General features: G+C 53.3%; 52 protein-coding genes and 2 pseudogenes. 23 read left to right on the plus strand and 31 right to left on the minus strand.

The window, feature by feature from the left end:
• The first annotated feature begins 157 nt into the window (after nt 1-157).
• Nucleotides 158-1,223, plus strand: a pseudogene (locus U869_RS29370) (hypothetical protein).
• A 44-nt stretch (nt 1,224-1,267) separates the two neighbouring features.
• Here U869_RS29370 and U869_RS0111085 read toward each other — a convergent pair.
• Nucleotides 1,268-2,605 carry an NCS2 family permease gene (locus tag U869_RS0111085; protein ID WP_025123108.1) on the minus strand — a complete coding sequence of 446 codons (1,338 nt, stop codon included), beginning with the start codon at nt 2,603-2,605 and terminating at the stop codon, nt 1,268-1,270.
• A 213-nt stretch (nt 2,606-2,818) separates the two neighbouring features.
• On the opposite strand from U869_RS0111085, the gene yieH reads away from it, so the two are divergent.
• Nucleotides 2,819-3,484, plus strand: a complete 666-nt coding sequence (gene yieH / locus U869_RS0111090; protein WP_025123109.1) for a 6-phosphogluconate phosphatase — start codon at nt 2,819-2,821, stop codon at nt 3,482-3,484.
• Nucleotides 3,485-3,561: 77 nt separating this feature from the next.
• A complete protein-coding gene (locus tag U869_RS0111095; RefSeq protein WP_025123110.1) occupies nt 3,562-3,798 on the plus strand; it encodes a hypothetical protein in 237 nt (78 codons plus the stop codon).
• On the opposite strand, the gene U869_RS0111100 is transcribed toward U869_RS0111095, so the two are convergent.
• Nucleotides 3,799-4,683 (minus strand): LysR substrate-binding domain-containing protein, encoded by an 885-nt coding sequence (locus U869_RS0111100; RefSeq protein WP_025123111.1) that lies wholly within the window; start codon nt 4,681-4,683, stop codon nt 3,799-3,801.
• Nucleotides 4,684-4,927: 244 nt separating this feature from the next.
• Here U869_RS0111100 and U869_RS0111105 point away from each other — a divergent pair, with 244 nt between their 5' ends.
• The 4 genes from U869_RS0111105 to U869_RS0111120 are packed head-to-tail and all read left to right on the plus strand — an operon-like array spanning nt 4,928 to nt 9,322.
• Nucleotides 4,928-6,289, plus strand: a complete 1,362-nt coding sequence (locus U869_RS0111105) for an MFS transporter (protein ID WP_025123112.1) — start codon at nt 4,928-4,930, stop codon at nt 6,287-6,289.
• Between the two features lie 30 nt (nt 6,290-6,319).
• A complete protein-coding gene (gene fae / locus U869_RS0111110) occupies nt 6,320-6,823 on the plus strand; it encodes a formaldehyde-activating enzyme (RefSeq protein ID WP_025123113.1) in 504 nt (167 codons plus the stop codon).
• A gap of 10 nt (nt 6,824-6,833) precedes the next feature.
• Complete coding sequence (locus tag U869_RS0111115; RefSeq protein WP_025123114.1) at nt 6,834-7,880, plus strand: aldo/keto reductase; 1,047 nt, start codon at nt 6,834-6,836, stop codon at nt 7,878-7,880.
• Nucleotides 7,877-9,322, plus strand: coding sequence for an NAD-dependent succinate-semialdehyde dehydrogenase (locus U869_RS0111120; protein WP_025123115.1), 1,446 nt, complete (start codon nt 7,877-7,879; stop codon nt 9,320-9,322). The genes U869_RS0111115 and U869_RS0111120 overlap by 4 nt, the downstream gene beginning before the upstream one ends.
• A gap of 141 nt (nt 9,323-9,463) precedes the next feature.
• Here the strand turns inward: U869_RS0111120 and U869_RS0111125 are convergent, their stop codons facing one another.
• The 8 genes from U869_RS0111125 to pstS all read right to left on the minus strand — a co-directional run bounded on the left by U869_RS0111125 (nt 9,464) and on the right by pstS (nt 16,544).
• Nucleotides 9,464-10,204 carry an amino acid ABC transporter permease gene (locus tag U869_RS0111125; RefSeq protein ID WP_025123116.1) on the minus strand — a complete coding sequence of 247 codons (741 nt, stop codon included), beginning with the start codon at nt 10,202-10,204 and terminating at the stop codon, nt 9,464-9,466.
• A 1-nt stretch (nt 10,205) separates the two neighbouring features.
• Nucleotides 10,206-10,931 (minus strand): amino acid ABC transporter permease, encoded by a 726-nt coding sequence (locus U869_RS0111130; RefSeq protein ID WP_025123117.1) that lies wholly within the window; start codon nt 10,929-10,931, stop codon nt 10,206-10,208.
• Between the two features lie 58 nt (nt 10,932-10,989).
• On the minus strand, nt 10,990-11,829 hold the full coding sequence (locus tag U869_RS0111135; protein WP_025123118.1) for an ABC transporter substrate-binding protein: 840 nt from the start codon (nt 11,827-11,829) through the stop codon (nt 10,990-10,992).
• Nucleotides 11,830-12,022: 193 nt separating this feature from the next.
• Complete coding sequence (phoU, locus tag U869_RS0111140) at nt 12,023-12,754, minus strand: phosphate signaling complex protein PhoU (RefSeq protein WP_025123119.1); 732 nt, start codon at nt 12,752-12,754, stop codon at nt 12,023-12,025.
• Nucleotides 12,755-12,766: 12 nt separating this feature from the next.
• Complete coding sequence (gene pstB / locus U869_RS0111145; protein WP_369795091.1) at nt 12,767-13,537, minus strand: phosphate ABC transporter ATP-binding protein PstB; 771 nt, start codon at nt 13,535-13,537, stop codon at nt 12,767-12,769.
• Between the two features lie 27 nt (nt 13,538-13,564).
• Nucleotides 13,565-14,455, minus strand: a complete 891-nt coding sequence (gene pstA, locus U869_RS0111150; RefSeq protein WP_025123121.1) for a phosphate ABC transporter permease PstA — start codon at nt 14,453-14,455, stop codon at nt 13,565-13,567.
• A 1-nt stretch (nt 14,456) separates the two neighbouring features.
• The gene (gene pstC, locus U869_RS0111155) at nt 14,457-15,413 is read right to left on the minus strand and encodes a phosphate ABC transporter permease PstC (protein ID WP_025123122.1); all 957 of its coding nucleotides are present in this window, start codon (nt 15,411-15,413) and stop codon (nt 14,457-14,459) included.
• 90 nt (nt 15,414-15,503) lie between these two features.
• A complete protein-coding gene (gene pstS, locus U869_RS0111160) occupies nt 15,504-16,544 on the minus strand; it encodes a phosphate ABC transporter substrate-binding protein PstS (RefSeq protein WP_025123123.1) in 1,041 nt (346 codons plus the stop codon).
• A 366-nt stretch (nt 16,545-16,910) separates the two neighbouring features.
• On the opposite strand from pstS, the gene U869_RS0111165 reads away from it, so the two are divergent.
• The gene (locus U869_RS0111165) at nt 16,911-17,252 is read left to right on the plus strand and encodes a toxin (RefSeq protein ID WP_025123124.1); all 342 of its coding nucleotides are present in this window, start codon (nt 16,911-16,913) and stop codon (nt 17,250-17,252) included.
• The gene (locus tag U869_RS0111170; RefSeq protein WP_025123125.1) at nt 17,249-17,563 is read left to right on the plus strand and encodes a DNA-binding transcriptional regulator; all 315 of its coding nucleotides are present in this window, start codon (nt 17,249-17,251) and stop codon (nt 17,561-17,563) included. Before U869_RS0111165 ends, U869_RS0111170 begins: the two co-directional genes overlap by 4 nt.
• 99 nt (nt 17,564-17,662) lie before the next feature.
• On the opposite strand, the gene U869_RS0111175 is transcribed toward U869_RS0111170, so the two are convergent.
• The 16 genes from U869_RS0111175 to mioC form a co-directional block, all read right to left on the minus strand.
• Nucleotides 17,663-18,742: a GNAT family N-acetyltransferase gene (locus tag U869_RS0111175; RefSeq protein ID WP_025123126.1), complete on the minus strand. Its 1,080-nt coding sequence runs from the start codon at nt 18,740-18,742 to the stop codon at nt 17,663-17,665.
• Nucleotide 18,743: 1 nt separating this feature from the next.
• The gene (locus U869_RS0111180) at nt 18,744-19,859 is read right to left on the minus strand and encodes a hypothetical protein (RefSeq protein ID WP_025123127.1); all 1,116 of its coding nucleotides are present in this window, start codon (nt 19,857-19,859) and stop codon (nt 18,744-18,746) included.
• Nucleotides 19,860-19,981: 122 nt separating this feature from the next.
• Nucleotides 19,982-21,811 (minus strand): glutamine--fructose-6-phosphate transaminase (isomerizing), encoded by a 1,830-nt coding sequence (gene glmS, locus U869_RS0111185; RefSeq protein ID WP_025123128.1) that lies wholly within the window; start codon nt 21,809-21,811, stop codon nt 19,982-19,984.
• 316 nt (nt 21,812-22,127) lie between these two features.
• Nucleotides 22,128-23,498, minus strand: a complete 1,371-nt coding sequence (gene glmU, locus U869_RS0111190; protein WP_037409278.1) for a bifunctional UDP-N-acetylglucosamine diphosphorylase/glucosamine-1-phosphate N-acetyltransferase GlmU — start codon at nt 23,496-23,498, stop codon at nt 22,128-22,130.
• Nucleotides 23,499-23,793: 295 nt separating this feature from the next.
• A complete protein-coding gene (locus U869_RS0111195; protein WP_004933814.1) occupies nt 23,794-24,213 on the minus strand; it encodes a F0F1 ATP synthase subunit epsilon in 420 nt (139 codons plus the stop codon).
• A 20-nt stretch (nt 24,214-24,233) separates the two neighbouring features.
• Nucleotides 24,234-25,616 (minus strand): F0F1 ATP synthase subunit beta, encoded by a 1,383-nt coding sequence (gene atpD / locus U869_RS0111200; protein WP_025123130.1) that lies wholly within the window; start codon nt 25,614-25,616, stop codon nt 24,234-24,236.
• A gap of 32 nt (nt 25,617-25,648) precedes the next feature.
• On the minus strand, nt 25,649-26,512 hold the full coding sequence (gene atpG / locus U869_RS0111205; RefSeq protein ID WP_025123131.1) for a F0F1 ATP synthase subunit gamma: 864 nt from the start codon (nt 26,510-26,512) through the stop codon (nt 25,649-25,651).
• Nucleotides 26,513-26,569: 57 nt separating this feature from the next.
• Nucleotides 26,570-28,111, minus strand: a complete 1,542-nt coding sequence (gene atpA / locus U869_RS0111210) for a F0F1 ATP synthase subunit alpha (protein ID WP_025123132.1) — start codon at nt 28,109-28,111, stop codon at nt 26,570-26,572.
• Nucleotides 28,112-28,123: 12 nt separating this feature from the next.
• Entirely contained in the window at nt 28,124-28,657 is a 534-nt protein-coding gene (atpH, locus tag U869_RS0111215; protein WP_025123133.1) for a F0F1 ATP synthase subunit delta, read from the minus strand.
• 14 nt (nt 28,658-28,671) lie between these two features.
• Nucleotides 28,672-29,142, minus strand: coding sequence for a F0F1 ATP synthase subunit B (gene atpF, locus U869_RS0111220; RefSeq protein WP_025123134.1), 471 nt, complete (start codon nt 29,140-29,142; stop codon nt 28,672-28,674).
• 58 nt (nt 29,143-29,200) lie between these two features.
• A complete protein-coding gene (gene atpE / locus U869_RS0111225) occupies nt 29,201-29,440 on the minus strand; it encodes a F0F1 ATP synthase subunit C (RefSeq protein WP_004393045.1) in 240 nt (79 codons plus the stop codon).
• A gap of 50 nt (nt 29,441-29,490) precedes the next feature.
• On the minus strand, nt 29,491-30,270 hold the full coding sequence (atpB, locus tag U869_RS0111230) for a F0F1 ATP synthase subunit A (RefSeq protein WP_025123135.1): 780 nt from the start codon (nt 30,268-30,270) through the stop codon (nt 29,491-29,493).
• A gap of 22 nt (nt 30,271-30,292) precedes the next feature.
• Nucleotides 30,293-30,676 (minus strand): F0F1 ATP synthase subunit I, encoded by a 384-nt coding sequence (gene atpI, locus U869_RS0111235; protein WP_025123136.1) that lies wholly within the window; start codon nt 30,674-30,676, stop codon nt 30,293-30,295.
• A 634-nt stretch (nt 30,677-31,310) separates the two neighbouring features.
• Nucleotides 31,311-31,931 carry a 16S rRNA (guanine(527)-N(7))-methyltransferase RsmG gene (gene rsmG / locus U869_RS0111240; protein WP_025123137.1) on the minus strand — a complete coding sequence of 207 codons (621 nt, stop codon included), beginning with the start codon at nt 31,929-31,931 and terminating at the stop codon, nt 31,311-31,313.
• A 139-nt stretch (nt 31,932-32,070) separates the two neighbouring features.
• Entirely contained in the window at nt 32,071-33,960 is a 1,890-nt protein-coding gene (gene mnmG / locus U869_RS0111245) for a tRNA uridine-5-carboxymethylaminomethyl(34) synthesis enzyme MnmG (RefSeq protein ID WP_025123138.1), read from the minus strand.
• Between the two features lie 381 nt (nt 33,961-34,341).
• Nucleotides 34,342-34,782 carry an FMN-binding protein MioC gene (gene mioC / locus U869_RS0111250; RefSeq protein WP_025123139.1) on the minus strand — a complete coding sequence of 147 codons (441 nt, stop codon included), beginning with the start codon at nt 34,780-34,782 and terminating at the stop codon, nt 34,342-34,344.
• Nucleotides 34,783-35,109: 327 nt separating this feature from the next.
• On the opposite strand from mioC, the gene U869_RS0111255 reads away from it, so the two are divergent.
• On the plus strand, nt 35,110-35,310 hold the full coding sequence (locus U869_RS0111255) for a hypothetical protein (RefSeq protein WP_025123140.1): 201 nt from the start codon (nt 35,110-35,112) through the stop codon (nt 35,308-35,310).
• Nucleotides 35,311-35,451: 141 nt separating this feature from the next.
• Here the strand turns inward: U869_RS0111255 and asnC are convergent, their stop codons facing one another.
• The gene (gene asnC, locus U869_RS0111260; RefSeq protein ID WP_025123141.1) at nt 35,452-35,913 is read right to left on the minus strand and encodes a transcriptional regulator AsnC; all 462 of its coding nucleotides are present in this window, start codon (nt 35,911-35,913) and stop codon (nt 35,452-35,454) included.
• A gap of 155 nt (nt 35,914-36,068) precedes the next feature.
• On the opposite strand from asnC, the gene asnA reads away from it, so the two are divergent.
• The 6 genes and pseudogenes from asnA (at nt 36,069) to U869_RS0111285 (ending at nt 43,106) form a co-directional block, all read left to right on the plus strand.
• Nucleotides 36,069-37,061 (plus strand): aspartate--ammonia ligase, encoded by a 993-nt coding sequence (gene asnA / locus U869_RS0111265; protein WP_025123142.1) that lies wholly within the window; start codon nt 36,069-36,071, stop codon nt 37,059-37,061.
• 809 nt (nt 37,062-37,870) lie between these two features.
• A complete protein-coding gene (locus U869_RS0111270) occupies nt 37,871-38,416 on the plus strand; it encodes a fimbrial protein (RefSeq protein ID WP_025123143.1) in 546 nt (181 codons plus the stop codon).
• Nucleotides 38,417-38,484: 68 nt separating this feature from the next.
• A complete protein-coding gene (locus U869_RS0111275; protein ID WP_025123144.1) occupies nt 38,485-39,168 on the plus strand; it encodes a fimbria/pilus periplasmic chaperone in 684 nt (227 codons plus the stop codon).
• 197 nt (nt 39,169-39,365) lie between these two features.
• A pseudogene (locus U869_RS29375) lies at nt 39,366-41,473 on the plus strand (fimbria/pilus outer membrane usher protein); the annotation flags it as partial.
• A 117-nt stretch (nt 41,474-41,590) separates the two neighbouring features.
• A complete protein-coding gene (locus U869_RS32535) occupies nt 41,591-41,848 on the plus strand; it encodes a FimD/PapC C-terminal domain-containing protein (protein ID WP_232785352.1) in 258 nt (85 codons plus the stop codon).
• Between the two features lie 106 nt (nt 41,849-41,954).
• Nucleotides 41,955-43,106, plus strand: coding sequence for a fimbrial protein (locus tag U869_RS0111285; protein ID WP_157834730.1), 1,152 nt, complete (start codon nt 41,955-41,957; stop codon nt 43,104-43,106).
• A 33-nt stretch (nt 43,107-43,139) separates the two neighbouring features.
• On the opposite strand, the gene viaA is transcribed toward U869_RS0111285, so the two are convergent.
• Both viaA and ravA read right to left on the minus strand, forming a co-directional pair.
• Nucleotides 43,140-44,603 carry an ATPase RavA stimulator ViaA gene (viaA, locus tag U869_RS0111290; RefSeq protein ID WP_025123146.1) on the minus strand — a complete coding sequence of 488 codons (1,464 nt, stop codon included), beginning with the start codon at nt 44,601-44,603 and terminating at the stop codon, nt 43,140-43,142.
• A 2-nt stretch (nt 44,604-44,605) separates the two neighbouring features.
• Complete coding sequence (ravA, locus tag U869_RS0111295) at nt 44,606-46,114, minus strand: ATPase RavA (RefSeq protein ID WP_025123147.1); 1,509 nt, start codon at nt 46,112-46,114, stop codon at nt 44,606-44,608.
• 309 nt (nt 46,115-46,423) lie between these two features.
• Between ravA and kup the strand changes: the two genes are divergently transcribed.
• The 7 genes from kup to rbsR all read left to right on the plus strand — a co-directional run bounded on the left by kup (nt 46,424) and on the right by rbsR (nt 54,275).
• Entirely contained in the window at nt 46,424-48,292 is a 1,869-nt protein-coding gene (gene kup / locus U869_RS0111300; protein ID WP_025123148.1) for a low affinity potassium transporter Kup, read from the plus strand.
• 167 nt (nt 48,293-48,459) lie between these two features.
• Nucleotides 48,460-48,879, plus strand: coding sequence for a D-ribose pyranase (gene rbsD / locus U869_RS0111305; RefSeq protein ID WP_025123149.1), 420 nt, complete (start codon nt 48,460-48,462; stop codon nt 48,877-48,879).
• Nucleotides 48,880-48,886: 7 nt separating this feature from the next.
• Nucleotides 48,887-50,392, plus strand: coding sequence for a ribose ABC transporter ATP-binding protein RbsA (gene rbsA / locus U869_RS0111310; RefSeq protein ID WP_025123150.1), 1,506 nt, complete (start codon nt 48,887-48,889; stop codon nt 50,390-50,392).
• A gap of 6 nt (nt 50,393-50,398) precedes the next feature.
• A complete protein-coding gene (rbsC, locus tag U869_RS0111315; protein WP_025123151.1) occupies nt 50,399-51,367 on the plus strand; it encodes a ribose ABC transporter permease in 969 nt (322 codons plus the stop codon).
• Between the two features lie 25 nt (nt 51,368-51,392).
• The gene (rbsB, locus tag U869_RS0111320) at nt 51,393-52,280 is read left to right on the plus strand and encodes a ribose ABC transporter substrate-binding protein RbsB (RefSeq protein ID WP_025123152.1); all 888 of its coding nucleotides are present in this window, start codon (nt 51,393-51,395) and stop codon (nt 52,278-52,280) included.
• A 62-nt stretch (nt 52,281-52,342) separates the two neighbouring features.
• Nucleotides 52,343-53,269: a ribokinase gene (gene rbsK / locus U869_RS0111325; protein WP_025123153.1), complete on the plus strand. Its 927-nt coding sequence runs from the start codon at nt 52,343-52,345 to the stop codon at nt 53,267-53,269.
• A gap of 4 nt (nt 53,270-53,273) precedes the next feature.
• Nucleotides 53,274-54,275: a ribose operon transcriptional repressor RbsR gene (gene rbsR / locus U869_RS0111330; protein WP_025123154.1), complete on the plus strand. Its 1,002-nt coding sequence runs from the start codon at nt 53,274-53,276 to the stop codon at nt 54,273-54,275.
• Here the strand turns inward: rbsR and mdtD are convergent.
• Together mdtD and U869_RS0111340 are read right to left on the minus strand one after the other, a co-directional pair.
• On the minus strand, nt 54,272-55,690 hold the full coding sequence (gene mdtD, locus U869_RS0111335) for a multidrug transporter subunit MdtD (protein WP_025123155.1): 1,419 nt from the start codon (nt 55,688-55,690) through the stop codon (nt 54,272-54,274). The two genes, rbsR and mdtD, sit on opposite strands and share 4 nt — an antisense overlap.
• Nucleotides 55,691-55,727: 37 nt before the next feature.
• Nucleotides 55,728-56,417, minus strand: a complete 690-nt coding sequence (locus U869_RS0111340) for a FadR/GntR family transcriptional regulator (protein ID WP_025123156.1) — start codon at nt 56,415-56,417, stop codon at nt 55,728-55,730.
• Between the last annotated feature and the right edge of the window lie 125 nt (nt 56,418-56,542).

Below are 56,542 nucleotides of genomic sequence, written 5' to 3' on the forward strand. Positions count from 1 at the left end.
AATAACATTTTGCTATGCCACGCCACATGGTCACATGTCACACTGCTATATTACGGTCAGAAAGTTTTTAAAACACCTTTCCAGATTCCTAACCATCAAGGGCGCCATATTTACTCGTTTACTGATTAATATTGTTTAAAAACAAAGTTATAAAATTATGCCTTTTTTTATTTTAGCCATGTTTTTGGCTTTTGCCACCAGTCCATTGTTTGCTGCTCCCATGCATTATCCTGAGGGAGAAGAACCGCTAGAACTCCCTAACCATAGCCCATTGAGCAAACCTTTACCCCGCTCAGCCTACAATCAGGAAGATAAAAAAGCCGGAGCCACCTCGTTATATCTGACGCTGATGCGTGAAGATGGCCGTAATATCTGGGCCCCCTTTCAACTGGCGGCATCCTCGGCCGAACAAGGCCAAATCGAGTTAGCCGAACGTTATCTGCAACTTAGTGCTAAACGAGGGTTGTGGTATTACTACAACCTGCTGGAAGACGACGCGTTCAGCAGCATTCAGCAGCATTCAGCAGGGTGATACCTACCAATCGATTTTGGCCACGACCAAAGCGCGTTATCAGCAACACGCCGCAAAATTTGAAGGCAAGCCTCACTATGCCATACCGAGCGGCGATCCCCCGGCGGGAGGTTGGCCAACCATCATCTATCTCCATCCTTATGGGAAAGCTGCCACCATCATCCCGGAAGATCGGTTGCTGTTTGCCGAAGCCGGTGTTGCCTACATTGAACTTAACGGCACACAGATGCTGGCGGAAGGAAGCTTTCGCTGGTCTAACTACAGTTCGAGCAGCACCCAGAACGCCATTCAACGCGCTCTGGAAAAACTGGCTCCCACGCTGAAGCTAAATCTTCAACAAGTTTACCTGACCGCCCGCGGTCAAGGTGCCCTGCACGCAGCTAACCTGATGGCCAATTACCCACAATTTTACGCTGGAGCGATGCTGATTGCCCCGAAGGGGCGTCTGCCACCGGCGAAGCTCTCATTGGCGGAAAATAAACGCATCATGATTGCCTATTACGATCGGCAGAACTTCAACGACCGGGCACTGGCACTCAACTTTGCCGACTTGTTCAGAGGTAACAATCAAGTCGAAATCGCCAATTTTCCCGAGGGAGAGTCAGCGAGCAACGGCAGCTGGCAGACGCGATATAACCGGCCTTTACTCTGGGTTTTGGGTAGAGAACAGGATGCCTCGCCGGGCGCTTGAAATAAAAAAAGGGGCTAACGCCCCTTTTTTATGACCGAAGATGATTAGTGGCCATCAACAAACGCGATTTTCAGCACGAACAGCAGCGCCACCACGATCACGCAGGGACTGATTTCACGCCAGCGTCCGGTGCCTAGCTTCATGATGCAGTAAGAGATAAAGCCCAAGGCAATCCCTTCGGTGATCGAGAAACTGAAAGGCATCATGGCTGCGGTCACAAAGGCCGGGACCGCTTCGGTCATATCTTCCCATTTTACCCGCGCCAGGCTGGAGGTCATCAGCACCCCAACATAAATCAGCGCGCCCGCAGCGGCATAGGTTGGCACCATCCCCGCCAGCGGTGACAGGAAAATCACCAGCAGGAACAGAATACCCACCACCACGGCAGTCAGCCCGGTACGTCCACCCACGGCCACCCCGGAGGAGCTTTCAATGTAGGCGGTAACTGAAGAGGTACCCGCGAAAGCACCGGCTACCGAGGTGATGCTGTCCACGTACAGCGCCTGCTTCATACGTGGGAACTTGCCGCTTTCATCCGTCAGGCCAGCCTTGTCGGTCACCCCGATCAGGGTACCCGAGGAGTCAAACAGGTTAACCAGCATAAAGGAGAAGATCACGCCTGCCAGACCAATATTCAGCGCTCCGGCGATATCTACCTGACCGACCACGGAGGTCACGTCCGGCGGCAGGGAAAACACGCCGCCATACTTCACGTCACCCAATGCCCAACCAATCAGCGTGGTCACCACGATAGAAACCAGTACCGCAGCATGAATATTACGCGAAGCCAGCACCGCGATAATGAAGAAGCCCAGTGCGCCCAGCAGCACACTGTGCGAGGTCAGATTACCTACCGCCACCAGCGTATCCGGGTTGGCAACCACGATACCGGCATTTTTCAGCCCCATCATGGCGATAAACAGGCCGATGCCGCTGGTGATGCCCACGCGCAGGCTCAGCGGAATATTGGCAATCATCCAGTAGCGAATACGGAAGATGGTCAACAACAGGAAACCGATTGCGCCCCAGAAAATAGCGCCCATGCCTACTTGCCATGAAATACCCATCGCGCCGACCACCACAAACGCAAAGAACGCGTTCAGGCCCATCGCCGGAGCCAACGCCACCGGCAGGTTAGCCAACAGACCCATCAGGATGCTGCCAAAAGCGGCAATAAGGCAGGTGGTAACAAACACCGCCTGGGTGTCCATGCCCGCCGCACCAAGGATCTGCGGGTTAACGAACACGATATACACCATGGTTAAAAAGGTGGTGATGCCGGCAATCGTTTCCGTACGTACCGTGGTGCCATGCTGCTTGAGTTTAAACACGCGCTCAAGCAAGCCCTGATTGGCATCAAGGCTGATGTCTTGTTTGCTCATTATAGAATTCCGAAGAGGGGTTTTGGACTGTCGCTGGCTATCCTATAACAAAAAGCCCGGGTTTTGACCTCGCTCACAGGTTTTTTTCGCCATCTTTACGGCTAAAACTGCCAACAAGTTGTATTTATTGAGATTGATCGCCAAAGAGGGACAATCCTGCACGATCCGGTTAAAGTAACAGCAATGATGACTTAACCGAGGGCGATTACCCCAATGAATCAGGTTGAATGTGTTTTATTTGATTGCGATGGTACGTTGGTCGACAGCGAAGTGCTGTGCAGCAAAGCCTATGTGCATATGTTTGCCCACTACGGCATCGAACTGGCGCTGGAAGAGGTATTTAAAAAGTACAAAGGCATCAAGCTCTACGAGATCATTGAGCTGGTTAACGCCGAACAGGGGGTAAACTTGCCCGCCAGCGATCTGGAGCCGATATTCCGCCAGGAAGTGGCCCGTTTGTTTGATGCCGAGCTCCAGCCAATTGCCGGCGCGCGCGAACTGCTGGCGCAGATGAATGCTCCGATGTGCACCGTTTCTAACGGCCCGGTGAGTAAAATGCAGCATTCGCTGGGGCTGACCGACATGTTGTCCTATTTTGATGACCGGTTGTTCAGCGGTTACGATATTCAGCGTTGGAAACCCGATCCAGCTATCGTCTTCCATGCCGCGCAGCAGATGCAGGTTCCCGTCGAGCGCTGTATTTTGGTGGATGATTCCGTTGCAGGTGCCCAAGCGGGGATCGCGGCTGGCATTCCGGTATTCTACTTCTGTGCCGATCCTCACAATCAGCCGATCGACCATCCGCTAGTGACAACGTTTGACGATCTGGCGAAGTTGCCTGCACTGTGGCAGCAACGAGGCTGGCAGCTTACCCGTTAGTTGGGCCGATCCCGCTTACATGGTGGGATCTCCAACCAATAGATTGGTTGTGATTTTTTCAAAAAAGGGAGTTAAAAATGAAAGGGATAGCATTAAAAATAGTTACCATACTACTGGCCATTGTGGTGGCCTTTTTCTGCATTATCTCCTTTTTTTCCCTTTTCTATATAGTGGCGACAATCATAGGAATATACAGCGAAGGTGCAAACTGGTTTAACATTGGCTATCTAACTGGGCAGCTTATTACACTGATTTTTAGCGTTATTTTAATCTATGTACTGGGGAAGCAATTTAAAAAACTCGAGTGGCGATGATCATTTAGCCACTTCTACCCGGCCAATCTCTGCCCGCAGCCAATCCTGAAAATACTGCACGCGAGGTAATTCTCGCTTGCCGGGCGGGATCTCCAGCCAATAACCGTTAGCGCTTGTCAGCTCCAACGGCGAGAGCAGTACCAACAGGCCGCTTTGCAGCTCATTGCGGATCATCATCTTATCCAGCACCGCATAGCCCGCACCGGTAATACAGGCGTTGATCACCTGATCCTGAGTGCTAAACTCCAATCCCCCAAGCTCTTGCACCTCACTACGGCCTGCCGCGGCCAGCCAACGTTGCCACGTGTCCATCCGGCTATCCCCATCGAGAATATGCAACTGAGGCTGGGTATTGAGCGGAGGGAACACGCCATCGATCATCAATAATGGGCTGCCTACCAATACCAACTGCTCATGGCATAACCATTCACCTTCCATCCCCTCTGCGGGTGCACCAAAGCGTACCGCGCAGTCAAAGTCGCAGTATTTCTGCCGGGTTTCGCTGATCAAGGCAATTTGCAGCTGACTGTTACGTTGGCGCAGCGTGACCAAACGCGGGGCTAGCCAACGGGTGGCGAAGGTAGGTGCGATCTGCAAGCGCAGGTGTTGCAAGGGATTATGCAACTGCACATGCCGTACCCCCTCCTCCAAAATATCCAGCGATTGCCGCACCACCGGCAGTAACAGCATGGCATCCTGCGTCAGAGCCAGGCCGCTGTGGCTGCGTACAAACAGCAGCTTGCCCAGAAACTCCTCCAACTGCTTCATTTGACGGCTAGCCGCGCTCTGGGTAATAAACAGGGCGTCGGCGGCCTTGCTGAAACTCAGTGTCCGGCAGGTCTCTTCAAAGACTCGTAACATACTGAGCGAGGGAAGTTTTCTCACAGTCCATTTACCTCTGCATCAAACGCCAGTGATGTTAATAACATGTTGTCAATTTGATGCATTAACTCGGGGTGCGCAGCGTTTATTTGCCTAAAACCAGAGGCAGATCACATGCATTTTCTGCTCAGGGGTATGACTAAAACGCACTCGCCTAGCGCCCCGCTCGCTGCCACATTGTTAACGCGATAAAAACAAAAAACCAACAACATCCCTACAAGCACCGCTCCAACAGGAGGACAGGTAAATGCAGCATTTAACACAACAACAGATCCGTATGGATGACGTACCGTTAAATCGGTTCCATATCAAAATCGCCGGGCTGACGTTCGGCGCTCACTTCACTGACGGCTATGTACTGGGCGTTATCGGCTTCGCGCTGGCCCAGATCAAACCACAAATGGGACTCACCCCGTTCTGGGAGGGCATGCTCGGCAGCTCGGCGCTGATCGGGCTGTTCATGGGCAGCCTGGTTCTGGGCTGGATCTCCGACTATATCGGCCGACAGAAAATCTTCAGCTTCAGCTTCGTGATTATTACCCTCGCCTCGGCACTGCAATTTTTTGCCACCACGCCGGAACAACTGTTCCTGTTGCGCGTGATGGTGGGGATCGGGCTGGGAGGGGATTTCTCGGTAGGGCACACCATGCTGGCCGAGTTTTCTCCCCGCAAACACCGAGGTGTATTACTCGGTTCATTCAGCGTGATCTGGACCTTTGGCTACGTGGCCGCCGGTTTCGCTGGCCACTTCCTGACGGCCCTGGGGCCGGATGCCTGGCGCTGGCTACTGTCATCTTCTGCCATACCGGCGTTGGCCATTCTATTGATGCGTATTGGCACACCGGAATCTCCCCGTTGGTTGATGGGTAAAGGACGACGCGAACAGGCCATGGCGATCGTACATAAATACTTTGGCCCACATGTCCTGCTGATCGATGAGGCCCCGGTAATGTCCAAACAGCGTTTCCTCTCGCTATTTGGCCCCAAATACCGCCGCCGTACCGCCTTTAACAGCCTGTTCTTTGTTTGCCTGGTGATCCCTTACTTCGCCATCTATACCTTCCTGCCCTCCATCCTCCAGGTGATGGGTCTGGATAACAGCTTCTCTACCGACCTGCTGCTTAATGGCCTGCTGATCGTCGGCGCGTTGCTGGGGATTGTGCTGACAGTGATTTGCTCACGTCGCGGGTTCCTGATCGGCTCCTTTATCTTCCTCGCCGCCTGCCTGGTAATGCTGAGCATCATTCCTGCCAGCCAGACAGCCTGGCTGATCGCTTTCTTTGCCGCCTTTACGCTGGTGATGTCGGCGGTAAGCAATCTGGTGGGGGTATTCCCGGCCGAAAGTTTCCCGACCGAAGTGCGCTCGATGGGTGTGGGCTTTGCCACCTCAATGAGCCGCCTGGGTTCCGCCATCGGCACCGGCCTGCTGCCACTGGCCATCGTGCATTACGGCATGCCAACCACCACCGGCATTCTGGCACTGGTGTTGATCGTGGGTGCCATTGTCTCCATCGCCTGGGCTCCAGAGACCAAAGGGTTAACGCTGGTAGATGCCGCACAAGGCCCGTCCTCCCAGACAGACAACGCTTTCGCCGTTCCGGCTAAATAACACCATCTTGATGAAAACAGGAGCTTTTTTGTGGAAATGTATATCGGTGAAGGGTTTGCAGGTAACGGCGTCAATGCCTCGCATATCAATATCATGATCGGGCCACGTAATGGCGTGGTGGGTCAGGCTTTCTCCTCCAGCCTGGCCTCCCCCAGCCAAGGGCATTGCCCCTTTATGGTGGTGATCAAACCCAACGTGCCCGCCAAGCCGATGACGCTGTACGTCAATAAGGCGGAAATCAGCGGCGAACTGCACGGTAACGCCACCTGGGGAGCCTCCCAGGCCGCCATCGCCAAGGCGGTAACCGAAGCGCTACTGGAAGGCATTTTACCTGCCGAGGCAGAAGACGAGTGGTGCATCGTTACTGCCAACTGGGTAAACCCCGGCTGCAACGATATTGATGAGGTTTACCGTAATAACTATCGTGCCTGTACCCAGGCGATCCGCGCGGCGATGGAAAAATTGCCTACGCGCAGCCAACTGACCCAAGCCCTGCCGCAGTTGGGCAACCCGTTCTATACCCCTAAAGCCTGAGGAGAGCACCATGGAATACATCAATCTGGGCCAGTGCGGCCTGAAAGTCTCTCGTCTGTGCCTAGGCACCATGAATATGGGCAGCAAACAGTGGAAGCCGTGGATTTTCGATGAAGCACAGAGCGAACCGCTGATCCGCCATGCCCTGGAAAGCGGCATCAACTTTATCGATCTGGCTGACTTCTACTCCAGCGGTGCCGGGGAAGAGGTGGTAGGAAGGGTGATTAAGCGTATTGCCAACCGTGACGAACTGGTGCTGACCACCAAAGTGGGCTACCCGATCGGTGCGGGTTTTAACAATCAGGGCCACTCCCGCAAGCATATTATGGAGAGCATTGATGCCAGCCTGCGTCGCCTGGGCACCGATTACGTCGATATCTACATGCTGCATTATTTCGACGTGACAACGCCGATCGAAGAAACCTGGGCTGCCATGAACGACATCGTGCGCTCCGGCAAGGCGCGTTATGTCGGCGTATCGACCATGTATACCTGGCAGTTGGCCAAAATCCTGTGGTGCTGTGAACGCAATGGCTACGCCAAACCGATCAATATGCAACTACAGCTCAACTGTGCTTACCGCGAGGAAGAGCGTGAAATGATCCCGTTCTGTCGCGATCAGGGGCTGGGGGTGTCGGTATTCAGTCCGCTGGCCAGGGGGTTGTTGAGCTGCGATTTCAATTCCGTGCGTAACAAAACCGATTTCTTCACCCAGGAAATGTATGCCGATGCCACCTCACTGAATGTTGCGCAGTCGGTGAGTCAGGTCGCTCAGCAGCGCGGTGTTCCCGCTGCGCAGATTGCCCAAGCCTGGGTCATCAACCATCCAGGGGTGGATTGTATGCTGGTGGGCGCTGACTCGACACAACAGATCGATAGCGCCGTGGCGGCACTGAAAACCCGGCTCAGCGAAGATGAGTGCTACGAATTGGAACGTAACTATACCCCTTGCGACGTGATTAATGACTACACCGCAGGTAAGCGCATTACGCGTGAAAGCCGTACGGCGCGCGGTCTTTTCGCTGTGGATAACCTAGAGACAAGGAATATCGCATGACGGCTTATGCTTCATTGTTACGCACCGGATGGTATTGCAACGGTAGCTGGCAAACCACCGCCCACACTTACCCGGTCACTAATCCGGCCAACGGCGAGAAGGTGGCCGACGTAGCGTTGGCAGGCAGCAGCGAAACTCAGCTAGCTATCGCCGCCGCCGCTGCGGCACTGCCAGCCTGGCGAGCTCAAACTGCCAAGGCGCGGGCAGAAGTCTTGCAACGCTGGTTCCAACTGATCATGCAGCACCAGAAGGAATTGGCGGAATTGATGGTTACCGAACAAGGCAAGGTGCTGAGCGAAGCGACGGGCGAAGTAGCCTACGCCGCCAGCTTTATCGAGTGGTTTGCCGAAGAGGCCAAGCGTGCCAACGGCAAAACCATTCCGGCCCCCAAGAATGGCAATCAGATCTTCACCTTTAAAGAACCGGTTGGTGTTATTGCAGCCATCACGCCGTGGAACTTCCCGCTGGCAATGCTGACACGCAAGCTGGGTCCAGCGCTGGCCGCAGGCTGTACCGCAGTGATTAAACCAGCCAATGAAACGCCACTCTCCGCTTTTGCGTTGATTGTGCTGGCGGAACAGGCGGGGGTTCCTGCCGGCGTGATTAATGCGGTCACCGGTGATACTGCCACGATCGGTGAAACGCTGATGGCCAGCTCGGTGGTGCGTAAAATTTCCTTCACCGGTTCAACCCCGGTCGGTAAGTTGTTGATGCGCCAGGCAGCGGATACGGTGAAAAAGCTGTCGCTAGAACTGGGTGGCAACGCGCCGTTCATCGTCTTTGACGATGCGGATCTTGATGCGGCGGTGGCAGGAGCAATGGCGGCAAAATTCCGTAATAGCGGACAAACCTGCGTTTGCGTCAATCGCTTCTATGTTCAGGACGGTATTTACGATCGGTTTACCGAGAAGCTGGCCGATGCCGCGCGAGCGTTGAAAGTAGCTCCAGGCATGACGCCAGAGGCGCAACAAGGGCCGCTAATCCACCTTAAGGCAGTCGAAAAAGTGGAGGCGCATGTGCAAGACGCGCTCAAACTGGGGGCAAAACTGCTGTGCGGCGGTGAACGCCATGCCCTCGGCGGCTCCTTCTTCCAACCTACCGTGCTGGCTGACGCCAGCGAACAGATGCGCCTGGCACAGGAAGAAACCTTTGGTCCGCTGGCCGCCTGCTTCCGTTTTAGCGATGAGGATGAAGTCATCAATCGTGCCAATGCTACGCCGTTTGGGCTGGCGGCCTATCTGTATACCCGCGATCTGGTTCGGGCCTTCCGGGTGACCAAGGCTCTGGAAAGCGGCATGGTTGGCGTGAATGAAGGGATCATTTCTACCGAGGTCGCACCGTTTGGCGGGGTGAAAGAATCTGGATTAGGCCGCGAAGGGGCAGATGTGGGTCTGGAGGAGTATCTGGAAACCAAATACGTCAATATGGGGCAGTTGCTGTAAACGCCCTCACCCTAACCCTCTCCCACAGGGAGAGGGAACCGAACGCGCAACCCATTGATTCCTGAATCTGACCTTACACGGGCGCAGCATGCAGCGCCCCTACGTACCTGCCAACGACTCTGAACTGGCTCCGAGCGTTGGCTAACTTGCCGGTAACGGTGGTTGGTTACGCCACCAGCGCCAACTGCGTTTCAGCGCTTTCGTCTGCGGGCTAAAGCGCTTGTTCAGGCCGTTTGCCAGCACGTCGAGCGTCAGGCAGAAAATGAAGTAAACCAATGCCACAAACAGGAACACCTCCATTGGGTAAACCATGCTGCGGTTGTTGACCTGCGTGGCCAGGAAGGTCAATTCACCCACGCCAACGATGTATGCCAGTGACGTGTCTTTAATCAGCGAGATCCACTGATTGATAAACGAAGGCACCATCATGCGCAGCGCCTGCGGCAAGACGATCATCCGCAGCACCTGCCAGCGGTTTAATCCAAGGGAAAGCCCCGCCTGCCACTGCCCGGCACCGATAGCCACGATCCCAGCCTTTACCGCATGGGCCAGATAGGCCGAGGCGATCAGCGCCAGCGCGCACACTACGGTGGTAATTTCCGGGATATCGACACCAAACACCATCGGCAGCAGGAAGTAGGTCCAAAAAATCAGCATGATCACTGGAATAGCGCGGAAGAACCCCAGCACCATCGCCAATAACCCGGCCAGCACACCACGTGACATCGCCAGCGCGACGCCCAGCAGCGTGCCCAAAACAGCAGAAGCCAGCCCGGCCATCAGGCTGATCGCCAGCGTCAACGCAGCCCCGCCCAAAGGCCCATCCGGGAAAGAGCCCCACAGCAGGTAACCCAGGTTTTCCTGGATAACGGTAAAATCCATCTTAGTGCCCTCCCAGCGGTTTGCGCTGCTGACGCCACATACCCCAGCCTTCCAACAGGGCAATAATGGCGATATATAACACCGTTGCCACACCAAACGCCTGGAAGGTTCGCAGGGTTTCGGTTTCCACCTGGCGCGAAGCATAAGACAGTTCGGCCAGGCCGATAGCCATGGTCAGCGATGAGTTCTTGATAATGTTCATGTACTGCCCCAGCAGCGGTGGGAAGGCGATTTTCAGCGCCTGCGGCAATACTACATAACGCATCGCTTGCCAGCCGGTCAGCCCGAGCGCATTGGCCGCGTACTTTTGCCCGCTGGCCACGCCACGGATGCCGGAGCGGATCTCTTCGGCAATAAATGCGGTGGAATAGAGCGTCAGGCCGAAGAAGCCTGCCAGGAATTCAAAGGAGGGCCAGTCGAGAAAGCCTAACTGATGAGGGGTATTCAGCCATTGCATGGCAAAGGTTGGCAGGATTTGCCCGGCGGCAAAATACCAGAAGAACAGTTGCACCAGTAAGGGAGTATTGCGAAATAACGCGCTGTAGGCCACCGCCAGCCAGCTTAACGGGCGCAGGCTGCTGTCCCGCATCGCCGCCAGGCCAAAACCCAGCAGCGTAGCCGCCAGCCCGGCACAGGCCGACAGCCATAAGGTCATTAAAAAGCCATTCCATAGCCAGCTCAGATACTGCGGCGCCAGCAGCCAGTCTGAGAGTTGTTGCAGATTCATGCGAGGCGTTTCCCCTCATCCCAACCCTCTCCAACAAGATGGAGAGGGGGAAGGGAGATTAGGCTTTAGGTTGCTGATCCAACGGGCCGATCTTGAAATCGCCACGCGGTTGGGCGGTTTTGGTTTCCGGGCCGAACCAACGATCATAAATCTTCACCGCATCACCATCCTGCTCCAGCTTGATCAAGGTATCGTTGATGGTCGCCGTCAGGCGATCTTCGCCTTTCGGCACGCCAACGCCCTGGTACTCTTTGGTGATACTGAACGGCGATATTTCAAAGTCGGCTTTTTGCGCGGCAGGCAGGTTGCCCAGCAGGCCAACCAATTTGGCGTCATCCTGGGTGATGGCCTGAACGTTGCCGTTACGCAGGGCGACAAATGCCAGTGGGGTATCGTCGTAAGAGATCACTTTAGCCGTTGGGTAGTGCTCACGCAGGGTAATTTCCTGCACGGTGCCTTTATCCGCACCGATGCGCAGCTTCTTGATATCTTCTGGAGTTTTCAGCACGCCCTTATGAGCAATGAATTTCTGGCCGGTAGCAAAATACGGCACGCTGAAACTCACCTCTTTGGCACGTTCGTCGGTGATGGTGAAGTTGGCCGCGATCAGATCAACCTTTTTGGACACCAGCAATGGAATACGGTTAGCCGGGTTGGTGGCACGCAGTTCAACCTTGACGCCCAGCGCTTTACCGATAGCTTCAGCCACGTCCACGTCATAACCCACCAGCTTTTTGCTCTGCGGATCGACATAACCAAACGGTGGGTTGCTATCGAACACTGCGATACGCACTACGCCGGCTTGTTTAATATCGTCGAGTTTATCGGCATGGGCCACGCCGGTGGCAAGGCTGGTCAGGCTGGCTAACAGAGTTAAGGCTAAAACGCGCTGTTTCATGAAAGGCTCCCAAGTGATTGATGTCCCGCTGGCTGATAAGCTAGCAAGCCTCACTTAGGTCAGGAAATAATATAAAACGCTATAGTTATAACCTTTTTAACTTTAGGGCCTTTAAACGGCATAAGGGGTAAACGGGCGCAGCCTGCAACGCCCTACGTTGTGAGTCCGATGGAATTTTTCAGTAGCGAAGAAATCAGTCTTTTTTATCTTCTTTACCGTCTGACAACAGCTTGTCCAGAGCATCGCCGCCCATATGACGGAAATCCTGGCCTTTGACGAAATAGAAGATAAATTCGCAGATATTCTGGCAGCGATCGCCGATACGCTCGATAGAGCGGGCACAGAACAGCGCCGTCAGCACGCTCGGAATGGTGCGCGTATCTTCCATCATGTAGGTCATCAGCTGACGCACGATGCCCTCATATTCCTGATCGACCTTCTTGTCTTCACGGTAAATCCGGATCGCCTCATCCAGATCCATACGCGCAAAGGCATCCAGCACGTCATGCAGCATCTGCACGGTGTGGCGACCCAGTGATTCCAGGCTGACCAGCAATGGCTGATGCTGATGCGAAAACTTCTCCAGCGCGGTACGACAGATCTTGTCAGCTACGTCGCCGATACGTTCCAGCTCGGAAATGGTCTTGATGATCGCCATCACCAGGCGCAGATCGCTGGCGGTCGGTTGGCGTTTGGCAATGATGCGCACACAGGCTTCATCGATCGCCACTTCCATCATATTAACCTTGGCATCGCCTTCGATTACCTGCTTGGCCAGTTCGCCGTCCTGGTTGTGCATCGCGGTAATGGCGTCGGTCAGTTGCTGCTCTACCAGCCCGCCCATGGTCAGCACCTGGGTGCGGATATGCTCGAGTTCAGCGTTGAACTGACCGGAAATGTGTTTGTTTAAATTCAGGTTATCCATGATGCATCCTAATCAACCATAGCGGCCAGTAATGTAGTCTTCGGTCTGCTTCTTCTGTGGCGCGGTAAACAGAGTGTCAGTATCGCTGAACTCGATCAACTCACCCAGATACATAAATGCGGTGGAGTCGGAACAACGCGCCGCCTGCTGCATGTTGTGGGTCACAATCACCACGGTGTAGTCAGACTTCAGCTCGCTGATCAGCTCTTCAATCTTGCCGGTGGAAATCGGATCCAGCGCCGAGCAAGGCTCATCCAGCAACAGCACTTCCGGCCGGATGGCAATGCCGCGCGCAATGCACAGGCGTTGCTGCTGGCCGCCGGACAGGCTGTAACCACTTTGCTGCAGCTTGTCCTTGGTCTCGTTCCACAGTGCTGCCTTGGTCAGCGCCCACTGAACACGCTCGTCCATATCCGCACGGGACAGCCTCTCGAACAGGCGCACGCCGAAGGCAATGTTATCGTAAATCGACATCGGGAACGGCGTTGGCTTTTGGAACACCATACCCACCTTGGCACGCAGCAGCGCAATGTCCGAGTTATCGGTCAGGATGTTTTGACCATCCAGCAGGATATCGCCCTCGGCACGCTGCTCGGGGTAAAGCTGGTACATCTTGTTGAAGGTCCGCAGCAGCGTCGATTTACCGCAGCCAGACGGGCCGATAAACGCGGTCACCTTGTTCTTGGCGATATCCAGCGTGATGTTTTTCAGCGCATGGAATTTGCCATAGTAAAAGTTCAGATCGCGTACCTGAATTTTGCTGCTGGAAGTAGAGTCAACCATACTCATCAAGACTTCTCTCTTAAATTTTTATGAATGCTTTTTCTTGGCGAAAACCACACGCGCCAGGATATTCAGTAACAGTACGCACAGGGTGATCAACAGCACCCCGGCCCAGGCCAGCTGTTGCCATTCGGCAAACGGGCTCATGGCAAACTTGAAAATGGTGACCGGCAGGTTGGCGATCGGCTGCATCAGGTCGGTACTCCAGAACTGATTCGACAGCGAAGTAAACAGCAACGGTGCGGTTTCCCCGGCGATACGCGCAATCGCCAGCAATACGCCAGTGATAATGCCGGACACCGACGCTTTCAGCGTAATGGCGGAAATCATGCGCCACTTCGGCGTTCCCAGCGCATAGGCTGCTTCACGCAACGTGTCCGGTATCAATTTGAGCATGTTCTCGGTGGTGCGGATCACAATCGGGATCTGCAACAGGGCCAGTGCAATAATCCCTGCCCAACCGGAGAAGTGTTCCATCTTCGCCACCACCACGGTGTAAACGAACAGACCCACAACGATCGAGGGTGCGGATAACAGAATATCGTTGATAAAGCGGATCACTTCCGCCAGCCAGGATTTACGACCATATTCCGCCAGGTAAATCCCCGCCATGATGCCCAGCGGAGTGCCGAAGATGGTCGCCCACAAGATCAACAACCCACTACCAGCGATGGCGTTAGCCAGGCCGCCCCCCGCCGTATTCGGCGGCGGCGTCATTTCGGTGAACAGCGCCAGCGACATGCCGTCGATGCCCTTGGTGATGGTCGAGAACAGGATCCACACCAGCCAGAACAGACCAAAGACCATGGTCGCCATCGACAGCAACAGCGCCAGGCGGTTTTTCTGCCGACGCCAGGCCTGCATTTTGCGGCGGCTTTCCGCCAGTGCTACCGGGTTTTGCATATCCATCGTTGCCATGTTAGCGGCCCTCACGCTTAGCCAGACGCATCACCATCAACTTCGACAGCGCCAGGACGATAAAGGTGATCACAAACAGGATCAGACCCAGCTGCATCAACGCAGAGGTGTGCAGACCGGATTCCGCTTCGGCGAATTCGTTGGCCAGCGCCGAGGTAATGCTGTTGCCCGGCATAAACAGCGAGAAGCTGTCGAGCTGGTAGGTGTTACCGATAATAAAGGTCACCGCCATGGTTTCACCCAGGGCACGCCCCAGGCCAAGCATCACACCGCCGATCACGCCGTTTTTGGTGAACGGCAGCACGATGCGCCAGATCACCTCCCAGGTGGTACAGCCAATGCCATAGGCCGACTCTTTCATCATCACCGGGGTTTGTTCGAACACATCGCGCATTACCGCCGCAATGTAAGGAATAATCATGATGGCCAGGATCACCCCGGCAGCCAGAATACCGATACCAAACGCCGGGCCTGAGAACAGCTCACCGACGATCGGGATGCCGGACAGCACCTCACCCACAGGGGTCTGGAAATATTTGGCGAACAGCGGGGCAAACACGAACAGGCCCCACATGCCGTAAACGATACTTGGGATCGCCGCCAACAGTTCTATTGCGATCCCCAATGGACGCTTAAGCCAGTTAGGGGCCAACTCGGTCAGGAACAGGGCAATACCAAAACTGACCGGCACGGCGATAATCAGTGCGATCAGCGAGGTGACGACCGTGCCGTAGATCGGAACCAGCGCACCAAACTGTTCGGCTGGCGCATCCCACTCTTTGGTCCACAGGAAGGCAAAACCGAACTTCTGCATGCTCGGCCAGGAGGCAATAATCAGCGAGACAATGATGCCACCCAGCAACAATAGGGTAATCAGCGCCGCCAGTCTGACCAGCGCGCTGAAGATGAGGTCACCATTTTTACTCGGTGCTTTAATGGTCGGCTTGTACTCAGCCATAGATTACTCTTCTGTTTAAAGCTTGGAGGGCCCAGCACGCCGGGCCCGACATATCAGGTAGAGGCGCGGTATACCGCACCCCCTGCGCTGTTAGAACAAAGCCTTACCGGAGCTGTCTTTGATATTGGTCTTCCAGGCAGCACGGATTTGCTCAACCACTTCGGCTGGCAGAGCGGCGTAATCCAGTTCGCTGGCCTGCTTGGCACCGGTTTTGTAAGCCCAGTCAAAGAACTTCAGCACTTCTGCGCCCTGCTCAGGCTTCTTCTGCTCTTTGTGGACCAGGATGAAGGTGGTGGAAGTGATTGGCCAGACGTTGTCGCCTTTCTGGTTGGTCAGGTCCTGAGCGAAGGTTTTGCTCCAATCCACGCCTTTGGCTGCGGCGCTGAAGCTTTCTTCGGTCGGGCTAACCGCTTTGCCATCGGCAGACACTAATTTAGTGTAGGCCAGGTTGTTCTGCTTGGCGTAAGCGTATTCAACATAACCGATAGAGCCTGGCAGACGCTGAACGAACGCGGCGATGCCGTCGTTGCCCTTGCCGCCCAGACCGGTTGGCCAGTTAACGGTGGAACCCGCGCCAATTTTCTCTTTCCACTGCGCGTTAGCCTTGGCCAGATAGCTGGTGAAGACGAAAGAAGTCCCTGAACCATCAGCACGACGCACCACGGCGATAGCCTGATCCGGCAGCTTAACGCCCGGGTTCAGCTTAACAATCGCTGGGTCATTCCATTTTTTGATGTTACCCAGGTAGATATCACCCAGGGTTTGACCATCCAGAGTCAGTTCGCCGGATTTGATGCCCGGAATGTTGACTGCCAGCACCACACCACCGATGACGGTCGGGAACTGGAACAGGCCGTCCGCAGCCAGTTTGTCGTCGGACAGCGGGGCATCAGATGCACCAAAGTCTACGGTGTTAGCGATGATCTGCTTTACGCCGCCAGAGGAACCGATCCCCTGATAGTTGACCTTGTTGCCGGTTTCTTTCTGATAAGAATCTGCCCACTTGGCATATACCGGAGCGGGGAATGTCGCACCTGCACCGGTCAGGCTAGCAGCAGCGAAGGCGGACACAGAGGCCAAGGAGAAAGTCGCTGCCACAATACTGGCGACGGTGGTACGCATCAGTTTCATAATCCCTCCTAATGGGATATTTAAAAATCGACCTTGGGTCGTTTTCATCAGAGTAAGTATTGCTGCAGGAGGGAAAATAGGACAGTTTGGTGACAGTTAAATGTACGAAATATGACAGTTATATTACAGCGTGCACAGATTGATATTTATTAGATTAAAATCAAATAGATAAATTGATTTGCAGGCAAAAAACAATCAGAAAAAATCTGCCTGTTGCTGCGTTATCTCTCTGAATATGAGCGATTTTTGCTCTTTTTTTATTCGTTTGTCATATTGTCAAAAGCCGTAAAAAAATCAGCATATCATCCTTGAGGTATACCCAACCTGGGGGTAAAGTATCCCCAAGTTGCAGGGAGATATCTGGTTATGGATGCTATATTTATTGAGCTAAGTATTTTTGAAGCAAAGCGTGCTGACTATCTTTCCGATGATGAATTCAAGGCATTCCAGCAGATGCTGCTGAATAACCCGTTCTGCGGTGATGTTATCCAGCACACTGGCGGGTTAAGGAAGGTCAGATTTGCGGATCACCGTCGTGGCAAAGGTAAACGGGGTGGCTTGCGGGTGATCTATTATTGGTGGCTTGAAAAGTCTCATTTTTTGCTCTTTGTCATTTACGATAAAGACAAAAAAGATGACCTTAGCCGCAACGAACGCGAGATGCTGCGTAAGATGTTGGAAATATTGAAACAGGGGGGCACCTTATGAGCAAACTCAGCCTTTTTGAAGAACTGTCCCAGGGGATGAAAGATTGGAGTGATTACAATGAGGGTAAAATTACGCTTAAAACCCACGCCGTATCACTGAAAAAAAACATCTCTATGTCACCAGACGAGCTAAAAGCAATACGCGAAAAACTGCGTCTTTCGCAAGCCGTTTTTGCAGATTACTTGCACACTGGTGTCACTACTTATCAAAACTGGGAACAGGGCAGAGCCAAACCTAACAAACAGGCACTTCTTTTGATCCGTATGGTTGAAAAAGACCCAATGACGTTGGATACGTTAGCTGCCTTGTAATGACCGTCAAACAGAGGCTAACCCTTGCTCCGATCCAGTCATAAAAAATCCGGTGTGCTTTTTGAACAGCATCACCGGATTTATCAAGCGGATTAACCGTCATAACTGATAGCGCTTCAGCAACGGCTGATAGAGCTTGCGGGAAAGCCAGGAGATCACCGCCCAGACCCCACGCTTATACCTATTCAGATGCCGTACATAAACCATGCTGTACTCAATTACCGGCTGGCAACCGCGTACCCGCTTAAAATCTGGCGCGCCAGAACTCAAATTAAGCAACAACTGGTGGTCCATACTGTAGCGCAAAGCAAAGGCAATCAGACGGCGATACAAGGCCAGTGATGTCGGTAATTCCGTTCGGTAACCGACGATAGGCACCGTTACCATCTGTTCCAACTGCACCATTCCCACCACGCCCATCATTTGCTGCTGGTGGAACAAACCGTACAGTTGCAGCAAACCAAGCTGTGAGGCCTGAGCAAAATAACCGGCGGTGAACTGCACATTCTGACGACTGTATTTTTCCAGATAGAGCTGGTTATACAGGCGTTCGGCACACTGCATCTGCTCGGGAGCATCGGCCGACAGCCGTTTGAACTCCCATCCCATCTGATGCAGCAATTTGTCATCCCGCCGTGCGTTGATTTTCCCCCACCAGCGTACAGGATCGTCCTGGCAATAGACCTGACGGCTAACAACAGGCAACCAGCCTTGCCGGGAGAGTTGCGCCAACAGCTCAGGGTTCTGTCGATCGTTAAGCGAACGGATCATCAAAGTATGCTGGGGATAACGCTGTAATGCCTGTTGCCGTAACGCGTCGGTATCCAGGGATTGCCAGTGGCTGCTGGTCAGATTGGTGGAAAGGCACTGATTATTCAGCACCTGGAGCCGATCGACGTGCGCCAACAATAAGGGCCATTTCAGCGCCATAGTCAGCCCGTTACACAATGCCCGCAGCGCGCCATTATCGATTTTGATAATTTCATCCCGGGCGTAATCAACGATCAGCGCCAACGGGGAAACCACGTAACAATTACCAGGCACGTAATCGTTGACCGTCGCCGGGATGCAGAGGCCATCCTGTTGATACTCGGTCATCGAGGTGTGGAGGTTGGCGATCATGCCAGGCTGTTGCAGCAGCGTCAGTTGCTGGCGTTGCCAATGATTAACCTGCTCCATGCTAGCCATCCCATTCGATGTCAAAAGTGCTGGCATCAGTGAGAGGCCGCCGATAACGCAAGCTACGGTATCCCATCTCCAACAGGGCGCACCACTGCGCTCCGACACGGATCGGCCAACGTTGATCCTTGAGCAGATTGGGCGTTTGGCGAAAATCCCGCCATAGCGTCGCTAACTGCTTGTCGCGCCAAGCCTGCCAGGCAAAGAATAGCAGCACGATCACGCCCATATGTCCCGACTTGGGCACTGCTGGCTGGTACTCAAATTGCCCATCGGCAGTGATGGATAGCTGAGCGCCTAGCAAATGCAGGCCGCTGGTGGCTCTGGGATTGCACTCGATAACAAAAATCACCCCATCCTGTTCGATGAAATCAAACGCCGCCTGGCCGTGAAAGCCGGTTTTTTCCCCAAACTGGCGAACAAAATCGTCCAGCCGCCGATCCTGATGGGGAACAAAGTAACTGCCGGCGGCCTGATTAAAGCAGTATTTGGGTTGATAGGCCTGATGCGCGATTAATCTACCATGGTCAAACACCGCATAATTACATAAGGCCGTTCCGGTTAACTTTTGTTGCTGCACCCAAGGGATACGATCGTTGAGCTGCCGATCGTTTAAAGACCCAGGTTTTGGCGTGCGGATCACTTTACGGCCAAAGCGCGAAAACACCGGTTTCAAAATGGTTTGAGGATCGTCGGCAATTTGTGCGCTAGAGGTCAAGAGCCGGGTCACAGGAGTTTGCACCTCACCCAATCCCGTTAACAGACTCAGGCTTTGGGACTTATGATGCAGTTCAAACAACAACTGCCGTTCAGGTAACAACCACTCGGTAGGCCCGATATAGGCGGCAAACGCCTGAGAGAGGTAGAAGATCTCTTCGCAGGTCGGGATCAGCAGCTTGATATCATGATCGTTGAGGTAGCCTTGCAGCGTCTGCTGGTAGCCCGCAATATCTTTACGTGGCGAAGGAAGCCGAAGATAGCCTTCAATCCCTTGTAAAAATCGGCCAAGCGGCCAGGACAGGCTGTCTGCCAACCAGACGCGGTGTCCACTGCGCAACGCAATGCGCGCCCACTCAACCGCTACCGGAGCTCGTGCTCCGGTGATCAAAATATTCATTGCTAACGCGTTTCCTTCCCTGCGGCATCGTTAGCCAATCATAGCGTCATTGGTGAAAATGAAGCTAAAAAAATACCGTGTTTTGCTGCAAAACACGGTATTCACCACAGGGAAATTAGCGATTACTCAACGGTAACGGACTTCGCCAGGTTACGTGGCTGATCGACGTCGGTGCCTTTAATCAGCGCCACGTAATAGGACAACAGCTGCAACGGTACGGTATAGAAGATCGGTGCAACGATTTCTTCCACATGCGGCAGTGGAATGATGGTCATCCCTTCGCTGCTGACGAAACCGGCATCCTGATCGGCAAACACATACAGTTGGCCGCCACGAGCACGCACTTCTTCGATATTGGATTTCAGCTTCTCCAACAGCTCGTTGTTAGGCGCCACCACGATCACCGGCATGTCGGCATCGATCAGCGCCAGCGGGCCGTGCTTGAGCTCACCAGCGGCGTACGCCTCGGCATGAATATAGGAGATCTCTTTGAGCTTCAGCGCCCCTTCCATCGCGATCGGGTATTGATCGCCACGGCCAAGGAACAGCGCATGATGCTTGTCAGAGAAACCTTCCGCCAGCGCTTCAATGCTCTTCTCCAGCGACAGCATCTGCTCGATACGCGCAGGCAGCGCTTGCAGACCGTGCACAATGTCATGCTCTACGCTTTCCGCCATCCCTTTCAGACGGCCCAGACGCGCCACCAGCATCAGCAACACGGCAAGCTGGGTGGTGAAGGCCTTGGTGGAGGCAACACCGATTTCAGTACCGGCCTTGGTCATCAGCGCCAGATCGGATTCGCGCACCAGCGAAGAACCCGCCACGTTGCATACCGCCAGAGAACCTAAATAACCTAGCTCTTTGGACAGGCGCAGCGCTGCCAGCGTATCAGCGGTCTCACCAGATTGAGACAGGGTGATGATCAGGCTGCCTGGACGCACCGCAGACTTGCGGTAACGGAATTCAGAAGCGATCTCAACGTCACAAGGCACACCTGCCAGTGATTCAAGCCAGTAACGCGCCACCATCCCGGAGTGGTAAGACGTCCCACAGGCGATGATCTGCACGTGTTGCACCTTGGCCAACAGCTCGTCGGCGTGCGGGCCAAGCTCGCTCAGGTCGATCTTGCCATGGCTGAAACGCCCCTCAAGGGTGTTTTTCAGCGCCATTGGCTGTTCAAAAATCTCTTTCTGCATGTAATGACGGTATGCGCCTTTGTCACCGGCGTCGTACTGCACCTGAGATTCGATCTCTGGGCGCTCAATGGCATTACCCTGCTTGTCAAAAATGCTGACGGTGCGGCGAGTCACTTCCACCACATCGCCTTCTTCCAGGAAGATAAAGCGACGAGTGACCGGCAGCAACGCCAGTTGGTCTGAGGCAATGAAGTTTTCACCCACGCCACGGCCAATCACTAGCGGACTACCGGAACGGGCTGCAACCAATACGCTCGGATCGCGGCTATCCATCACCACGGTGCCATAAGCGCCACGCAGTTGCGGGATCACACGCTGAACAACTTCCAGTAGAGTACCGCCCTGCTGCTGTTCCCAATGCACCAGGTGAGCAATCACCTCGGTATCGGTTTCAGAACTGAAGCGATAACCACGCTCAATCAGCTGTTCGCGCAGCGGTTCATAGTTTTCGATAATGCCGTTATGCACTACTGCGATGTAATCTGAAACATGAGGATGCGCGTTCGCCTCTGAAGGCTCACCATGCGTCGCCCAGCGGGTATGGGCAATCCCGGTGCCGCCGTGCAGCTCCTGTTGCTCCGCCGCTTCAGCCAGCTTTTGTACCTTGCCAACACGGCGTAAACGGCTGACATTACCCTCGCTGTCCACCACGGCCAGACCGGCCGAGTCGTAGCCCCGGTATTCCAGACGACGTAAACCTTCCAACAGGATCTCGGCGATATCACGTTGCGCTACTGCACCTACAATTCCACACATCTGTTGTATTCCTAATTAAACGCCTTGCGGGCGCTTTCGATGTCTCGACCTGATTTTTGCCGGTTTTACCGTGCTTCCCCGAGCCTGTAGAGAATGGGGATTATTATGTTTTGCTCTGTGCTCTTGGCGAAAACACAGAGCAAAACAGTGACGCCCTCACCCTAACCCTCTCCCACAGGGAGAGGGGACCGATCGAGTTCGTTGATATATCTGCGTAATACCCTGCCTTCCGAAGTTGGGAGAGGGGCCGAATGTGCGCATTATATTCACGGACGCAGCATGCAGCGCCCCTACAACCTGCCTACATCACCTGGCATTACTTCTTCTTGGTTGGACGCTGCCAGCCTTGAATGTGCACCTGCTTGACCCGGCTCAGCACCAGCTCATTATCCGCAATATCGCGGGTCACCGTGGTACCCGCAGCGATCGTCACCCCTTTGCCTACCGTGACCGGAGCCACCAACTGAGTATCCGAACCGACAAACACGCCGTCGCCGATAATGGTTTTGTGCTTGTTGGCACCGTCGTAGTTGCAGGTGATGGTACCGGCACCGATATTCACATCGTCGCCAATCTCGGCATCGCCCAGATAGCTCAGGTGACCGGCTTTGGAGCCTTTGCCCAGACGCGCCTTCTTGATTTCTACGAAGTTGCCAACGTGGGCACCTTCCGCCAGTTCGGCACCTGGACGCAAACGGGCAAACGGGCCAACGGTACAGGCCGCTTCCAACTGCGCATTTTCCAGCACGCTGTAAGGACTGATCTCGCAGTCATCGCCAATCACGCAGTCTCTCAATACGCAGCCAGCACCGATCTTCACGCGGTTACCCAGCTTGACCATGCCTTCGATAATCACGTTGGCATCGATGGAGATGTCACGGCCATGCTCCAGCACGCCACGCAGATCGAAGCGTGCCGGATCCAGCAACATCACACCAGCCAGCAACAGCTTCTCTGCCTGCTCGGCCTGATAGACACGCTCGAGCTGTGACAGTTGCAGGCGGTTATTGACGCCTTCAACTTCGCTTAGGCGCGCCGGGTGTACCGCCTCAATCTTGTTACCTTCGGCATGAGCCAGGGCGATGATATCGGTAATGTAGAACTCACCCTGCGCGTTATTGTTGTTCAGCTTGCCCAACCAGCGCTTCAGATCGCGGCCGTTGGCTACCAGAATGCCGGTGTTGATCTCATTAATCTGGCGCTGCTGATCGTTGGCATCTTTATGTTCGACAATGCCCACCACGCTGCCGTTTTCACGTACGATGCGGCCATAACCGCTCGGGTCTTGCAGCTTCACCGTCAACAGACCGATGCCGCCCTGAGGCTTGGCTGCGAGCAGACGCGTCAGCGTTTCGACGGCGATTAGCGGTACATCGCCATACAGCATCAGCACGTCTTCATCATCGCCAAAATGCGGGGCAGCCTGTTGCATTGCATGACCCGTACCCAACTGTTCAGCCTGCAACACCCAGTTTAGTGCATCGTTGTGCAGGGTGCTTTTCAGCAGCTCACCGCCGTGGCCATAAACCAGATGGACGTTTTGGGCGCCCAGCTTCATGGCTGCGTCAATGACGTGCTGCACCATCGGCTTACCCGCCAGCGGATGTAACACCTTGGGAAGGTCGGAATACATGCGTGTTCCCTTGCCCGCGGCGAGGATAACCACGCTCATTGCGCTGTTAGACATAAGCAACCTGATAACTCCATTTTGATGGACAAAAGTAAACCCGTTTGATGACGGAATTACTACATATTTCTCTACACGAATCCTGCACAACCCCCGTGGCTCTAGGGCTGCCATTATCCGCAGCATTCTCATTCAACCCAGAAAAAACTGTCGGCGATCGGCGACGCTTCAAACCGCCGGTTGTGCTAATACAGCACAATGCCTGGCCGGTTGAAACGCTTATTTTAAAACAAAAAAAAAGCGACCCACAGGGGCCGCTTTCTTATTTCCACTCGCTGCAAGCAACGCGGGAAATTTACATCGCTTTTCTGGTGAGCTCGATAACGCGCAGTTTCGCGATCGCTTTCGCCAGTTCAGCAGATGCCTGAGCATAGTCGACATCGCCATGAGAGCTACGGATGTGCTCTTCAGCTTTACGCTTAGCTTCCAGCGCTCTCGCTTCGTCGAGGTCCGTTCCACGGATGGCAGTGTCCGCCAACACGGTTACCACGCTCGGCTGTACCTCTAGGATACCGCCGGACAGGTAGATGAACTCTTCTTCACCGTGCTGTTTAACAATACGCACCATGCCAGGCTTGATGGCAGTCAGCAGCGGCGCATGGCCAGGGAAGATCCCCAGTTCGCCTTCGCTGCCTGTCACCTGGATCTTTTGCACCAGGCCGGAAAACATCTGTTTTTCCGCGCTGACGACATCCAGATGGTAAGTCATAGCCATATCACCCTCCTCTCAAGGCGTTACAGTTTCTTGGCTTTTTCCACTGCTTCTTCAATGGTGCCAACCATGTAGAACGCCTGCTCCGGCAGGTGGTCATAGTCGCCGTCCATAATGCCTTTGAAACCACGGATGGTATCTTTCAGCGATACGAACTTGCCCGGAGAACCGGTAAAGACTTCTGCCACGAAGAACGGCTGAGACAGGAAACGTTGGATTTTACGCGCACGGGATACAACCAGCTTGTCATCTTCTGACAGCTCGTCCATACCCAGGATGGCGATGATATCTTTCAGTTCCTGATAGCGTTGCAGAATAGACTGCACGCCACGCGCTACGTCGTAGTGCTCCTGGCCAACTACCAGCGGATCCAGCTGACGGCTGGTAGAATCCAGCGGGTCAACGGCCGGGTAGATACCCAGAGAAGCGATGTTACGGCTCAGTACCACGGTTGCATCCAAGTGAGCAAAGGTGGTGGCTGGTGATGGGTCAGTCAAGTCATCCGCAGGAACGTAAACGGCCTGCACAGAGGTGATTGAACCGGTCTTGGTAGAGGTGATACGTTCTTGCAGAACACCCATCTCTTCCGCCAGCGTTGGCTGATAACCTACCGCCGATGGCATACGGCCCAGAAGTGCGGACACTTCGGTACCGGCCAGGGTATAACGGTAGATGTTATCGACGAACAGCAGTACGTCACGACCTTCATCACGGAACTTTTCAGCCATGGTCAGACCGGTCAGCGCAACGCGCAGACGGTTACCTGGTGGCTCGTTCATCTGGCCATAAACCAGGGAAACTTTGTCCAGTACGTTGGAGTCGGTCATTTCGTGGTAGAAGTCGTTACCCTCACGAGTACGTTCACCCACGCCCGCAAACACGGAATAACCAGAGTGCTCGATCGCGATGTTACGGATCAGCTCCATCATGTTTACGGTTTTACCTACACCCGCACCACCGAACAGACCAACTTTACCACCCTTGGCGAACGGGCAGATCAGGTCCATTACCTTGATACCGGTTTCCAGCAGATCCTGGGAGCTGGACAGCTCTTCGTAGCTTGGCGCCGGGCGGTGAATAGCCCAACGTTCTTCTTCGCCGATGTCGCCCTTCATGTCGATTGGTTGACCCAATACGTTCATGATACGACCCAGGGTAGCTTTACCTACCGGTACTTCAATTGGGTGCTGCAGGTCGGTTACGGCCAGACCACGACGCAGACCGTCTGAGGTCCCCATTGCGATACAGCGAACCACGCCGCCACCCAGCTGTTGCTGAACTTCCAGCACCAATTTCTCGGAGCCGTTTGCGACCTCAAGAGCGTCGTACACTTTTGGTACGGCATCCTGAGGGAACTCGACGTCCACCACGGCGCCGATTACCTGGATAATCTTTCCAGTAGCCATCTTGAATCCTCTACGTAATTCGTAAACCTAGCTTAAACCGCGGAGGCTCCCGAAACGATCTCGGTGAGTTCCTGAGTGATGCTGGCCTGACGCGCCTTGTTGTATACCAACTGCAGCTCTTTGATCAGGCTACCGCCGTTATCGGTTGCGGCTTTCATCGCGACCATTCGTGCGGCCTGCTCGCTGGCCAGGTTTTCCACGACGCCCTGATAAACCTGCGATTCCACATAGCGGCGCAGCAAGGTATCAAGCAGCACTTTTGGATCGGGCTCATACAGGTAATCCCAGGATTTTTTCTTCAGCTCACTGTCATCAGAAGGTGGCAGTGGCAGAACTTGCAGTAACTGCGGTTCCTGGGACATCGTATTAACAAATTTGTTGCTGACGATGTACAGCTTGTCTAAACGACCTTCGTCGTAGGCTTGCAGCATCACTTTCACCGGACCGATCAGATCCGACAGGGAAGGGTTATCTCCCATGCCGGTCACCTGGGCAACCACGTTACCGCCCACGGAACCAAAGAAAGAGGCCGCTTTCGAGCCAATCAGCGCTAAATCAGCTTCAACGCCTTTTTCAGACCAGCGTTTCATCTCTGCCAACAGCTTTTTGAACAGGTTGATGTTCAAGCCGCCGCAGAGACCACGGTCAGTCGACACCACCAGATACCCGACGCGCTTGACGTCACGCTCATCCAGGTACGGGTGCTTATATTCCAGATTCCCTAATGCCAGGTGACCAATCACCTCGCGCATGGTCTCTGCATAAGGACGGCTGGCCGCCATGCGTTCCTGCGATTTACGCATTTTGGAGGCGGCGACCATCTCCATCGCTTTAGTGATCTTCTGCGTGTTTTGCACGCTGCCGATCTTACTACGTATCTCTTTTGCGCCGGCCATCTCTGCTTCTCCTCATTGCCAGCGGCCTGCCGTCTTGCAACGACAGGCCGCTATGCGTTACCAGGACTGGGTTGCCTTGAAGGTATCGAGGATGCCTTTCAGCTTGCCTTCGATCTCGTCGTTATAAGCACCAGTTTGGTTGATGTGGTTCAGCAGTTCGGCATGCTCGCGATCCGCGAAAGCAACCAGAGCGGCTTCGAAGCTGACGACTTTCGCCACTTCTACGTCGTTCAGGTAGCCACGCTCGGCGGCAAACAGCACCAGAGACTGTTGTGCGACGGACATCGGCGCATACTGTTTCTGTTTCAGCAGTTCGGTCACTTTCTGACCGTGGCTCAGCTGTTTACGCGTTGCATCGTCCAGATCGGAAGCGAACTGTGAGAACGCAGCCAGTTCACGATACTGTGCCAGTGCGGTACGAATACCACCGGACAGTTTTTTCATGATCTTGGTCTGTGCTGCACCACCCACACGGGATACGGAAATACCCGGGTTAACCGCCGGACGAATACCGGAGTTAAACAGGTTGGATTCCAGGAAGATCTGACCATCGGTAATCGAGATTACGTTGGTCGGAACGAACGCGGAAACGTCACCCGCCTGGGTTTCAATGATCGGCAGAGCGGTCAGTGAACCGGTTTGGCCTTTGACTTCACCTTTGGTGAAGGCTTCAACGTAGTCGGCGTTAACACGCGCAGCACGCTCCAGCAAACGGGAGTGGAGGTAGAATACGTCGCCTGGGTAAGCTTCACGACCTGGTGGACGGCGAAGCAGCAGGGAGATCTGACGGTAAGCAACGGCCTGTTTGGACAGGTCATCGTATACGATCAGCGCATCTTCACCACGGTCACGGAAGTATTCGCCCATGGCGCAACCGGCATATGGCGCCAGGTATTGCAGTGCAGCGGATTCTGACGCGGTAGCCACAACCACGATGGTGTTGGCCAGTGCGCCGTGCTCTTCCAGCTTGCGCACCACGTTAGCGATGGTGGAGGCTTTCTGGCCGATTGCTACGTAAACGCATTTGATGCCGGAATCGCGCTGGTTGATGATCGCATCGATCGCCAGTGCGGTTTTACCGGTTTGACGGTCGCCGATCACCAGCTCACGCTGGCCACGACCGATTGGGATCATGGCATCGACCGATTTGTAGCCGGTCTGTACAGGCTGATCAACAGACTGACGTTCGATAACGCCAGGTGCGATAGTCTCAACTGGAGAGAAACCGTCGTTTTCAACCGGGCCTTTACCGTCGATAGGTGCGCCCAGAGTGCTGACTACGCGGCCCAGCAGGCCACGGCCGACTGGAACTTCCAGAATACGGCCAGTACATTTTACCTTCATGCCTTCGGCCAGATCCGAATACGGACCCATTACCACGGCACCTACAGAGTCACGCTCCAGGTTCAATGCAATTGCATAACGGTTGCCTGGCAGTGCGATCATCTCGCCCTGCATAACGTCGGCCAAACCGTGTACGCGGATGATCCCGTCGCTGACGGAAACGATGGTACCTTCATTGTGAGCTTCGCTCACTACATTGAACTGAGCAATGCGCTGCTTGATCAGTTCGCTGATTTCGGTGGAATTCAGTTGCATGCTCCAGTCCCCTTAAGACTGCAAGACGTCTGCCAGGCGTTCGAGGCGGCCACGTACGCTACCATCGATCACCAGATCACCGGCACGGATAATGACACCGGCCAGAACAGACTTGTCAATTTTGCAATTCAGCTTAACTTTGCGTGACAGACGTTTTTCCATCGCAGCGACAATCTTGGCTTGCTGTGTGTCGCTCAGTGCGCTCGATGAGAGCACGTCGACTTCGACGGTGGATTCCAGCGCGGCGCGCAGTTCGATGAACTGTTGCAACACCGCAGGAAGAACCAGTAAACGTCCATTTTCGGCCATTACACGGATAAAGTTCTGGCCATGTTCGTCGAGCTCATCGCCACAAACCGCAATAAACGTGTTGGACAAGGTTTCTGGTGCTACCGCACCGGAAAGCAGTTCCGCCATCTGTTCATTACGCGTGACTACAGCAGTAAACGCCAGCATTTGCTGCCAGCGCTCTACGCTTTGGTTCTCAACGGCAAAGTCAAAAGCTGCTTTGGCGTAGGGGCGAGCTACAGTTACAAATTCAGACATCAGCCCCTCCCTCCTTACAGTTCAGCGACCAGTTTATCAACGATGTCGCTGTTAGCAGCTTCATCCACGGAACGTTCGATGATCTTCTCGGCACCAGCAATTGCCAGCATCGCGACTTGTTTACGCAACTCTTCACGAGCGCGCTTACGTTCGGCTTCGATCTCAGCCTGAGCCTGCGCCACGATTTTGTTACGTTCCTGCTCGGCTTCCGCCTTGGCTTCGTCCACGATCTGAGCTTTGCGTTTGTTTGCTTGCTCGATAATCACCTGGGCTTCCGCTTTGGCAGTTTTCAGCTGGTCGGTCGCATTGGCTTGCGCTAAATCCAGATCTTTTCTGCCACGCTCTGCAGAAGCGAGACCGTCAGCAATTTCTTTCTGACGCTTCTCGATGGCAGCCATAATCGGCGGCCATACATACTTCATGCAGAACCAGACAAACAGGATGAACGCGATAGCCTGGCCGAGGATTGTTGCGTTAATATTCACAGCACAATGCCTCTTTAAAAATTGATAATAGGGCTAATTGGTAGAGGATTAACCCTACTTACGCGACAGCAAACATCACGTACAGACCCAGACCAACAGCGATCATCGGGATGGCGTCAACCAGACCCATAACGATAAAGAACTGTGTACGCAACAGCGGGATCAGATCAGGCTGACGTGCTGCGCCTTCCAAGAATTTACCACCCAGGATGCCGATACCGATCGCAGCACCGATTGCCGCTAAACCCATCATAATAGCGGCAGCCATGTACAGCAGATCCATATTCAGGTTTTCCATGACAGTCTCCAGTTTGTTTCAGTTTAATAGTACAAGTGTTTTAAGAAAAATCAGTGCTCTTCAGACGCCATCGACAGATAGACAATCGTCAGAACCATGAAAATAAAGGCTTGAAGCGTAATGATCAGGATGTGGAAGATTGCCCAAGGCAAACTCAGCATCCACTGTGACCACCACGGCAACAGACCAGCAATCAGGATGAAGATCAACTCACCCGCATACATGTTGCCGAACAGTCGCAGACCCAGTGAAACAGGTTTAGACAGCAGGCTGACACCTTCAAGGATCAGGTTAATGGGAATAAATACCGGGTGGTTGAACGGCTGCATGGTTAACTCTTTGACGAACCCACCAAGGCCTTTCATTTTAATGCTATAGAACAGGATCAGGATAAATACGGCCAATGCCATCGACAGCGTGATGTTCACATCAGCGGTAGGTACCGCGCGCAGTGCTGGCAGACCAAGATAATGCTCAGCGATAAACGGCAGGAAGTCTACCGGGATCAGGTCCATCAGGTTCATCAGGAATACCCAGACGAACACCGTCAGCGCCAGCGGAGCAATGACCTTGCTCTTGCCGTGGTACATATCTTTAACGCTGTTGTCGACGAAGCCAACGATCAGCTCAACGGCGGTTTGCAACTTGCCAGGCACACCACTGGTGGCGTTTTTGGCTACTTTGCGGAATACCGCCAGGAACACAACCCCAAGCAAAACGGAGAAAAACATCGAGTCGACGTTAATCGACCAGAACCCCGTCCCGACCTGAAGCTGCGTCAGGTGGTGACCGATATACTCCTGTGGAGTCAAGACTTCTCCTGCAGACATGATGCCTCTTACCCTTATTTAGTTAAGTTCGGTAACTGTTAATCACGGCTGGTGCCACTATCTGCACAATCAACACCGCTAAATAGGTCAGGCCAAGCGGTACAAACGCCGCTTTGAACACCCCAAGCGCCACGATCAGCAAAACGATGGTGATCACGACCTTTAGCCCTTCACCGATGGCGAACGACCAAGCAACCCGTCCGGGTGCCGGCGTCTGTGCCTGATGACGCAAGGCAAACAGCATAAACATGGCATTGGGTAACCAGGCGGCCAAGCCACCTGCCAGTGCCGAACCGCTCCACTCCAGACTTTTCAGGCCGAAAGCAGCGCTGATCAAAACAAAAGTCATTAACTGCAGCAACAGCAACTTGCGTGCAACTTTTCCGCTGTAAAGGGACACAGGCATGACGTTTGTTCTCTCCGTACCCCTAAGGGGGTATGCCGACGTATAAAACTGCCTTTGCGGTTCTGAGTCAAGCAGCAAAAAACGAGCAAATTATACGGGCCACTCCAACGAATTCAATCGATAAGTAGCGAAAAGGTGAACAATTATTTAAATTTCCCCTTTTCGGGCTATTTTCACAAGAAAATGGCCGGAATAATCGCTCTCATTTATTTGTCTGACTATTCCACGATTGCGCCAAGAAACGTGCAACCGATCACAATACTGACTATTTCTGAGTTATAGCCCAGGTAAGCGCCCTAGGTCTTTAGCTATTTGAGCGATCAAAAAATATTATAAATCAAATCATTACAACGTAACCGTTCAAAAACAATCCCTCTACCCCGCAAAAACCTTTTATTGACATTCACAGGAAGAATAAAGCAACAGCAAATTAACACTAACAGCAAATCAGGATCTTTCACATATTGTTGCTAACGTGACTATCGCCCGCTGTAATGATGCGTTTTTAGCACAATCATGTTAATCAAAGGTAAATAAACTAACGGCCGTCTAATTGCTTAGCCTGCTTGTTATTTACCTTCCGTATCCTACGCCAATCGCGGGTTGTTTGATGTTAAACAATTCTGATTTGGCTTTAGTCGGCTTTCAGGACGATCAGATGGCGCTCACCTTCCAATTCCGGCACCTGCAAACGCACGACCGACTCCAGAGAAATCCCCTCTGGCAACTGGGCCAGTTCGTCTTGGGGGCAAATCCCTTTCAACGCATAGAAACGCCCCTGCCCTTTTGCTGGCAGATGGTGGCACCAGGACAACATGTCTTGCAGGGAAGCAAACGCCCGGCTGATTACGCCATCAAATGGCGGCTCTGCCACAAACTCTTCTACCCGGCTCTGTACCGGTTCGACATTTTTCAGGCCCAGCTCATGTTGTACCTGCTTTAGGAAGCGCACACGCTTGCCCAGGCTGTCTAACAGAGTGAAATGGGCATCGGGCCGCACTATCGCCAACGGAATGCCAGGCAAACCAGGGCCAGTACCCACGTCGATAAAGCGTGAGCCTGTCAGATGGGCATTCACCACGATGCTGTCCATGATATGCCGTACCAGCATTTGCTGCGGATCGCGTACGGAAGTGAGGTTGTAAGCCTTGTTCCACTTATCGAGCATAGCGACATAACCCAACAATTGCTGCTTTTGTTGATCGGGAAGCGTAATTCCTGCCGCCGACAGCAACGAATCCAATTTTTTTTGCACAACAGAGTCCTCTGACAGGCGTGGAACAGCAGGCCAATCCGCAGCTGCTCGCTTAGGCAGCCTATGATAATTCAGGCTTGAGGTGATGTCAGCGGCCGTTTGCTCAACAGACAGACAAACGGCCACTTGGTAAGCAGATTTAGGCGCTACGACGCAGCAGACCTTGCTTTTTCAGCCAGATCAGCAGAATGGAGATCGCCGCAGGGGTGATACCAGAAATACGCGAAGCCTGGCCGATCGAGTTAGGTTTGTGATCGTTAAGCTTGGCGATCACCTCGTTGGACAAACCTGAGACCTGACGGTAGTCGAGATCCAACGGCAGTACGGTGTTCTCGTTGCGCTGCTGTTTGTCGATCTCATCTTGCTGGCGAGCGATGTAGCCTTCGTATTTGACCTGAATTTCCACTTGCTCAGCGGCTTCGGTATCTGCCAGTGCTGGAGCAAAAGCGGCTACCGCGGTCAGTTGGCCGTAATCCATTTCCGGGCGGCGCAGTAGCTCTTCGCCGTTGGCTTCACGGGACAGAGGCGCTTTCAGCAGGACGTTAACCTGCTCGACGTTCTCTGAATGCGGATGTACCCAGATATCACGCAGACGCTGACGTTCCTGCTCGATGTGCTCAAGCTTTTCGCAATAGCGTTGCCAGCGCACATCATCCACCAGGCCCAGTTCACGGCCCTTTTCCGTCAGACGCAGGTCGGCGTTGTCTTCACGCAGCATCAGGCGGTATTCAGCACGTGAGGTAAACATGCGGTACGGTTCTTTGGTACCCAGAGTACTGAGATCGTCCACCAGCACACCCAGATAAGCCTGATCGCGGCGTGGTGACCAGCCTTCGTCTTCAACGGCATAGCGCCCAGCGTTCAACCCGGCCAACAGGCCTTGTGCCGCAGCTTCTTCGTAACCGGTGGTGCCGTTGATCTGGCCTGCGAAGAACAGCCCCTGGATAAACTTGCTTTCCAGCGTCGGTTTCAGATCGCGTGGGTCGAAGAAATCGTACTCGATAGCGTAGCCAGGGCGAACGATGCGGGCATTTTGCAGCCCTTCCATCGAACGAACGATCTGCATCTGCACGTCAAAAGGCAGACTGGTAGAAATTCCGTTCGGATAGACCTCGTTACTGGTCAACCCTTCAGGTTCCAGGAAGATCTGGTGCGCATTACGATCGGCAAAGCGCATCACTTTGTCTTCGATCGATGGGCAGTAGCGTGGGCCGATCCCTTCGATGATCCCGGCATACATCGGGCTACGATCGAGGTTATTGCGGATCACGTCGTGAGTTTTTTCATTGGTGTGCGTGATGTAACACGGCACCTGCTGTGGATGCTGGCTGGCGTTGCCCAGGAATGAAAACACCGGGATTGGCGTATCGCCATGCTGTTCAGCCAGGACGCTGAAGTCGATCGTACGGGCATCGATACGGGGTGGAGTTCCCGTTTTCAAACGATTGACACGCAGAGGGAGTTCACGCAGACGCTGTGACAAAGAGATCGACGGAGGATCCCCGGCACGGCCACCGCTGTAGTTTTCCAGGCCGATGTGGATCTTGCCATCCAGGAAAGTGCCGACGGTCAGGACTACCGCTTTGGCACGGAATTTCAGCCCCATCTGGGTAACGGCACCGACCACGCGATCGTTTTCGACGATCAGATCCTCAACCGGCTGTTGGAAGATCATCAGGTTTGGCTGGTTCTCCAGTGCGGTACGAACCGCTTGGCGATACAGAACGCGATCCGCCTGAGCTCGGGTGGCCCTGACGGCCGGGCCTTTGCTGGCGTTTAGTATCCTAAACTGGATGCCGGCATGGTCGATCGCCTTGGCCATCAGCCCGCCGAGTGCATCGATTTCCTTGACCAGATGCCCTTTCCCGATACCGCCGATCGCCGGATTACAGGACATTTGTCCCAGCGTGTCGATATTGTGGGTCAGTAATAAAGTCTGACGTCCCATGCGTGCCGCAGCCATGGCGGCTTCGGTTCCTGCATGGCCACCACCGATGATAATGACGTCAAATTGCTCTGGATAAAACATGGAACAGCACCTCGGAGTACTTGCGAACGATCGTTGTTTGCCCTGGGGGGAGGATTCTACTCAAGTTTAGTCGATCGACCAAGCGGTCAGGATCTTAGGTAATTAAAAGAAGATCTTTTTTATTTAAAGATCTCTTTATTAGATCTCTTATTAGGATCGCGATCCTCTGTGGATAAGTGATTATTCCATAGAAAGATCATCCGATTAAGCAGGATCGTTTGCTGTGAATGATCGGTGATCCTGGCCAGTATAAGCTGGGATCTAAATGGCATGTTATCCACAGGACAGAAAGCGTACGACGGTTGTTATTGGGATAACTACCGCTTATACCCTGCTTTTAAGCATAGTTATACACAATAGTTCGCGCGATCTTTAACCGAATTAGAGTAAAATAATCCAATTCTTCAGCCATTCTTCGGCTGGATCCTCGGGAATATCATGTTGGGTCACGTCGATCTCAAGACGATCGCCGATCCTTTTCGCTCCACGAGCCTGGAAAAGATCGTCGATCTGTTTGATCGCACCACAGAAGGTATCGTACTCAGAACTGCCCAAACCGACGGCACCAAACTGCACCTGGGAGAGATCCGGCTGCTGCTCTGCCAATTGTTCCAACAGAGGTTGCAGGTTATCCGGTAAATCTCCGGCGCCATGGGTGGAAGAAACCACCAGCCAGCGGCCAGACAGCGTGAGCTCATCCAATTCAGGGCCATGCAGCATTTCCGTTGTGAAGCCTGCGGCTTCAAGCTGTTCGGCCAAATGTTCAGCCACGTATTCTGCGCTGCCAAGCGTGCTGCCACTGATCAGAGTGATGTCTGCCATGAATGAAATGATCCCAACCTTAAAACTCAAGAGGCGGTATTGTACTCTGTGAATTGATTGGGATCTACCTGTGGATAATATGGGTATAAGGATCTTACCTAGCAGCAGATCTGATGTTAACTAGCTGATTTTTAAAATTATAGATACATTACTTTTATGTAATCTTTTGATTTGAAAATTATTTAATCTGCAAGGCAGTAAGTAAGGAAGCGGCTAGCACGTAAGAGCGTCACGTTTTGAAAGTGTTGGTTACGGTCGCAGAGGGGGGCTTTCAAGCACTACACTTAGTACTCATTCATTGAACGACACTGCGAGGATTATCTGAAGATGAAACCACAACATGATGTTGAGTTAACCGAAAAGCAAAAAGAAGAGATAGACGAGATTGCTCTACAGAGGATAAGAGCCATGAATAGCGATGAGTTTTTATGTCAGGACATTGATAAAAAAATCCATGCGATGGGCGAAAGTGTTAAGGCCTACTTTAAAACCCGCTTAACATTCCATACCAAAGCGAGTAAGAAATAGTCAGCGAAAAGCTAATCAGGGAAGTGGTAGCAGCATTCATTTCTTTGCCAGAATAGATGAATTTTCAGGTAATTTTACAATAAAACAGTATGTTACCTGAATATCCGCGTAAATTGACAGAGCCGCTCGCTCAGCCAAAAACTAAGGCGTAATGGTGCGCATGATCGGGTTCTGCAACGAGATCAGCGTCTCCGTTGACTGGATTTCGTCAATGGTCTGGATCTTGTTGATAAGCACCTGTTGCAACGCATCGATCGAGCGGCACATCACCTTGATAAACACGCTGTAGTGGCCCGTGGTGTAATAGGCTTCCACCACTTCCTCCAGGCTTTCGAGTTTCTTCAGCGCGGAAGGATAGTCCTTGGCGCTCTTTAATATGATGCCGATAAAGCAGCAGACGTCGTAACCCAGCCGTTTTGGATTCACATCCACCCGCGTACCGGTGATGATCCCGGCCTGCTTCATTTTCTCTACCCGTACATGAATGGTGCCAGGACTAACGGCAAAATTCTTCGCCAGCTCGGCGTAGGGCATGCGGGCATTTTCCATCAAGGCGTTGAGGATGCCGCGATCGAGATTATCGATCTGATAAATTTCTGCCATTAAATCCCCCTTAAAATGCTGATTGTTGAATTATCGTCGCTTAAAAATGACCGATTAAAAGTGAAAAGGCAATATTGATTGATGGATATTGAATTTAGGTGCCATTCTGTTGCTTAATCATTGGCAACTAGACAGGTTATTCAAGAGATACGGCGATGAAAAAGCAGTTTATCCAAAAACAACAACAAATCAGCTTCGTAAAATCCTTCTTTTCCCGCCAGCTGGAACAGCAGCTTGGCCTGATTGAAGTACAGGCACCGATCCTCAGCCGCTTGGGCGACGGTACTCAAGATAACCTTTCTGGCTGCGAAAAAGCCGTTCAGGTGAAAGTGAAAAGCCTGCCGGACTCCACGTTTGAAGTGGTGCATTCGCTGGCTAAATGGAAGCGCAAAACCCTAGGCGATAACGATTTCAGCGCGGGTGAAGGTGTGTATACCCATATGAAAGCGCTGCGCCCGGATGAAGATCGCCTGACGCCGATCCACTCGGTGTATGTCGATCAGTGGGATTGGGAACGTGTTATGGGAGATGGCGAACGTAGCCCGGCTTACCTGCAAGATACCGTCAAGCGGATCTATGCCTCTATAAAAGAAACGGAAGCCGCGGTGAGCCGTGAATTTGGTCTGGCACCGTTCCTGCCAGAACAGATCCACTTTGTTCACAGCGAAACGCTGCTGCAACGCTACCCAGAACTCGATGCCAAAGGCCGTGAGCGTGCGATCGCTAAAGAATTAGGGGCAGTATTCCTGATTGGTATTGGTGGCGAGCTGTCACATGGCAAATCCCATGACGTACGTGCACCGGATTATGATGACTGGACCACGCCTGGTATTGCAGGGTTGAAAGGGTTGAACGGTGATATCGTGGTGTGGAACCCGGTATTGCAGGATGCGTTTGAGCTTTCCTCAATGGGTATCCGTGTGGATGCTGCCGCACTACAACATCAGCTGACATTAACCGACGATCTGGATCGCCTGAAGCTGGAATGGCATCAGTCTCTGCTGCGCGGTGAAATGCCGCAGACGATTGGTGGCGGTATTGGTCAATCACGCCTGGTGATGCTGTTGCTGCAACTGTCACATATTGGTCAGGTGCAGTGTGGTGTATGGGGACCTGAAGTACGCGAAAGCGTTGATGGGTTGTTATAAGTAATAAGTAGGGCGCTGCATGTGCGCCCATTAATAGTTAAGGGCGAAGGGTTTCGCCCTTGTCATTTCAGCAATATAAACATCAGTTTCTCTCCGCTAAGACCATTGTGAGTTGCCTGCTTTTTTCACCTGCCAATGTTTATCTACTTCCTCTTCCCGCACCGTTCCGTAGCAAAGCTAGCGACACATTTGTTGGCTCTGGCAGTTCTCTTATCTGACTAAAAAACAATCTTCCTCGAAGTTCATAAATTTTCAACATCATGGCAATCGACTATAAGCAGAAAAAATATAGCGACAGCCTCATATAACTAAGCATGCTAAGCAATAATCAATTAATTAAACCCTTAAGTTAAATTTTTACATTTAAATCAGTGTGTTGCTTTTACTTGCACTGAATTTTCCGCATGCGGATTAATCTTTTTACGCCGCTTTTTTAGTCTTTATTTTTGCCTTAGCGCTATGAATTAAGGAAATTTCACTACCTTGCAAGGGAATGCGCCGTTAGGCTTGTCCTGAGAAATGACATAGAAGATACTTAATAAATTAATTTAATTATCTTAGCTATCATGCTTAAAGCTATTTCAGCCACTTAAGCAATCTATGTTATTGGGGCGGCGTAGCCTCGCCTCCGTCCCAAACTTTATATATAGGACGGTCTGAATATAGGCTGTCAGTGAATAACCAGAATGATTCTGTTTTGTGCCGGTGGCTAACGTCCTTATATTTGGGTTGGAGGAGAATAAACCCTATCCATAGTCTGTGGATAGTAGAACTGCTTAGCGTTAAAAATGTAATAAAGGATATATTATATGAAAAAGTTAGTAATCGTTTCTGCTCTGGCTGCTGTATTGGGTTCGGTTGGCATGGCTCAGGCTGCCTCCACGGGTACCATCACCTTCGAAGGTATTTTGACTGCCACCACCTGTGAAGTTTTGGTTGATGGCCAGGCCGCTGATGCCCTCATTACTCTGCCTACTGTCGGTACCAACCAGTTGACAAAATTGGGTCACACTGCGGGTCAGACCGGTTTCAACATGGCTCTGGCCAACTGCGAAGGTACCTTGAAAACGGCTTCGGCCTTCTTTGAAGCTGGCGCTTCAGTGGATCTGGTCTCCGGTCGTCTGAAAAATATGACCGGCGATGCAACTAACGTTAGCCTGCAATTGCGTGATGCCTCTCACGCATCTCAAAACGTTATTGCGGTGGGTAACTCTAACCAGACTAAAGAGACCACTTACGTTGACATCGCTTCTGGTAGCGCCAACCTGCCTTATTTCGTTGAGTACTACGCGGAAGGTCCAACCGGTGCCGGTACCGTAGCCAGCAACGTTATTTATTCTATTCAGTACAAGTAAGTTGTGAATGCCAGGGAGGGAAACCTCCCTAGTATTCTGTTTTACGAGGCATGAACGTGAAATTTTTGATGCGAAACCTATTATTGGCAGTGACGGCTTCGGTCCTGCTGGCTGCCCCCGCTGTTGCGAGCATTGTGATCACGGGGACGCGCGTAATTTACCCTTCAGATGCGAAAGAAGTCAGCGTCAAACTCAATAACGCCGGCAAGCTTCCCGTACTGGTCCAGAGCTGGATTGATAAAGGGGATGCGAATGCCAAACCCGAGTCGATCAAGGTTCCTTTTATTCTCACGCCGCCGATTAATCGGGTTGAAGCCAGCAAGGGACAGACTCTGCGCATCAGCTATACCGGTGAGGCATTGCCTACGGATAAGGAATCGGTGTTCTGGCTCAATGTGCTGGAGATCCCTGCGAAGAGTAAGGTGAGTACGGCCGAAAACTATCTGCAGATGGCATTTCGCTCACGGATTAAATTCTTCTATCGACCTGTAGGGTTGCAGGGGGATGCCAACGAAGCGGCTAAAGCGGTCACTTGGACGGCAAAGGGAAATACCCTGTTGGCGAACAATCCTACGCCTTATTTTGTCTCCTTCGTGACGTTGTCGGCGAGTGGTAAAAAAATAGAAGGAAGTATGGTTGCTCCCTATTCAAACCTGACCGTCAAACTGTCTGGCCATGCGGGAAGCAAAGTTAGCGGCGAGTATGTTAATGATTTTGGCGCTATCAGGAATTTTGACGCCATCATTAAATAGTTTTTAATCTTCATAGACCAGTGCTGTTATCAGATGTTCAGGAGATTGTATTAAAAGGGATTTTTATGAAAAGAACTCTGTGCAACAATGTTCAGTGCAAACTCTCTCCTGTGGCTTTTGCTATGCTGTTGGTCAGTTTCAACAGTTACTCTATAGGGAATATTGCCGTTTCTGAGCCGACCTATGTGGCTCAAAATATGGAGTTTGACCCTTCTTTTCTGAATATCAGTGATATTGACTCTGTTGACCTCAGCCGATTTGCCAATGGATCTGCAATTCTGCCTGGCAACTACCGCACGGCTATCTATATTAATGATGTGCTGATGGGTAATAAAAACGTTGAATTTAAATCCCGTGCCGATAAGTCAGTTTATCCCTGTCTGACCAATGACATCATTAAACAGATTGGTTTTAATTACGATAAGCTGCCGAAAGACTTTTTCATCAAAGGTATTAAAGACGCTGCTTGTCTGGCGCTGGAAAACACATTAGAAAATTCACACGTCAACTACGACAGTAATGAGCAACGGCTTGATATTATCGTCCCGCAGATGTATATGCAAAATGCGGCACGTGGCAGTATCAACCCAGAGCTGTGGGATAAAGGCATTCCTGCAGTGATGCTGGGCTATAACGTCAATACCTATAGCAGCAAATCTCATGGTAGCAGCTATAGCTCGATGTATGCCGGATTTGAAGCCGGCTTAAACGTGGGGGCATGGTATCTACGGCATAACGGCTCTTATAGCTGGACGGAAAACGGTCCGAAGCAATACAGCGCGATCAATACGTATTTACAGCGAGATATTCATCCGATTCTAGGCCGCTTTTTGATTGGCCACTCCAATACTCAAGGCGTGATATTTGATACCTTGCCGTTTTCCGGTATCCAGTTGGCCAGTGACGAGCGTATGTTGCCAGAATCGCAGCGTGGCTATGCGCCGGAAATCCGAGGTATTGCCAGAACCAGCGCCAAGGTCACCGTTCGTCAAGGTAACCAGGTGATCTATGAAACCACGGTGACGCCCGGCGAATTTCTGATTAATGATTTATACCCCACGGGCTACGGCGGCGATCTGGTGGTTACCGTACGTGAGGCCGACGGCACGGAGCAGTCATTCCGCGTGCCCTATGCGTCAGTCACGCAACTGCTGCGTCCAGGGAGCTCGCATTATTCGGCTACCGTTGGCAAATTGCGCAGCGACAGCCTGCGGGAGAAACCTGAGATCTATCAGGCCACCTACCAGTATGGTTTAACCAATGCGGTGACGGGGTACGGTGGGCTTCAGGTTAATCGGCAGTACTATGCATTCCAGTTGGGTGGGGCCTTTGGCACCCGTCTTGGAGCCTTGGCGTTCGACGTCACGCAGGCGCACACCCGCTTGGCCAGTGCCAATAAATCGGCTGTGAATGAGACAGGTAAAACTATCAGCGGGCAAAGCTATCGCATCAGCTACAGCAAAGCCATCAGCGAGACCAACAGTAATCTGTCGTTGGCCGCCTATCGCTTTTCTACCGGTGGCTATATGGATTTCATGACCGCGATGCAGGCACGCGATGCCATTAGCCGAGGTTATTCATGGCAGTCGGTATGGCGGGCGAAAAATCGCCTTACCGTGACCGCTGGGCAAGGGCTGCCACAGGGCCTGGGCCAGATTTATGTGACGGGTTCACTCCAGAACTACTGGAATAAAGACGGTAGTGAAAAACAGCTCCAGGTGGGGTACAGCAACCGTTACCAGAACCTGACCTATGGTCTGAGCGTTAATCGCAGCTATTCCAGCTATGGCAATATCCAAAACAACTATCTGCTGAGTTTTAGCCTGCCGCTGGGGAAAAATAGCCGGTCTGGAACACCGCTGTTACGTGCCGATCTGTCACATGACAGCACCGGACGTTTTGGTCAGCAGGCCAACATTTCCGGCAGTTTTTGGGACACGAACCCGCTTAGCTATGGGATAACGGGGATGAATGCCAATCAGGGCGGCGGAAGCAGTGGCTCGATTAACGGCCAATATCTTGGCTCCATGGCCAGCGTGGGGGGACTTACAGTACCGGTAAAGGATATCACAGTGCTTCGATGGGGCTGACCGGCACCATAATTGGTCACAGCGGTGGGGTAACCTTTACGCCGTATTCTTCCGATACTTTCGCACTGGTAGAGGCGAAAGGCGCAGAGGGAGCCAGGATCTCTTCCTTCCCAGGCATCCGCATCGACTCCCGGGGCTATGCGGTAGTGCCCTACCTGAACGCTTATCAATTCAATGACATCAATCTGGATCCTAAGGGGACCGCCTTCGACGTGGAATTGGAGAACACCACGCAAAAGGTCGCTCCTTATTCGGGGGCCGTGGTGAAGGTGAAATATAACACCAAACGGGGGACGCCGATTTTGATCAATGCGACCTATGAAGGCCAACCCGTGCCGTTCGGTGCTGACGTTATTGACCATAAAGGTAACCATGTGGGGTCTGTGGGGCAAGGTGGGCAGATCTATGCTCGGGTTGCGGAGCAGAGAGACACCTTACTGATCAAATGGGGTGAAGATAGGCTGATGCAGTGCCGCGTACGCTATATCTTGATGCCAACCAAGAAAAATGCCACCGCCTCGGAAATTCAGCGGTTTAACTCGATTTGTGAAGGTAATCAGGTGCCAAAAGCCTTTTCAATTATGGGCTAAACGCTGGGATGGGGTCGTGCTTTGGGCATCTAATCAGCTGCCTGGGCAGGCATTATCAAACGGTTAACGATCAGATTAAGCGAGGAGTATTACAGTGGTGAACAAGATGAAAAAACCAACAGGGTTCAGAGTGTGTTTTAAATTGGCATTATACGCATTGGCGGTTTTTTCAGCTCCTCAGGCACTTGCTGTTGTCACCTGTGCGGTTCCTGATCCTATCGTAACCACCTTGCCGATCGTGCCACAAAACATTACGGCTGGTCCTGATATACCTAATGGGACCGTGATCTATTCTGGCCGCTTTACGCAGCAAGGGTTGGTTAGGGTCAATTGTACCAGCACCGTGGTTCCTGACTCAGGCGTGGTTAATAAGTACCTGAAAATAAAAAGCACCTCGATGCCGCTATCAAGTTATCAGGGATCTGGCAGGCATCAATATATTTACGAAACGGGGGTTCCCGGTATTGGTATTGCCGTTTGGAAAGGAGGAGCCGGGGTAACGGAGAACATTCCAACTCTGGTAAGCCCTTATACCATTAATGTTAAGTATGCGTCGGGTACCAGCACCACGTTGGACTCCTCATTTTCATTCGGATTGATAAAAACGGGCGATATCTCCCCTGGTGTCGTTAATGGCGCTAATTTCCCCGTAGTTATCTCGACGCTAAGTAACGGCAGCAATATGAATATGCCTGAGGATGCCACCTTGGCCACCGTTGCTTTTAGTGGAGTAATTAACGTGACCTCCCAAACCTGTACCACGCCGGATGTTAAAGTTGAGCTGGGTGTGTATGAAAAAAGTAAGTATTTCAAAGGAAAAGGTTCTACTACCGCCTGGAAGGATGCTTCGATTCATTTAACCAACTGCCCTCGATTCCATGGTTATTACGCCTTTGGCGGTAAAGAGGTAGAAATTACCGAGAATGGCGAACAAACCATCCCGGCAGTAACGGCCAACGTTCTGGATCTCTCGATACAGCCCACCACGCAAATCCTCGATAGCGCCAATGGCGTGATGGCGGTTAGTGCGGCAGGCAGCGATGTGGCAGCGACCGGGGTAGGGATACAGTTCGGGCGAGGGCTGGTTTCCGGCACGCCGGTGCCGTTCAACTTCGCTGGCCCAAATCGCTATACGCCACCGGCTGACGGCAACCCGTCCTATACCATTCCTTTAGTGGCCAGATATATCCAGACCGAGTCGGATATCACGCCTGGCCGTGCCGATGGTAAGGCCGTGTTTACCATTAATTATTATTAGGCCGTACGTAGGGGCGCTGCATGCTGCGCCCGCCTAACGTTGCCAGCGACGCAGCAAACGGCTCTTTAACCCGGTATCAAAGCGCCAGATATGATCGAAGATGCGCATGATGCCGGGTTTGCCATAGGCTGACATCGCCACCGCATGAAAGCGCTGCTGGTGGCTTTGCTGCTGCGATTTCACCTTCTTGATCACCTCATCTGGCAGCCGCTGGGCAATAAAATCGGAAATGATCACCGCATCGGCGTCAAACCAGTCGCTTTCCGCCATTTTACTGACCGTCGCGTTCAGGCAGGCGGCCAAGTCTGTTCCACCACGGAAATGCTGGCCCAGGAAACGCACGGCCTGCTCGATACCGCTGGCGGCTGTCAGCTCATAATGCACAATCTGGTTGGCAAACAGCATGATGTAACAACGACGGTTGTCTGCCAGCGCGATACGCAACAGCGCCAGGCAAAAGGCTTTGGCGCACTGTTCGTTAAAGCCGCCCATCGAGCCGGAAGTATCTACGCAAACAATAAACGGTCCGCGAGGCTGCTGGTCCTGCTGCTGATGGGTAACCTGCCGCATCATGATTTGTTCCTGCCAGGCGTCTCCTTGCAGGCGATAGGTCAGCAAACGCTTTTCCAGCAGACGGCGATAAAACTCAAACTCCAGCTCTTCAATACCTAACGCCGCCAGCTCTGGCGGCAATAGCCGCAGGATATCGTCGCTTTGGTGGATGCCGCTGACCTCTTCCGGTTGAATGGCAGGAACCTGCACCATCACCCGGAACGGTTCCGGCTGCGCATCCTGCTGCGGGATTGCTTTGGCTTGGTAACTGCGGCCCAACTGCTGCGCCAGCTTTTGTAGCTCCGGCTGCTGTTGCAGGAAGTCACCGTACTCCACCAGCCGTTGGTAGTCACCGCGTTGCAACTGGCCTTTACTCATATCCCACAAGCGGCCTGCGGCCGTATCGTTTTCTGCCAATACCGGTTCCAGCGCGCCGCTCAGCGCCAGCCGTTCTTGTAGCTCTGCCATTAGCTGTTCACGCTCCTGCTCCAGCAACTTATGGTGCAGCATCGTGGCCTGTAATGTCAGGCTGATGCGCCAACGTTGTAGAAACAGGGTCTGGAAGCTGCCATCGAGTGGATGTGCGGGCAGATCGGCGGCGTCGACCATGCTTTGTGCCTGGGGGTAAAACGGGGATGCGCAGTGGCGTAACAGATCGAGTGTATCGTTAAGGTTTTGCGCGAACTGGCCGTGGCTTTCTAACTGGCACTGTTGATAACGGTAAAACTCTTGAGCCAGCACCGGTGGAACCACGGCCTGATGAATGCGATCTTTCAGTTGTAACTTCCAATGAGGGAGGTCACGGTTTAACGCCCGGCGAATGGCCGGGAATTTATTGAAAAACACCGCCAGCTGCGGGGTGGCCAACATGCCGATGATCAGTTCCTCGATCAACTCGCCTTCGGAGATCGACAACAGCATATCGAGCGTTTCGAGGCTCAGCATGCTTACTGGCCGCGCATTTGTAGGGACAGCTGTTTGATTTGCTCGGCAACCTGCAACAGGCTGGCTTCAATTTTTGCCAATCCGGCGGCAGGAGTGAACAGGCAAGGTTGATGCTGACTGAATAGCCGCCTCTGTTCTGCCTGGCGCTGGCTTAAGGTTTCTATTTCGTCCAGGAATTCCGGTGGAGTTCCCCCGGTCGGTTTACCCGGCAGGGCCAGCAGAGAGGGCTGGCGGCTGACGTCCAACACGGTCAGGTGCAATTGTTCATCGACTTCCAGATCGATCTGCTGGGCAAAACCAATGCCGTTGAGCTTGGCGCGCACCTCGCCGCCTTTTTGCAGCCAGTTTTCCAGCATGCTGCTTTCGATACTCAGATGGTTAACCTGGATGTCGTGCAGCTGTAGCGGTTTTTGCAGCAGTAAGGTCAACGTGGTGCCAGTGAGGGGCTGCTCCAGCACGTATTGGGGTTTGCGGCTGAACATGCCGCCTTTTTTCACCAGTTGGATGGCCTGGCGATGGCTTTGCTGTTGTTGATGCTGCATCCAGCGGGTGTGGATCTGCTGAAGCTGGATTAACAAGGTTTGCTGTTGGTAGGCCTGCTCGGTCAGCAACTGATCGATTTGTTGCTGCAACAGCTTTAATGATGTCCGATCGTGCCACAGGCAATCTTTCAACAGCATCAGGTCCAGAGGCACGATGGTGTCACGCCCGCTGAAGAAGGCGCAGGCTTGCAGCAGGCGCAGGGATTTTTTCCAGCGCCGGTCGGAAACATACGGCGCCTGTTCCAAAGCGTCTAATCGTTGGCGCAGCAGGAAGATCAGCTCAAAGCAGTTTTCCGGCAGTTTCACCTTATCGATCAGCGGTTGCCACTGATGGAATTCTTCATCGCTGATGCTTAGTGCCTCGGGCACCGGGTTGTCGCTTTCATTCTGGCGGGTGACCAACAGCGAGCGAAAATTCTGCTTGTCCTGCACCTTATCCAACCACAACCGGATCAGCATACGGTCATACAGTGCCTCAAGGCTGCTATCTGCCTCGGGGAGTTCATTGGAGGCAGTAACCAGCAAGCGTAGCGGAATAGGTTCCTCACTATTGCCGTTACGGAAGCGGCGTTCGTTGATCGCGGTCAGCAAGGTATTGAGGATTGCCGGGCCAGCCTTCCAGATCTCGTCAAGAAAGACGATCTCGGCTTCGGGCAGATAGCCCGCAGTCAGACGCTGATAGCGGCCTTCATCCTTTAATGCCTGGATCGACAGGGGGCCAAACACCTCTTCCGGCGTGGAAAAGCGCGTCATCAGGTATTCAAAGGAGCGAGCGCTGCGGAAGGCATATTTTAGTCGGCGGGCAATCAGGCTCTTGGCGATCCCCGGCGGGCCGAGCAGGAACACGCTTTCACCGCACAGTGCCGCCAGCAAGCACAGCCTGATAGCCTCTTGCCGTTCATAAAGGCCGCTCTCCAGCGCACTGCTGAGGCGGGAGATCCGTTCTGCCAGAAGTGTTGATGACGCCATAAAATAGTTCGCGTTGTCCGGAGGTTAGAGCCTGTAGCCCAGGCTGACAGCCAATATTGCTAGAGAATCCAATGATAAACCATCATTATTTTTAGCCCTATAGCTTGTTGATTAGTAAAATTTTTCTATGCTCAACAAGGGGGCTGGTTCACATTTTGTTTATTTTTGGGGTCTGATATAAGAGTAGGCAAGTAGTATAAATGATGCATACTGTGCGCCTTTTACAGGGTGTGACGGATCTTAGAGCCCGTATCTTTAGCCTGATGCGGATGCGTCGGTTGACGGATGATCTAGCAAAAGAAGCAAACTATGAGCACAGAACATAAACAGTCTTTATCGGCGGTTACCCTGGCGGCTATTGGGGTCGTTTACGGTGATATCGGCACCAGCCCGCTCTATACCTTGCGAGAATGTTTTTCCGGCCACTACGGTTTTGACGTCCGTCCCGATGTGGTGTTTGGCTTCCTTTCTTTAATCTTCTGGATGTTGATTGTCATCGTCTCCCTGAAATATCTCACCTATGTCATGCGGGCGGATAACGCCGGTGAAGGCGGGATACTGACGCTGATGTCTTTGGCTGGTCGTCATACTTCGGCGCGCACCACCTCTCTGCTGGTGATCCTGGGCCTGATAGGGGGCAGCTTCTTCTATGGCGAGGTGGTGATCACCCCGGCGATATCGGTGATGTCGGCGATCGAAGGGTTGGAAATTGCCGCCCCGTCGTTGGATCCCTATATCGTCCCGCTCTCCATTCTAGTACTGACCTTACTGTTTGCGATCCAGAAACACGGCACCGGCAGCGTGGGCAAACTGTTTGCCCCGGTGATGCTGCTGTGGTTTATCGTGTTGGCGGTACTGGGGGCGCGCAGCATTATTGCCAACCCGGAAGTGTTGCAGGCGCTGAACCCGAAATGGGCCTTCAACTTCTTTGTTGAATATAAGAAGGTATCGTTCTTCGCGCTTGGCGCGGTGGTGCTGTCGATTACCGGTGTGGAAGCGCTGTATGCCGATATGGGTCACTTTGGTAAATTCCCGATCCGCTTGGCCTGGTTCACCGTGGTGCTGCCATCTCTGGTGCTCAACTACTTTGGTCAAGGGGCGCTGCTGCTGAAAAACCCGGAGGCAATCAAGAACCCGTTCTTCCTGTTGGCTCCCGACTGGGCGCTGATCCCACTGCTGATATTGGCCACGCTGGCCACGGTGATCGCCTCACAGGCGGTCATTTCCGGGGTCTTCTCGTTGACCCGTCAGGCCGTGCGTCTGGGCTATCTGTCACCGATGCGTATCATCCATACTTCAGAAATGGAGTCCGGCCAAATCTACATTCCGGTGATTAACTGGACCCTGTATATCGCCGTGGTGTTGGTGATTGTCGGCTTCGAGCACTCCAGCAACCTGGCAGCGGCCTATGGTATTGCAGTGACCGGCACCATGGTTCTGACCAGCATCCTGATCACCTCCGTGGCCATCAAGAACTGGCATTGGAATCGCTTTATGGTGGGGGGCATTCTGGCTATCCTGCTGATTATCGATGTGCCGATGTTCTCTGCTAACGCCCTGAAGCTGTTCTCCGGCGGTTGGCTGCCGTTGACGCTGGCGTTGGTGATGTTCCTGATTATGATCACCTGGAAGAGCGAACGCTTCCGTCTGCTGCGCCGGATGCATGAGCACGGTAACTCCCTTGAAGCGCTGATTGCCTCACTGGAAAAATCGCCGCCTGTTCGCGTGCCGGGCACTGCGGTATTTATGTCCCGTGCCATTAACGTGATCCCGTTTGCCCTGCTGCATAACCTCAAGCACAACAAGGTGCTGCATGAGCGGGTGGTGTTGCTGACCTTGCGTACCGAAGATGCGCCTTATGTGCATAACGTACGCCGGGTGACGATTGAGCAACTGTCGCCGACCTTCTGGCGGGTGGTGGCCAGCTATGGTTGGCGTGAAACGCCGAACGTCGAGGAAGTCTTCCACCGCTGCGGGTTGGAAGGGTTGCCATGCCGGATGATGGAGACCTCGTTCTTTATGTCCCATGAGTCGCTGATCCTCACCAAACGGCCATGGTATCTGTTCCTGCGCGGTAAGCTGTTTATCGCCCTGAGCCGCAATGCGTTGCGAGCTGCCGATCAGTTTGAGATCCCACCAAACCGGGTGATCGAACTGGGAACCCAGGTCGAAATCTAAATCAAAGGCTCAGCATTGGCTGGGCCTTTCTTTTCTCCCTTCGCTTTTGTCGAATACCAGCGAAACGTTTCGATAGCGATCACATTTCCAGCATTCCAGGGTTGCCTTCCCCTGCCGATTTTCTAAACTGACTCAATAGCGAAACGTTTCGCTGATGGAGTTAAATCATGAAAAAAGGCGTACTACTGAATTCTGACGTTTCTGCGGTGATCTCTCGTCTGGGTCATACCGACCAGATCGCTATCTGTGATGCAGGCTTGCCGATCCCGGCCGTGACGCCGCGTATCGATCTGGCTCTGACCAAGGGAGTGCCCACCTTCTTGCAGGTGGTTGGTGTGGTCACGCAGGAAATGCAGGTAGAAAGCGCCATCCTGGCGGAAGAGATCGTTAAGCATAATCCGTCGCTGCATGAAGCTCTATTGGCACAATTGATGCAGCTTGGTCAACGCCAGGGCAACACCATCAGCATCAGCTATATCAGCCACAGCGCGTTTAAAGCGCAAACCGAACACAGCCGGGCCGTGATCCGCAGCGGAGAATGTTCGCCTTACGCGAACGTGATCCTGTGCTCCGGCGTAACCTTCTGAGGCGCCTATGCAACCTTTACTGCAACTGAAAGGGATCGATAAAGCCTTTCCCGGCGTGAAGGCGCTGTCCGGCGCCGCGCTCAGCGTTTATCCCGGCAGGGTTATGGCGCTGGTGGGTGAAAACGGCGCTGGCAAATCCACCATGATGAAAGTGCTGACCGGTATCTATAAAAAGGATGCGGGCAGCCAGTATTTCCTCGGTAAAGAAGTGGCCTTCAACGGGCCAAAAGAATCGCAGGAAGCGGGTATCGGCATCATCCACCAGGAACTGAACCTGATCCCACAGCTGACCATTGCCGAAAACATCTTTCTTGGCCGTGAGTTTGTTAACCGTTTTGGCCGCATCGACTGGAAGCGTATGTATGCCGAAGCGGACAAGTTGCTGGCACGCTTGAACCTGCGTTACAGCAGCCACCGGCTGGTGGGGGAATTATCGATTGGCGATCAGCAAATGGTGGAAATCGCCAAGGTGCTGAGCTTTGAATCCAAAGTCATCATCATGGATGAGCCGACCGATGCCCTGACCGATACCGAAACCGCCTCGTTGTTTAAAGTGATCAACGAACTGAAGGCCCAAGGGTGCGGCATTGTTTACATTTCCCACCGCCTGATAGAGATCTTCGAAATCTGCGACGATGTGACCGTGCTGCGTGACGGGCAATTTATTGCCGAGCGGCCGGTTGCCGAATTGAATGAAGATTCGCTGATTGAAATGATGGTTGGCCGCAAGCTGGAAGAACAGTATCCACGCCTGAATCTGCCGCGTGGTGAAAAACGCTTGCAGGTGAGCCACGTTTCCGGCCCCGGCGTACATGACGTCAGCTTTACCTTATATAGCGGCGAGATCCTGGGCGTGGCTGGCCTGATGGGGGCCGGGCGTACCGAACTGATGAAGATCCTGTACGGTGCGGCACCGCGTAAAAGCGGCACGGTGAACCTGGACGGCCATGAGGTGGTGACTCGTACTCCTCAGGATGGCCTGGCAAACGGTATCGTCTATATCTCCGAAGACCGCAAGCGCGATGGCCTGGTGTTGGGGATGTCGGTCAAAGAAAACATGTCGCTGACCGCGCTGCGCTACTTCAGCCGCGCCGGTGGTGGCCTGAAACATGCCGACGAGCAGATCGCCGTCAGCGATTTTATCCGCCTGTTCAATATCAAAACACCGTCGATGGAGCAGCCAATTGGTCTGCTTTCCGGCGGCAATCAGCAAAAAGTGGCGATTGCCCGTGGCTTGATGACCCGGCCCAAGGTGCTGATCCTCGATGAACCGACACGCGGTGTCGACGTCGGGGCCAAAAAAGAGATCTATCAGTTAATCAACCAGTTCAAACAGGAAGGGCTGAGCATCATTCTGGTGTCTTCGGAAATGCCGGAGGTGCTGGGCATGAGTGACCGCATTCTGGTGATGCACGAAGGCCACCTCAGCGGCGAATTCCCGATTGAACAGGCCACCCAGGAAGTGTTGATGGCTGCGGCCGTCGGCAAGCAATACGGCGTAAAGCAGGAGTAATCAGATATGAGTTCACAAAGTGTCGCAGCTAAGCGCTGGTTCAGTAAAGAGTGGCTGTTGGAGCAGAAATCGCTGATTGCCCTGTTGGTGCTGATTGCCGTGGTTTCTTCCATGAGCCCGAATTTCTTCACAGTTAATAACCTGTTCAATATTTTGCAGCAAACCTCGGTCAACGCCATTATGGCGGTCGGTATGACGCTGGTGATCCTGACCTCCGGTATCGATTTGTCGGTCGGTTCACTGTTGGCACTGACCGGAGCGGTAGCCGCTTCGATTGTCGGGTTTGAAGTCAATGCGGTAGTGGCTGTGGCCGCTGCGCTGGCACTGGGGGCGGCCGTCGGGGCTTGTACCGGGATCATCGTGGCCAAAGGCAAGGTGCAGGCGTTTATTGCCACCCTGGTAATGATGTTGTTACTGCGCGGTGTCACCATGGTGTACACCAACGGTAGCCCGGTCAATACCGGCTTTACCGACGTTGCCGACGCCTTCGGTTGGTTCGGGATTGGCCGCCCGCTGGGGGTTCCGACCCCAATCTGGATCATGGCCATCGTGTTTATCGCCGCCTGGTATATGCTGCATCACACCCGTCTTGGCCGCTATATCTATGCGCTGGGTGGTAACGAAGCGGCTACCCGCCTTTCCGGTATCAGCGTCGATAAAGTTAAAATCATCGTTTATTCCCTGTGTGGCCTGTTGGCGGCATTGGCGGGAGTCATTGAAGTGGCTCGCCTGTCTTCCGCACAACCTACAGCGGGTACTGGCTATGAGCTGGATGCTATCGCGGCGGTCGTGCTGGGTGGGACTAGCCTGGCGGGCGGTAAAGGGCGTATCGTCGGTACACTGATCGGGGCGCTGATCCTTGGCTTCCTGAACAACGGTTTGAATTTACTGGGTGTTTCTTCCTACTACCAAATGATCGTGAAAGCAGCCGTTATTCTGCTGGCGGTTCTGGTAGACAACAAAAGTAACAAGTAACCTCTCCCCTACAGGAATCACGACCATGAAAATGAAAAAACTGGCAACCTTAGTTTCGGTCATCGCGTTAAGCGCCACCCTGAGTGCTAACGCCTTGGCAAAAGATACCATCGCGCTGGTGGTCTCTACGCTCAACAACCCGTTCTTTGTTTCGATGAAAGAGGGGGCGCAGTTGGAAGCCAACAAACTGGGTTATAACCTGGTCGTGCTGGACTCCCAGAACAACCCGGCGAAAGAGTTGGCCAACGTGCAGGATCTGATGGTACAGAATCCGAAGCTGCTGCTGATTAACCCAACCGACTCTGATGCGGTAGGTAACGCCATCAAGATGGCTAACCAGGCCAAGATCCCGGTGATTACGCTGGACCGCATGGCGGCCAAAGGCGAAGTGGTGAGCCATATCGCTTCCGATAACCGCGTGGGCGGTAAAATGGCCGGTGATTATATCGCCCAAAAAGCGGGTACTGACGCCAAGGTGATCCAGCTGGAAGGCATTGCCGGGACCTCTGCTGCTCGCGAACGTGGCGAAGGCTTCCAACAATCACTGGCGCAGAACAAGTTTAAACTGCTGGCCAGCCAACCGGCTGACTTCGATCGCACCAAGGGCCTGAACGTCATGCAGAACCTGCTGACCGCGCATCCAGATGTGCAGGCCGTGTTTGCACAGAACGATGAAATGGCACTGGGCGCGCTGCGTGCACTGCAAACCGCCGGTAAAACGGATGTGATCGTGGTTGGTTTCGATGGTACTGCCGACGGCGTGAAAGCGGTTGAAGGCGGCAAACTGGCGGCTACCGTGGCGCAGCGCCCGGATCAGATAGGCGTGATCGGCGTTGAAACGGCCGATAAGATCTTGAAAGGCGAGAAAGTACCGGCGACTATCCCGGTTGATTTGAAACTGGTTACCAAGTAAGTCACCTCCAGCGCCATCGGAACGGGGCGTGACGATGGCGCGCAATGTAAGGGATCTCTGTGATGGAAACAGCAAAGCTGGTGGTGTTGGGCAGCATCAATGCCGACCATATCCTCAATATCAAACAGTTTCCCCAGCCGGGCGAAACGGTGATCGGCCAGCAGTATAAGGTCGCCTTCGGTGGCAAAGGGGCTAATCAGGCGGTGGCTGCCGGGCGCAGCGGTGCGGATATTGCCTTTATTGCCTGCGTTGGCGCTGACGATATTGGTGAACGTATTCGCCAACAGCTGGCTAGCGATCGCATTGATACCCAACCGATAGAAGCTATCGCTGATAACACCACCGGCGTGGCGCTGATTTTCGTCAATGCCGAAGGTGAGAACGTGATTGGTATCGATGCCGGCGCCAATGCGGCGGTCACTCCCGATTATCTCAACCGCTATCGGCAAAAGATTATCGATGCCGATGCGTTACTAATGCAGCTTGAGTCACCGTTGGAAACGGTCATTGCCGCCGCCAAGCTGGCGAAGCAGCACCAGACCCAGGTGATCCTCAACCCGGCTCCGGCCTGTGAACTGTCTGACGAACTGCTAGCCATGATCGATATGATCACCCCGAATGAAACCGAAGCCCAGCGCCTGACCGGTGTTGCGGTTAATAACGATGCTGATGCCGATCGTGCCGCCAATATCCTGCATGCTAAAGGCATCGGCTATGTGATTATCACCCTCGGTAGCCGTGGCGTTTGGCTGAGCGAAAACGGTAAGGGTAAGCTGGTACCGGGCTTTAAGGTCAAAGCGGTGGACACCATTGCGGCCGGTGATACCTTCAACGGTGCCTTGGTCACGGCTTTGCTCGAAGGTAAAGTGATGAGCGATGCGGTGCGTTTCGCGCATGCGGCGGCGGCGATTGCCGTTACCCGGCCAGGTGCTCAACCTTCCGTGCCGTGGCGTGAAGAGATTGACGCCTTCTTGCAGCAACAAGGATAACCCTTTGGCTACCATGAAAGATGTCGCCCGCCTGGCGGGTGTTTCAACCTCGACGGTTTCGCACGTAATCAATAACAATCGCTTTGTCAGCGACAGCGTGCGTGACAAAGTCATGGTGGCCGTAGAACAGCTTAACTATGCCCCTTCCGCACTGGCGCGTAGCCTGAAACTTAACACCACGCGCACTATCGGTATGCTGGTGACCTCCAGTAATAACCCATTTTATGCGGAAGTGGTGCGTGGCGTTGAACGCAGTTGCTATGAACGTGGCTACAGCCTGATCCTGTGTAATACCGAAGAAGACGTGGCGCGTATGAACAGCAGCATGGAAACGCTGCTGCAAAAGCGGGTGGATGGCCTGTTGGTGATGTGTACCGAAAACCATCGCCCTTCGCAGGATGCGCTGAGCCGCTATCCTTCGTTACCTATCGTGATGATGGACTGGTCACCGTTCGAAGGGGCTAACGATATCATTCAGGATAACTCGTTGCTGGGGGGCGAAATGGCCACCGACCATCTGATCGCCCGTGGCTATCGCCAAATCGCCTGCATCGCCGGGCCGTTGGATAAAACCACCGCGCGCCATCGTTTGGAAGGCTATCGCCGTGCCATGCAGCGTGCCGGCCTGGAAATCCCGCCCGGCTATGAGGTGTACTGTGATTTTGAGTTTGAAGGTGGCGTACATGCCATGAAGCAGTTGCTGGCATTAGCCGAGCCGCCTCATGCGGTGTTTGCTGGCAATGATGCCGTTGCCGTGGGCGTCTATCAGGCACTGTATCAGGCCGGGCTGACGGTGCCACAAGATATGGCGGTAATGGGCTATGACGATATTGAACTGGCGAAATATCTGGCTCCGCCGCTCAGCACCATTCATCAGCCCAAAGATTCGCTGGGGGAGCTGGCGGTCGATGCGTTAATCAACCGCCTGCAAAATCCTGAGCGTGATGCCCAGATCCTGGTGCTGACGCCTGAGCTGGTGGAGCGGGCCTCAGTTGGCCACCGTTAACCTGTGGCCTTGGCTTCTTTGCGTGATTTCTCTCTACCGGTGATCAGATTATTACCGTCTTTCCTTCTTAACAGCAGGAAGACGAAGGCCGAAGCCACGGTGACTATCCCCATGGTAATAAAGGTGTAGTGGAACTGATCGATCATGGTACCGATCTCCATCGCCCCATAGAAGCGCAGCACGGCGGCGCTGATCGCTACGCCAAAGCTGATCGACAACTGTTGAGTCACTGCCAGCACGCTATTACCGGAACTGGCGTTGCTATCATTCAGATCGGCCAGGCTGATGGTATTCATGGCGGTAAACTGCGTCGACATCGCCATCCCTAAAATAAACAGCGGCAAAATCATCAGCCACAGCGGCATGCCTGGGCTTTGCAGTGAGAACTGCGCAATCAGCACCCCAATAACGATCGTGATACCAACCAGCGTCTTCCGGTAACCAAACCAGCGTAGTACCTGAGTGACGGTCGACTTTGCCATCAGAGAACCCACCGCCGTTGGGGCCATCATGCAACCGGCAACGATCGCCGAATAGCCAAAGGCCACCTGCAACATCAATGGCATCAGGAAGGGCACACAGCCGGTCCCCAAGCGTGAGGCTACGTTGCCAGCAATACCGACGGAAAAAGTACGGGTTTTGAACAGATCCAGCCCTATCAACGGTTGAGCATGGCGACGGGCGTGGATGATATAGCCAAACAGCATCACAAAGCCGCTGAGGAACACCCCGAGAGAAATGTAATTGGCCAGCACCTGTTCGCCAAACAGCTCCAGGCCGGTGGAAATCAGCACCAGGCTAAGGCCAAACAGCATAAAACCGATGAAATCGAACGGCCGCTTCGGCGTGGTGAAGTCCGGCATGTATTTGCGGGCATAAACGATGCCGAGTAGGCCAATCGGGATGTTAATCAGGAAGATCCAATGCCAGGTGGCGTAGGTGACCAGCCAACCACCCAGCAACGGCCCCATGATTGGCCCCACCAGACCGGGCATGGTGACAAAGTTCAGCACCGGCAACAGCTCACTGCGCGGATAAGCCCGCAACAGGGCAAGACGCGCCACGGGCATCATCATTGCGCCGCCAATCCCTTGCAAAATGCGTGAGGCGACCAGGAAACTCAGCGTGGGTGACAAGGCACATAATAGTGAGCCGAAGGTAAACAGCGATACGGCGATGATAAACACCCGCCGGGTACCAAAGCGATCTGCCAGCCAACCACTGACCGGGATCAGCATCGCTACCGTCAGGGTATAGCTGATCACCGCCGACTGCATCGCCAGGGGGGAACGGTTCAGGCTATGGGCTATCGCCGGTAGGGCGGTATTGAGGATAGTGGCATCCAACGCCTGCATAAAGAACGCCATCGCGGCGATCCAAGGTAACCCGGCCATGCTGCGTGCAGATTTTGTCATCGTGATCCCATCTTCCTTCTATATATAGCTGCGGGGTTTACGCATTACCCTGTAGCAAGGTTTGGCAGGCTGCGAGTGCTGCGGTGCTGTTACCGGCGACAATAGCGTCCACTATGGCCTGATGGTGTTGTAGTTTTATCACTTCATTCCCGGTGATGGCACGGAAATAGCTTTGATAGACCGAACTGAACAGGTTGGCGAACGAAGTCAGAAAGGGATTGGCGCTGGCTTCATAGATCAGCTGGTGGTACTGGGTATCAACCTCAATCCAGCGTTCGCGGTCAAAATCCTGGTGTAGCCCCTGCATCTCAGCCATCAGCGTGACTAATCGCGCCTTTTGCTCCTGGGTGGCATGGATTGCGGCCAATGAACAGGCTTGTGGTTCGAGTGAGGTGCGCAGGATAAGAAAATGCTGCATCACCTGGCCGAAGTTCTCCCTGGTCATCCACCAGGTCAGCAGATCCTGATCGAGGAAGTTCCATTGGCCCTGGGGCATCACCCGGGTACCGATGCGGGGGCGTGGTAACAGCATACCTTTGGCCGCCAGCATTTTCACCGCTTCGCGTACCGCAGTACGGCTGACACCAAACTGTTCTGCCAAATCCATCTCACCGGGCAGGATGCTGCCGGCTTGATATTCACCGGCCAGGATCTGTTGGCCGAGCTTTTCTGCCAGCAGATAGGAAAGATTTCGCTGTGCGGCCTGTTGTTGAGCATCGAATTGCATGGCTGCGGTTCCTTTAACTGCATTGTTATCTTTCATTTTACGCCAGGGAACGCCCGCTGTTACGGCTGTTTTCGAGGAAAAGTGGCAAAAACGCTGAACAAGACAGCGTTTTGCCGAAAAAAGCC

Origin of the sequence: Serratia sp. H1w, assembly GCF_000633355.1 — a bacterium.
Classification (GTDB): Bacteria; Pseudomonadota; Gammaproteobacteria; order Enterobacterales; family Enterobacteriaceae; genus Chania.

Excerpts from the sequence above, each read along its gene's own strand:
- rbsA (WP_025123150.1), top strand. The coding sequence starts at position 48,887 with ATGCAACCTTTACTGCAACTGAAAGGGATCGATAAAGCCTTTCCCGGC.
- U869_RS0111195 (WP_004933814.1), bottom strand. The coding sequence starts at position 24,213 with ATGGCTATGACTTACCATCTGGATGTCGTCAGCGCGGAAAAACAGATG.
- U869_RS0111120 (WP_025123115.1), top strand. The coding sequence starts at position 7,877 with ATGACGGCTTATGCTTCATTGTTACGCACCGGATGGTATTGCAACGGT.
- U869_RS0111130 (WP_025123117.1), bottom strand. The coding sequence starts at position 10,931 with ATGAATCTGCAACAACTCTCAGACTGGCTGCTGGCGCCGCAGTATCTG.
- U869_RS0111115 (WP_025123114.1), top strand. The coding sequence starts at position 6,834 with ATGGAATACATCAATCTGGGCCAGTGCGGCCTGAAAGTCTCTCGTCTG.
- kup (WP_025123148.1), top strand. The coding sequence starts at position 46,424 with ATGAGCACAGAACATAAACAGTCTTTATCGGCGGTTACCCTGGCGGCT.
- U869_RS0111340 (WP_025123156.1), bottom strand. The coding sequence starts at position 56,417 with ATGCAATTCGATGCTCAACAACAGGCCGCACAGCGAAATCTTTCCTAT.
- pstA (WP_025123121.1), bottom strand. The coding sequence starts at position 14,455 with ATGGCAACGATGGATATGCAAAACCCGGTAGCACTGGCGGAAAGCCGC.
- atpB (WP_025123135.1), bottom strand. The coding sequence starts at position 30,270 with ATGTCTGCAGGAGAAGTCTTGACTCCACAGGAGTATATCGGTCACCAC.
- mnmG (WP_025123138.1), bottom strand. The coding sequence starts at position 33,960 with ATGTTTTATCCAGAGCAATTTGACGTCATTATCATCGGTGGTGGCCAT.
- U869_RS0111180 (WP_025123127.1), bottom strand. The coding sequence starts at position 19,859 with ATGAATATTTTGATCACCGGAGCACGAGCTCCGGTAGCGGTTGAGTGG.
- asnC (WP_025123141.1), bottom strand. The coding sequence starts at position 35,913 with ATGGCAGAAATTTATCAGATCGATAATCTCGATCGCGGCATCCTCAAC.
- mdtD (WP_025123155.1), bottom strand. The coding sequence starts at position 55,690 with ATGACAAAATCTGCACGCAGCATGGCCGGGTTACCTTGGATCGCCGCG.
- rbsB (WP_025123152.1), top strand. The coding sequence starts at position 51,393 with ATGAAAATGAAAAAACTGGCAACCTTAGTTTCGGTCATCGCGTTAAGC.
- rbsC (WP_025123151.1), top strand. The coding sequence starts at position 50,399 with ATGAGTTCACAAAGTGTCGCAGCTAAGCGCTGGTTCAGTAAAGAGTGG.
- glmS (WP_025123128.1), bottom strand. The coding sequence starts at position 21,811 with ATGTGTGGAATTGTAGGTGCAGTAGCGCAACGTGATATCGCCGAGATC.
- atpD (WP_025123130.1), bottom strand. The coding sequence starts at position 25,616 with ATGGCTACTGGAAAGATTATCCAGGTAATCGGCGCCGTGGTGGACGTC.
- ravA (WP_025123147.1), bottom strand. The coding sequence starts at position 46,114 with ATGGCGTCATCAACACTTCTGGCAGAACGGATCTCCCGCCTCAGCAGT.
- mioC (WP_025123139.1), bottom strand. The coding sequence starts at position 34,782 with ATGGCAGACATCACTCTGATCAGTGGCAGCACGCTTGGCAGCGCAGAA.
- pstB (WP_369795091.1), bottom strand. The coding sequence starts at position 13,537 with ATGGTTGACTCTACTTCCAGCAGCAAAATTCAGGTACGCGATCTGAAC.
- yieH (WP_025123109.1), top strand. The coding sequence starts at position 2,819 with ATGAATCAGGTTGAATGTGTTTTATTTGATTGCGATGGTACGTTGGTC.
- U869_RS0111175 (WP_025123126.1), bottom strand. The coding sequence starts at position 18,742 with ATGGAGCAGGTTAATCATTGGCAACGCCAGCAACTGACGCTGCTGCAA.
- U869_RS0111095 (WP_025123110.1), top strand. The coding sequence starts at position 3,562 with ATGAAAGGGATAGCATTAAAAATAGTTACCATACTACTGGCCATTGTG.
- U869_RS0111285 (WP_157834730.1), top strand. The coding sequence starts at position 41,955 with ATGAAAAAACCAACAGGGTTCAGAGTGTGTTTTAAATTGGCATTATAC.
- U869_RS0111275 (WP_025123144.1), top strand. The coding sequence starts at position 38,485 with ATGCGAAACCTATTATTGGCAGTGACGGCTTCGGTCCTGCTGGCTGCC.
- U869_RS0111170 (WP_025123125.1), top strand. The coding sequence starts at position 17,249 with ATGAGCAAACTCAGCCTTTTTGAAGAACTGTCCCAGGGGATGAAAGAT.
- glmU (WP_037409278.1), bottom strand. The coding sequence starts at position 23,498 with ATGTCTAACAGCGCAATGAGCGTGGTTATCCTCGCCGCGGGCAAGGGA.
- viaA (WP_025123146.1), bottom strand. The coding sequence starts at position 44,603 with ATGCTGAGCCTCGAAACGCTCGATATGCTGTTGTCGATCTCCGAAGGC.
- U869_RS0111085 (WP_025123108.1), bottom strand. The coding sequence starts at position 2,605 with ATGAGCAAACAAGACATCAGCCTTGATGCCAATCAGGGCTTGCTTGAG.
- atpE (WP_004393045.1), bottom strand. The coding sequence starts at position 29,440 with ATGGAAAACCTGAATATGGATCTGCTGTACATGGCTGCCGCTATTATG.
- asnA (WP_025123142.1), top strand. The coding sequence starts at position 36,069 with ATGAAAAAGCAGTTTATCCAAAAACAACAACAAATCAGCTTCGTAAAA.
- U869_RS0111255 (WP_025123140.1), top strand. The coding sequence starts at position 35,110 with ATGAAACCACAACATGATGTTGAGTTAACCGAAAAGCAAAAAGAAGAG.
- atpH (WP_025123133.1), bottom strand. The coding sequence starts at position 28,657 with ATGTCTGAATTTGTAACTGTAGCTCGCCCCTACGCCAAAGCAGCTTTT.
- U869_RS0111105 (WP_025123112.1), top strand. The coding sequence starts at position 4,928 with ATGCAGCATTTAACACAACAACAGATCCGTATGGATGACGTACCGTTA.
- atpG (WP_025123131.1), bottom strand. The coding sequence starts at position 26,512 with ATGGCCGGCGCAAAAGAGATACGTAGTAAGATCGGCAGCGTGCAAAAC.
- U869_RS0111165 (WP_025123124.1), top strand. The coding sequence starts at position 16,911 with ATGGATGCTATATTTATTGAGCTAAGTATTTTTGAAGCAAAGCGTGCT.
- rbsK (WP_025123153.1), top strand. The coding sequence starts at position 52,343 with ATGGAAACAGCAAAGCTGGTGGTGTTGGGCAGCATCAATGCCGACCAT.
- atpA (WP_025123132.1), bottom strand. The coding sequence starts at position 28,111 with ATGCAACTGAATTCCACCGAAATCAGCGAACTGATCAAGCAGCGCATT.
- rbsD (WP_025123149.1), top strand. The coding sequence starts at position 48,460 with ATGAAAAAAGGCGTACTACTGAATTCTGACGTTTCTGCGGTGATCTCT.
- U869_RS0111125 (WP_025123116.1), bottom strand. The coding sequence starts at position 10,204 with ATGGATTTTACCGTTATCCAGGAAAACCTGGGTTACCTGCTGTGGGGC.
- pstS (WP_025123123.1), bottom strand. The coding sequence starts at position 16,544 with ATGAAACTGATGCGTACCACCGTCGCCAGTATTGTGGCAGCGACTTTC.
- phoU (WP_025123119.1), bottom strand. The coding sequence starts at position 12,754 with ATGGATAACCTGAATTTAAACAAACACATTTCCGGTCAGTTCAACGCT.
- U869_RS0111270 (WP_025123143.1), top strand. The coding sequence starts at position 37,871 with ATGAAAAAGTTAGTAATCGTTTCTGCTCTGGCTGCTGTATTGGGTTCG.
- pstC (WP_025123122.1), bottom strand. The coding sequence starts at position 15,413 with ATGGCTGAGTACAAGCCGACCATTAAAGCACCGAGTAAAAATGGTGAC.
- U869_RS0111135 (WP_025123118.1), bottom strand. The coding sequence starts at position 11,829 with ATGAAACAGCGCGTTTTAGCCTTAACTCTGTTAGCCAGCCTGACCAGC.
- atpI (WP_025123136.1), bottom strand. The coding sequence starts at position 30,676 with ATGCCTGTGTCCCTTTACAGCGGAAAAGTTGCACGCAAGTTGCTGTTG.